The following is a 57,671-nucleotide window of genomic DNA, read 5'->3' on the forward strand; positions in this document are numbered from 1 at the left end:
CTGGCAGACAGGATGACAAGAGCTGGGTGACGGGAGACTGTCACGCCCAGATCTGTGAGAGCCGGGAGGTGAGACTCCTCCCGGCTACTCGACCTTAGCGCTGCGGCCAGCCGAGTGGGTGTGTCGTCCGGGTCGAGTCGGGTTCGGCCGGTCGGCGTGACGCTTGTCGCGCCCGCGGCGTGGGGTGTGACCCGGCCTTAGCGTTGTAAGACGCCGGCGAGTCGGGTGAGGGCGTCGAGCGGGTCGGGTTCGGCCGGGATCAGCACGACGCTCGTCGCCCCCGCCGCGTGCCGGGCCGCGATCTGCGCCCGCACCTCGTCGGGCGTCCCGGCCAGCGACAGCTCCCGCACCCACGCGTCCGGCAGCGTGGCCGCGAACTCCGGACCGTTCGCGGCCGCCGCGCGGTGCCGCGCCAGCTCGGCCGCGAAGGGCAGCGGGGCCAGGTGCGGGGCCCAGTCCGGCTCGCCGATCCAGGCCAGGCCGGGCCGCACCAGGTCGCGGGCGGCGCGCCCGTCGGGGCCGACGACCGCGGCATCGTACGTGACGACGACCGGCGACGGGGCCGCGAACCGCTCGGTCGCGTCCGCGATGTAGGGCGGGGCGGACGGTTCGGCCAGCAGCAGCCCGTCGGAGACCTCGCCGGCGATGGCGATCGACTTCGGGCCGCGCACGCCCAGCACCACCGGCGGCACCACCGACGGGGTCTCGCCGATCACCACGCCCTCGACTTGCACATAGCGCCCCGCGGCCGGGCCCGGCTCGCCGCGCAGCAGTGCCCGCACGGCCACCGTGTACTCGCGCAGCAGCGTCAGCGGGCTCGCCGGTCGCGCGCCGACCTGCCGCATCCAGTCGGGCATCCCGTGCCCGATGCCCGCGATCAGGCGGCCGGGGAACAGCTGGGCCAGGGTTGCGAGCTCCATCGCGGCGAACGCGGCGTTGCGCGCCCCGGCCGGCAGGATCCCGATGCCGACCACGATGTGCGATGTGGCCGCGAGCACCGCCGCGGCCTGGGCGACGCCGCCCCGGAATCCCAGGTCCTCCACGACCCAGAGCTCCTCGAAGCCGAGCTGCTCGGCCCGGCGGGCATAGGACAGCACACGGTCCGCGGGAAGGTCCCGCGGCAGCATCACCCCGACTCGTGTCATGCGGCAAGCCTGCCACATCCGGGGTGTCAGCCAGGTTGCAACGTGCCATCGTGGATTGATGTGGGGTGATGTTCCGGGCTGGCTGTCGGCGCTGGCGTCGGTCTTGGCGTTGTTGTTCGCCGGCGTGGCCGTGGTCGTGGCCAACCGGACCTTCCGGATCGAGTCCGAGCGGGACCGGCGGGCGGGGGAGCGGGACCGGCGGCGGCAGGCGGCGCTCGTGTCGGCCTGGTGCGACGAGCGGGGCGTCCGCGTGCGCAACGCGTCCGACGGCCCGGTGTACCAGGCCCACCTGACCGTCGTGGACCTCGAGGCGCCGGACGCCGACCCGCTGCGGCGCATCCACGCCGGCATCCTGCCGCCGTCGGACCGGGCGCACACGTGGCCGGCCGAGCTGCCGCCGGCCGCCGAAGGCCGCGTGAGCCTGACGTTCACCGACGCCGCCGGGGTGCGGTGGAGCCGGGACGCGTACGGGCGGCTGGCGGAGCTGGAGTCGCGGCTCACGATCTGGGGTGCGGAGCGGATGGAGTCGGTGCTGCGGCAGTTCGGCTCCGACCTCGCCGCCCGCTTCGGGGTGACGCTGGAGTGCCACACCCCGGACTGGCCGAGCCGGCAGCGGCGGTACCTCGAGGCGAGCCGGGACGGCACGATCGCCGACGTGCTGGACGCGCCCCACGACGCGGTGGCGGCGCTGGCCGAGCACGGGGTCATCGAGCCCGTCGCGCTGGCGGCGGAGCAGCGCGAGCAGTTCCTGCCGTGGACGCTGCGGGCGCTTACCTACCGGGGCCGGCTCTACGGCGTGCCGCTCACCGCCCAGACGCCGGTCCTGATCCGCAACCTCGACCTCGCTCCCGCCGCGCCGGCCGCGTTCGACGAGATCGAGGCCTTCGTGATCCAGCGGGAGGCGTTCCACCTGGCGGCGGTGTTCGCGGCGGCCGGCGGTGCGCTGTTCGGCGCCGGTCCCGACGGTGCCGCCGACGCGGGCCGCATCCTGGCGGCGTCCCCGGCGTCCGTGGCCGCGTTCGGCACGCTGGCGGGCCGGGCGGAGCTGCGCCGGCCGTTCGACGAGGCCGGCGCCCGGCGCGAGTTCGTCGAGGGCCGGGCCCCGATGCTCATCGGGTTGTCCGAGGACCTCGACGACGCCCGGGCGGCGGGGGTGCGCTGCGCGGCGACGCCCGTTCCGCCGTTCGCGGGCCGGTGCCCGGGGCATCCGCTGGTGTCCGTCCGCGGCTTCCTGCTGACCCGCAGCGGCGCGAACCGGCTCGTCGCGCGCGACCTGATGCCGGACTACCTGACCCGGACCGACGTCGCCCGCACCCTCACCAGCCGGCTCGCCACGCCGAGCTGCCTGCGCCGGTTCGACGCGGGCGACGGCGACCTGCGGGCGTTGCGCGGCGACCCCGGCCACGGCCTGCTGATGCCGGTGCACCCGCGGATGACGGAGGCCTGGCGGCCGATCGCCGAGACGTTCGCGCGCGTGATCGACGGCGACGACCCGGCCGCGTGCGCCCAGCGGCTGGACGAGCGGCTCCGCGAGATCCTGAACGGGTGAGGCCCGGACGCCGGACGGTCCGGAGACCGTCCAGCGTCCGCCCGCTACTTCAGGACCTTGTAGGTGATGTGCGTGACGCCTGGTGCGTCGATGACCTCGACCGTCTCCAGCTTCGTCTGCTCGCTGATGTTGTCCAGCAGGCGGACGCCGCCGCCGAGGAGGATCGGCACGATGGAGAGCTGGACCTCGTCGAGCAGCCCGGCCTCCAGGGCCTGCTGGACGGACTGGCTGCCGGTCAGCGCCACCGCCTTGCTGCCCGCGGCCTGCTTGGCCTGCTTGATGCAGCTCTCGATGCCGTCGGTGACGTAGGTGTAGGGCACCGAGCCCTTCACCGGCTCGGCCGGGGCCTTGTGGGTGAGCACGAAGACCGGCAGGCCGGGAACGGGGCCGTCGCCCTCCCACGCGTTGGCGATCTCGTAGGTCCGCCGTCCGGTGACGACCGCACCGGAGGCGTCGAGACCCGCGTCGAAGAAGTCCGCGCTCTTTTTCGACAGGCGGAACCGGTCGTAGTGACGGCTGGGTGTGTCGCCGTTGAAATACCACTCGAAGAGTGCCTCGCCCCCCTCACCCAACGGGTGCTTCTTGCCGTCGTTCGGCCCGGCGATGAAGCCGTCGACCGACACCGCCAGAGCCACCGTGACTTTACCCATGCGCTTCCCCTCCGACTGTCCGTCCGTGGTCGTTGACAGACTCCTTCATTGAGACGGCGCCGCGCACGGAAAGTCATCGGTGTCCGCAACATCGGAGTAGGCAGCGGCCGTGGCGCCCTCGGAGAATCAAGTTCTGATCCGTTGTGCGCGAACGCTGAGGAGGAAACGCCGATGTCCGCTGCCGAGGCCGATCCGGCGACGATGGAGCCGCGCGCGTTCGCGCAACTGATCAAGCGCACCCCGACCGGCGAGCTGCGCGACGTCATGGGCGGCGAGCGCCGCGGCGTCTTCCTCGACGGCATCTTCGTGCGGATGCCCGGCCTGTTCCGGGCCGACCGGGCCGGCGCGATGGAGGCGGTCATCCACTGGACGGTGGGGGACCGGCCGGACGGCGGGGCCGACACCTACGAGCTGGTCATCTCCAGCGGCACCTGCCGGCTGTCGGCCCGCCCGGCCCGCCAGCCGCGGCTGACCCTCACCGTCGGGGCCCTCGACTTCCTCAACCTCGTCACCGGCAACGCGCACCCGATGGCCATGTTCATGACGGGCAAGCTGAAGGCCGCGGGTGACATCCCCCTCGCCACCCGGATTCCGCGGCTGTTCGACATCCCGAAGGCCTGACCGATACAGCAATCACGGAGAAGACAGCGCCACCCGCGCCGGCGCATGCTCGAGCGACCGTGACGGCGACTCGAGCCGCGGTCATGCCGAGGTCGATGCAGCGTGGGGGCGGCCTGATGACCGAGTGCCAGAGAGGGCAAACCCGTGACAGAGCAGCCGAACGTGGTCTCCCACCTGATCGCCGAGGGCAACGACGTCGACCGGTTGGTGGCCGATCTCGACGAGAGCCGGTGGTCCACCCCGACCCCCGCGCCCGGATGGACCGTCGCGCACCAGATCGCCCACCTGTCGGCGGTGTTCCGGATGGCCGCGCTCGCGGCCGCCGACCCGCAGAAGTTCACCGCGTTCGCGTCGCGCCTCGGGCCCGACTTCAACGCCAACGTCGACGCGGCGCTCGCGCCGTTCCTCGCCCAGCCGCCGGGGCAGCTGCTGCAGAGCTGGCGGGCCGAGCGCGGCCGCGCCGAGGCCGCGGTGGGCGCGCTCCCGCCGGACCAGCTGGTGCCGTGGCTCGTCCGGCCGCTGCCGGCCCGGGTCCTGGCCGCGGCCGGGATGATGGAGCTGTTCGGCCACGGCCAGGACATCGCCGACGCGCTCGGCGTCCGCCGCGATTACACCGACCGGGTCCGGGTGCTCGTCGAGTTCGCGGTGCGGGTCTGGGACTTCGGATACATCGCGCGGGGGCTCACGGCCCCGGACGTCGAGTTCGGCTTCGAGCTGACCGCCCCGTCCGGCGCCGTGTGGACCTTCGGGCCGCCGGACGCCGCCCAGCGCATCACCGGGCCGGCCGCGGACTTCTGCCTGCTTGTCACCCGGCGGCGCCACCGCGGCGATCTCGCCCTGGCCGCGACCGGGGCGGACGCCGAGCAGTGGCTCGACATCGCGCAGGCCTACCGCGGGCCCGCCGGCGCGGGCCGGGCCGCCGGCCAGTTCACGGTGTCGCAGCGGTAGTGCTCGTGTTCGCCGCCCCCGACCCTCAGCTCGGCTCCGGGTCGGGGGCGCACTCGTGGCAGTGGGCCGCCACCTGGTGCTCCTGGGACATCCGGAGCATGGCGGTGAAGGCGACCTCGAGCAGTACCGTGCGCACCACCGCCTCCGCACGGCCGGAGGCGGACCCGGTGTCCAGCAGCCGGAGCTCCTGCCGGGCCAGCTCGTTGGCGGCCTCAGCGTACGGCGTGAAGAAGTCGATGTCGGTCGCGCAGCCGAGCCGCTGCAACGCCGTCACGACCAGCGCGAGCTGGATCCGGCCGCGGGAGTCGTCGGCCACCTGCCAGCCCTGAACGTCGATGAATTCGTCGATGTCGGCCTGCGCCTTCTTGGTGGCGCTCAACGCCGGCTCCTCGGAGAACAGGACCCGGTTGACCGCCTCGAAAAGGTTGGGCAGGGGCAGTTGCCGGTCTTCTATTGCATTGAGTAACTCTCGCACGGAAGACAGGTCCAGACGGCCGATACTGGTGAACGCCCGAATGAGCCACAATCGACGAAGATGCTGCTCACCGTACACGGCCTGATTGCGACTGGTGGATCTACCCGGAGGAAGGAGCCGTTCACGAAGATAAAACTTGATCGTCGCGACCGGCACGCCTGTATGTCGGCTAAGATCCGAAATGCGCACGCGACGTCCTCCCCCATGGTCGGCCGGCCTCACTGATCCAGCAGTGTAATTCCCCACATTGTCAAGGATCAATGGTCTGTCATTGATGCGCGATATGTCGGATATGGCGCCACGGGCCGGGGCGCGGCCCGCTGCCGGCGTGCGCCCGCACGCCGGGGGCGCCGGCGTGGGCGTGGGCCCGGTACGGCGTCCGAATACCCCTCACTCTATAGGGATTTGTCGAAGTTGTCGTCTTCTGGTTTGCGCCCCTGCCGGGCGGCCGCCGCGCCGGCCGCCGCCCGGTCTCACGCCGCCGTGCTGCTCGCGTGGTGCTCGTTCGCGGCCCGTGCCGCGGTGCCCACCAGTGACGGCATGGCGCTCGCGGCCCGGGCGACGGCCAGCTGCCGCACGTCGAGCAGGGCGAGCAGCACGGGCGGGTCCAGCGCCTTGAGCGGCTTGAGCGTCACGTCGGCCCGGATGGCGGAGTCCTTGCGGACCGCGATCGGGCCCTCGGTCGCCACGCAGATGGGCTGGCTGGGCGGCTGGTGCACGCTGTCGAAGGCGCCGGTGGCGCACTCCCGCGATGCGGACTGCGCCAGCAGGTGCCAGGTGCCCGGCGGCACCGAGTCGAAGCGGAAGGGCCCCGGCTCGGTCAGGATCGCGCAGCGCACCGGCGTGCCCTCGGGGATGCGCTCGGGGAAGAGTCCGATGAAGACGAGCCCGCAGGTCTGGTCGGCGGGGGCGTGCACGACCCCCTCGACGCGTGCGCTCGACTGCACCAGCACGCAGGTCGGGTCGGTCTGGATCTGCTGGGCGAACCCGGCCCGCCGGCGGTAGGTGGTGGGTGACATGCCGACGCTGCGGCTGAACCGGGAGCTGAATGTGCCGATGCTGTTGTAGCCGACCCGCAGGCTGATGTCGGCGACGTTGAGGGAAGTGGAGACCAGCAGATACTTGGCGCGTTGCAGGCGCAGGGCCGACAGGAAGCGCCCCGGTGATACTCCGGTCACCCGCTGGAAAATGCGGGTGAAGTGGAATTTGCTGAACATCGCGGCCCGGGCCATGTCATCCACCGTGAGTTGCTCACTCAAATTCGCCCGCATGGTGGTGATGGCCCGGCGCACTGCTCGCTCCGCCGATTCCTCCATATCTCCTCCGATCGACCGAGTTGGACACGGTTGTCTTTCGACACGCGGGAAGGCATGCTCCGAAACATGACGGTAATGTGAATTGCTGGACGGCCCTATTTACATAGACGGTGCCCAATGTCGAGAGGTCTGATTCGCGACGATCGAACCGGGTTCCGTCTCGTCTGGCGTTGAGGCTAGCCGAGGGATGACAGGTGAGCAACGGTGTGAAAGCGCTGAGTGCATGGACCGCAATCGTGAAGTCGGTGACCAGGGCGGGGGCTCTGAATGCCGCGTCCATTTTCTGCGTTTAGGTCGATCTGCCGGATAGTAGAACGAACCACATCCGGTTCTGCACTACTCATTTACCGCCGCGGATTTACGTGCTTCATTGACTTCGGACTCGCCCATTGTGATAATGGGCCGGGTGACGGCCAGGGCGAGCAGACTCCCGGCGAACAACACCGCGGCGACCACCCCGAGGGTCGGCCGCGCGGCCGGCAGGAATGCCTGACCGAAGGTGTCGGCCACCAGTTGCTGGAAGCGGCCGCCGAGGTCGGCCGGAAGCCCGTCCGGGGTCCGGACCCCGCCGTGCTGACCACTGCCGAGCTGCAGGCCCCGATCGGCCGCCGCGGCGAAACCGTCGACGAAGGGCCCGCGGGCCGACGGCGGCAGCTGCGCGGCCCGGTCGGTGGCCGCCTGCCGCAGCGAGGCGGCCAACCGGTCCTGCAGGACCGCGCCGACGACCGCCGCGCCGAGCGCCGCGCCCACCTGCCGCGCGGTGTTGAGCACCGCGGATGCGGCCCCGGCCCGGTGCGGCGGGGTGGCGCGCATCGCCTCGGCCGTCGTCGGCGCGATCGCGCTGCCCATGCCGATGCCGATGAGCACCAGTGGCAGCACGAACACCGCGGCGCTCGACGTGCGCGAGGGCAGGAAGGCCACCCCCAGCACGCCCAGCGCGTAGGCCGCCAGCCCGCCGCACAGCAGCAGCCGGCCGCCGATCCGATCGGCGAGCCGCCCGGCGAGCGGGGCCACGGCGCTGAGCGTCAGGGTCCAGGGCAGCGCCGCCACGCCGGAGCCGAACGGGCTCATGCCGAGCAGCGTCTGGGTCTGCAGCACGAACACGAGCAGGAACCCGTACAGCGCGAACGACGTGATCAGCGTGATCAGCGTGGCGACGGTGAAGTTCCGGCGGGCGAACAGCTCCATCGGTACCAACGGCTCGGTCTGACGCTTTTCCCACAGCACGAAGAGCACCAGCAGCGCCACCGAGGCCACCAGGATCGCCGGGATGCTCACCGGGCCCGCGACCCGCCCCCAGTGGTGGCGGCCGCCCTCGATGAGGCCGTAGACGACACCGACCAGGCCCAGGGTCGCCAGCAGCACCCCGACGAGGTCGAACCGGCTCGGCCGCGGTGTGCGCAGGTCCGGCACGAACCGGAAGGTCAGCAGGATGCCGGCCAGCCCGATCGGCACGTTGATGAAGAAGATCCACCGCCAGCCGTACTCGGTGACGAGCAGCCCGCCGACCGTCGGCCCGCTGACCGCGGCGACGCCGGCGACCGCGGTGAAGATGCCGAAGGCGGCCCCGCGCCGCTCGGGGCGGAAGAGCCCGGAGATGAGCACCAGCGCCTGCGGCAGGAGGGCCGCGGCGCCCACGCCCTGGGCGACGCGGGCCGCGATGAGCTGAGCCGGGTCGGAGGCGGCGCCGCACCACACCGACGTGGCGGTGAACAGCGCCAGCCCGCCGGCGAACACGGCCCGGGGCCCGACCCGGTCGCCGAGCCGGCCGAAGACGATGAGCAGCGCGGCCAGCGCGATGAGGTAGCCGTTGAGCACCCACAGGATCTCGTCGATGCCGACGTCGAGGGAGCGCATCATGTCGGGGGCGGCGGTGTTGACGATGCTGGTGTCGAGCAGGATCAGGAAGTTGGCCAGGCACAGCACCAGCAGCGCCGACCAGGGGCCGGACCGGGTCTTCACCGGGAGCCCTCCTTCCCCGCACCGGCGGCGGCGAGGTCGTGCCCGAGCCGCCGGGCGGTCGTCAGGCTCGCCCACGAGACGAGCTCGATCAGCGCCCGGTCGTCGTGGCCCTGGCCGCGGAAGTCCGCCACGACGGCGTCGGTGACCCGGTACGAGGCGAACGCGGCCAGCAGCGCCAGCCGCCCGGCCGGTCGCTCGGCCGCCGGCAGCGGCGCCACCGAGGCCTCCAGCCAGTCCTGCACGAACAGGCCGGGGGCCGGGCCGCCGCCGTCGGCCAGCCGTTCCAGCACGAGCTCGCGCACGCCGCCGGGCACGACGCGCCGCCCGCCGGCCTCGATCGCCGCGGCGGCCCGGGCCAGGGCCCCGGCGACGTGCGGCTGACCGGCGGCCCAGGACAGGTCGGCGGGCAGCGGCGCCTCGGGCAGCAGGGGAAGCGACGTGCCGAGCGCCGGCCGGTGCTTGGCGAGGCCGCCCATGATGCGCTGGGCGACCCGCCGCACGGCCGTGCGCGCCGGCCCGGACACCGGCGGCAGCGGCGACTCGTGCAGGAAGATGTTCACCATCCGGTTGAGGTAGTGGAACGTCACGACGGTGGCGACCAGCTCGGGCACGTGCACGGCGCGGCAGGGCTCCGGCAGCGGGCCGCCGTCGCGGGCCCAGCGGGCGAGCGCGCGCAGCCGCGGGTCGGTGACGGCCTCCGTGCGCCCCGCGACGATCGCCTCGGCGTCCGGGCCGCCGGTGAGGCCGGCGAGCGTGGCGCCGTGCACCTCGACGCAGTACGGGCAGGCGTTGGCCGCCGACACGGCCGCCGCCACCGCCTCCTTCGCCTTCCGGTCGACCGCCCCGACGCACAGCAGGGTTTCGCGCACCACCATCCAGGCGGCGGCGAGGCTCAGCGGGGCCGGGGCGTGCAGCGCCACCGGCGGGGCGAGCATGCCGAAGTCGGCCTCGACCTGGTCGTACACCTCGGACACCAGCCCGGAGGCGGCGCGCCGCGCGACCGGTCGGACGTGGCGTACGTGTGCGAGGCCGACGCGGCGCGTCGCCCGAACGAGCATCTGGCCCACGGGACTTCCTCTCTCTGCGGTGCGGCGCGGGGTCGCGCCGCCCATGGGTTCAGGGCACCGGCGGCGGTGCCGACGGCGGGGCGCGGGGTTCGCGCCGCACATGGGTCGGGGCACCGACGGCAGTGCCGCCGGTGCCCCGGATCGATCCGCTTCAGGCGGTGGGGGCGACGGCTCGCCGGCCCGCCGTTTCTCCGTTGGGTGCAGGGGCGCCGTAGGAGACGGCGACCCCGCGGGCCTGCAGTGCCGCGACGATGCCGGGCATGGCCCGCTCGGCCAGCGCGGCGATGGTCAGCGCCGGGTTGACGGTCAGCGCGCCCGGCACTGCCGAGCCGTCGGTGACGAAGATGCCCGGATGGTTGCGCAGCTCGTGCCGGTCGTCCAGCGCCGACGTGGCCGGGTCGTCACCGATCCGGCACGACGACAGCGGGTGTACCGTGTACGCCCCGACGAGATCGTTGGTCCACGGCATCACCCGCGCCAGCCCGTCCCGTTCGAGGATGTCCTTCACCGCGGCGTCGGCCAGGTTCCACCCGCGCCAGGTGTTCTCCGTCGGGTGGTACCGCAGCGGCCCGTGCCCCAGCATCTGCTGCGAGAACCGGTGCGCGTTGCCGGTCTCCGGCGGCGGCCCGAAGACGCCCTCGTTGTCGTCCTCGGACATCGTGAACACGGTCAGCCACGACTGCCAGCGCCGCAGCATCTCCTTCTTCTCCGGGCCGAACCAGGTGGGGCCGGTGGCGTCCGGCACCTGGGCGAGGATCGTGCCGAGGCCGGGCGGGAAGTACAGCTGCTCGAGGGAGAACCGCTCGAACTCCGGCAGGGAGCCGTCGAGCCGGTCCCAGCTGGCGACGGTCGGGCCGCGGCCGATCTGGTTGGCCGCGTAGGCCGGCCCGTCGCCGCGGCTGAGCCCGAGCACCTCGCGCACGCGGTCCTCGTCGAAGACGGCGGTGTTGAGCCGCTCGCCGTTGCCGGAGAAGTAGCGGCCGACCGCGTGCGGCATCGGGCCCAGGTCGGGCTCGGAGCGCTGCAGGATCACCGGGGTGGCGCCGGTACCGGCCGCCACGATCACGATCTTCGCGTCGATGGCCCCGGCGTCGTGCAGGATTCGGTAGTCCTCGCCGTCGACGATGCGGTAGTGGACCCGGTAGCCGCCGTCGTCGTTGCGGGTCAGGCGCTGCACCTCGTGCAGCGGCCGGATCTGCGCGCCGTGGGCGAGCGCCGCCGGCAGGTAGTTCAGCAGCAGCGAGCGCTTCGCGTCGAACCGGCAGCCCGCCATCATCCAGTTGCAGTTCGTGCACAGCTCGACGTCGACCGCCGACGGGGCCGGGTTGGCGGTGTGCCCGGCGTGCGCGCAGGCGGCCGCGAACAGCCCGCCCGCGTACGGCACCTTGTCCCAGGACTGCATGGTGATCGGCAGGGCCTCGGCGACGCGGTCGTACCAGGGGTCGAGCGCGGCCCGGCTGACCGCCGCCGGCCACATGCGCCGGCCGATGCTGCCCCGGCGCTCGAAGATGAACCCGGGCGCCCGGGGCATCGTGGCGAAGTAGACGACGCTGCCGCCGCCGACGCAGTTGCCGCCGAGCACGCTCATCCCGTCGCCGACGACGAAGTCGAAGATGCGGGTGTACGACGAGCCGAGCTTGAAGTCGTGGTCGAACTCCTCGCTCGTCAGCCAGGGCCCGCGCTCCAGCATCACCACGCGGGCGCCGCCGGCGGCGAGGTGGTAGCCGGCGATCGCGCCGCCGAACCCGGTGCCGATGACGAGGACGTCGGTCTCCTCGGTGGAGTTCATGCCGGGCTCCCGGTCGCCGTCGTGTCGGGGTGGAGGCTGGCCAGCGGCCGGCCGTAGGAGAACCGCGGGAAGCGGAACAGCCCGTCGGCGTCGGGACGCGCGTAGCCGATCGCGAGCAGACCCGGGTGCCCGGCGGCGAACGCGTCGTGGGTGCTCATGTGCGCGGCGCTGTCGAAGGCCATGTTGCTGAACAGCGCGAGACCGACCCACAGCTGCTTCTCCGGGTGCCCGGGCGTGGTCAGGATCTGCACGAGGGCGGCGCGGTGCTCGTACGACAGCGCCACGAACGCCGGCACGTCGTCGTCGAGGTGCAGGCCGCGCTCCTCGGCGTAGTCCTCCGCGTGGTCGTTGAGCGTGAGGGCGAGCCCCTCCAGCGCGTCCGCGATCCCACCGGCGGGCTGTTCGAGGAGCTCGATGGCGCCCGAGGCGACCGCGCCGCCGCCGCTGGCGACACCGGCGATGGCGCGGTCGTCCGGCGAGCGCCGCTCGCCGGGAACGATGGTGTCGGCGAACGCCTCGAGCGTCATCGTCCGCGTCGGATCCGTTTCTGGCACACCGGGTTGCACGGCATACCCCTCCTGTTCGTGGCTGTATCGCACGGGGGGTCGAACCGGTATTTCCACCCGGGCCGGAAATGGCGAGCGAATATGCCGGTTCTTCTGGTGCCGGACCATCGTCGCGGGAGCCCGAATCGGGGTGCATCTTCTGCGTTGCGCCTTGCGCTTTGTCACACCGTTTCGGAGATGCGCGCGGCGCGGCCGGAGAGGCGGCGGCCCAGCCGGCCGGTCGCGTGCAGCCAGGCCACCGTGTCAGCCAGCGTGACGTACAGCGGCCGGGCCCCGGTGCCCAGCAGCGCGTCGGTGGCGGCGGCATCGTACGGCCGCGCGGTGGCGCACAGGTAGACGGCGCCGTGCTCGGCCGGCAGGTGCACCGGCACCGCCCGCTGCAGCACCCCGACGAGCGCGCCGATCGGCAGCATCGCGCGGGCGGGCAGGAAGACCGTCGGTAAGGTGCGCCCGGTGACCTCGCGCAGCGTCCGCACGTAGTCCCGGGTGGACACGTACCGGCCGGGCCCGAAGTAGCGGCGCGCGCCCAGCCCCGGCCGCATCAGCCCGGCGTGCAACGCGGCGGTGTCGCGGACGTCGCCGATCGGGAAGCCGCCGGACGGCCACATCGGCATCAGGCCGCGCAGGGCGTTGCGCAGGCGGGTGACCTGGTCGCCGAGGCGGTCGTCGTACGGGCCGAGCACCGCGGGCGGGTAGGTGATGACGACGGGCGCCCCGTCGGCCTGGTGCCGGCGGGCGATCCGCTCGGCGTCGGCCTTCGTGCGCAGATAGGCGTCGCGCGCCGTGCCGATCGCGGCCGCGGTGCTCAGCGGGGCGCCCGAACCGGCGTCCGGGCCGGGCAGCAGCGCGCCGAACGTCGACACGTGCACGATCGGGTCGAGCCCCGCGGCCCGGGCGGTGCCGAGGACCACCTCGGTGCCGGGCGCGTTGACGCGGCGCATCGCGGCCACGTCGCGGCTGTCGAAGCTGTACACGCCCGCGGCGTGCAGCACCGAGTCGCAGCCGGCGACCGCCCGCCGCACGGCGTCGCGGTCGGTGACGTCCCCGGCGGACGTGCCGACCTCGGTCGCGTCCACGCCCAGCGGCCGCAGCGCCGGGGCGACCGCCACCGGGTTGCGTACCAGCATCCGCACCTCGTGACCGGCCCGCAGGAGCGCGGCGACCGAGTGCGCCCCGATGAACCCGGTTCCGCCGGTGACCAGGATCCGCATCGCCGCCTCCTCTACGTGCGCCAATCATCGCCAGCCCGGCCGCCGGGTGGTTCTCGCATCGTGCGGTGTCGCGCCCGCAGGCATTGCCCGGGCTCCCGGACGGCAAATACTGGCTGCAGCCGAAGGAGGCAGCGATGATCGTCGGTCGAGTGGCGTCGTCAGTCGTCCAGCGTCAGGTCAAATATGTCGTGCCGGTGCCGGTGGAGTCCGCGGCCGGCCTCGTGTCCCGGGTGTACGAACAGGTCGCCGACGAGATGCGCATCGTCGTGCCGCCGGCCCTGCTGCACTCGCCCTCGCCCGACGTGCTCGCCGCGTACTGGATGCTCATGCGGGAGCCGCTGATGCCGGCCCGGCACGTCGACCGGTCGACCAAGGAGGCGGTCGCCGCGGCGGTCTCGGTGGCCAACATCTGCCCGTACTGCGTCGACATGCACAGCGTCTCGCTGTACGACCTGTCCAGCGAGCAGGACGCGGAGGCCCTGGCCGCGGATCGCGTCGAGGACCTCGCCGACCCGCACCAGCGCGCCGTCGCCGCCTGGGCCCGCACCGCGCACCAGCTCGACGACCCGGCCCCGGCGGCGCTGACGCCGGCCGCCCGCGCCGAGCTGACCGGGGTGGTGGTCAGCTTCCACTACCTGACCCGGATGGTGAACGTGTTCCTGTCCAGCTTCCTGCTCCCGCCCGGGCTGGGCCGGCGCTCCCGGCGGCGGGCGAAGCAGGGGATCAGCCGGATCCTGCGGGCCACGCTGCGCGCACCCCGCGAGTCCGGCCGGTCGCTGGCGCTGCTGCCCGACGCCGCCCTGCCGGCGAACGCGGGGTGGGCCGCGCCGCACCCGGAGGTGGCCGCGGCGGCGGCACGGTCCTACGCGGCGTTCGAGGCCGCCGGCGAGCGCTCGCTGCCGCCCGCGGTCCGCGCGATCGTCCTGGACCGGCTGGACCGGTGGCGGGGCGAGGAGACCGGGATCAGTACCGCGTGGTGCGAGGAGCTCATCGCCGGGCTGCCGCCGGCGGAGCGGGCCGCGGGGCGGCTCGCGCTGCTGACCGCCCTCGCGTCGTACCAGGTCGACGACGACGTGGTGGAGGAGTTCCGGCGGTACCACCCGCACGACGCGACGCTCGTCGACGCCGCCGCGTGGGCCGGCTACGCGGCCGCCGCACTGGTGGGCGAGCGCCAGCAGGCCGCGTTCCTCCGGTAGAGCACTTTCGAAGAAGTTTTCCGCCCGCCCCGACCGGCAGGGTGGACGGCAAACCGTGCGAGGAGGCCAGATGGTCAGCAGGGCAGAGGCGCAGCCGTACCGGGGCGGGCTGTCGCAGTGGTTGAGCGGGCGCGGCCATCGGCTCGCGCTCAACGGCTTCATGGTGATCGTGCTGGCGCACTGGGCCGAGCACCTCACCCAGGCGTACCAGATCTGGGTCCTGGGCTGGCCGGTGCCGAAGTCCAAGGGCGCGCTCGGGCTGGCCTACCCGTGGCTGGTCACGTCCGAGTGGCTGCACTACGGCTACGCGCTGGTGATGCTGGTCGGGCTGTGGCTGCTGCGCGGCGGGTTCGTCGGCCGGGCCCGAATCTGGTGGACGGTGGCGCTCGCCATCCAGTTCTGGCACCACATCGAGCACCTGCTGCTGTTCATCCAGGCCCAGACCGGCACGTTCTTCTTCGGCAAGGCCGTGCCCACGAGCGTGCTGCAGCTGGTGTTCCCGCGCGTCGAGCTGCACCTGTTCTACAACACCATCGTCTTCCTGCCGATGGTGGTCGCGGTCTGGCTGCACATGCGCCCCAACCGGGCCGAGGCCCAGCTGGCGACGTGCGCCTGCGCCGGCACCAGGGCACCGGCCTTGTCGGTCGCGTGATGGCGCGGCCCTCGGGGGCCGGGGCCAGGCCCGCACCGGCCCGGCCCGGGCCGGTGCGGCGCATGCTGGGCGGGTTCGTGGTGGCGGCGGTGGCGATCACCGTCGCCACCCTTGCGTTGCTCGACCCCCCGGCCCGGTTCACCGGCACCGACCCGGCCGACGGCGCGGTGCTCGGCGCGCCGCCGTCGCGGGTCGCCGCCGTGTTCACAGGCGGCTTCGAGCCGCGGGAGATGCACCTGACCGTCGCCCCGGCCGGCGGCGGCCTGTCCGTCACGACCGGCCCCGTGCGCCGCGACGGCTCGGCGATCACCGTCGCGGTGTCCATCACGACGGCGGGGCAGTACCTCGTCGGGTACCACGTGCTGCTCGCCGACGGCCGGGAGCTGTCCGGCATCACCCGCTTCACCGTGTCCGGCACCGGGCCCGCGCCCGCCGCCGAGGCCCCGCCCGCCACGGCGGAGGGCGACGGCGGGCACGTACACGGCGGCGACGACCCGCTCAGCCTCGGCCTGCTCGCCCTCGACCTGGTCCTGCTGGTCGTCGTCGCGATCGTGCTGCTGCGCCGGCCGCGGCGCCGAGACCGCACGGCAGGAGGCGGCACCGGGCCCATCGGCGCGTGACGATGGGTCGGGTGCCGCCGGCCAGCGGCGGCCCGACCGCGGGAGGACCACCATGCCCACCATGCTCGGCTCGCTGCGCAGGCTGGCGCTTGCCCCGTCGCTGCTCGAGGTGACCTTCGCCGAACGGGGCTTCCCGGCCCCGGCGACCGATGCGACCCGCCGGCTCGAGGCGATCCCGCAGGCCGTCGTCTGCGGCTTCGAATGGGGCATCGACATGCGCTCCCAGTGGGAGCTGGAGCGCCGCCTGGAGCTGGTGGAGCCCGAGATGCGCGGCTTCGCCTACGAGGGCGCGGCGATGGCCTGCACGGTGCTCGACGCCATGGCCGGCGGCCGCGGCCGGCGCGCCCGGGACCTGCTCAGCGGGCCGGGCGTGCCGCACACGTTCCTCACCTACATCGGCATCGGCTTCGCCATGGCACGGCTGCCGCGGGTGCTGTGGAAGAAGGTCCTGCCGGACCTCACCGGCACCCCGTACTACCCGACGATGAGCTGGCTGGCCGTCGACGGGTACGGCTTCGACCGCGCCTACTTCCAGACGCGGCGCTGGGTCGAGCGGCAGGAGCGGTTCGCGCCGTATCCGTGGCAGGGGCACTCCGGGTACTTCAACCGCGCCTGCGACCAGGGCGTCGGCCGGGCGCTGTGGTTCATCCACGGCGGCCAGGCGGCCGACGTGGTGAGCGCGGTCGAGCGCTTCGCGACCGAGCGCCGGGCCGACCTGTGGAGCGGCGTGGGCCTGGCGGCGACGTTCGCCGGCGGCTGCGACGCCGAGGGGCTCCGGCTGATGCGCCGCGCCGCCGGCGCCGACGGCGCGCACCTGGCCCAGGGCTCCGTGTTCGCGGCCAAGGCCCGGGTCTTCTCCGGGTTCGTGCCGCCGCACACCGAGGTGGCCACGGGCGCGTTCTGCGACATGTCCACGGCCTGGGCGGCCGAGCTCGCCGACGACGTCGCCACCGACGGGCCGCCCGCCGGCACCGCCGAGCCGGACTACGAGGTGTGGCGCAGCCGCGTCCGTGACCATTTCCTGGTCACCACCACGCCCTCGAAGTAGTAACAAGCGTTATCCACTTTCCATTGTTCGTCGTTTCCCGCAAGGGCGAAGAAGACGATTCCATCGATGCCAATGATGATGGTTATGACTTCCTCGACCAGGGGGCGTAATGAGCTATTGGCGATCGCTGAGGCGTCGTGTTCTGACACCCAACGTGTCGGAGACCAAACTCGAGGTCCGGGGCTTTCACGTGAAGAGCCCGGAAGCGCGGCACCGGCTGGAAACGGTCGGTGAGTCATTTCTGCGCGGTTATGCGCTGGCGGCGGAGGCCGGGCGGCCGCTCGACGCCGAGACCGGGCTGGAGCGGGTGGACGCCGAGTTCCGCGGCTTCGCCTACGAGGGCGCGGCGATGGGCTACGCGGTCCGCGACGGGCTGCCACTGGGCCGCCGCGACCACGTCGAGCAGTTCCTGCGGGGCCGCGCCGACCGGCACGTCTACATGGCCTACGTCGGGGTCGGCTGGGCGATGGCCCGGGTGCCGAAACTGCGGTGGTCGACGCTGCACATGCCCGACCCGCTGCTGCGCTGGCTGGTGCTGGACGGCTACGGGTTCCATCAGGCCTACTTCCGGACCCGCCGCTACGTGTACGAGCAGTACCGCGACGACCGCTTCACCTGGCCCGGCGGCGGACCCGGCGACTACGCCAACCGCGTCGTCGACCAGGGCGTCGGCCGGGCGACGTGGTTCGTGGCCGGCACCGAGCCGCGGCGCGTGGTGGAGCTGTTCGCGAAGTTCGCGCCGCACCGGCGGGCCGACCTGTACTCCGGCGCCGGCCTCGCGGCCACCTACGCCGGCGGCGCCGACGCCGCGGAGCTGGAGTGGTTCCGCGATGCGGCCGGGGCGCACGCGGCCGACATCGCGCAGGGGTCGGCCTTCGCGGCCGCCGCCCGGCTGCGGGCCGATCTGCTGGTGCCGCACAACGAAGTCGCGACCAAGGTGTTCTGCGGCATGTCGCCCGCGGAGGCCGCGAGGGTGACCGACGAGACGCGGGTCCAGCTGCCCGGGCGCGCCGACATCGCCGACTACGAGGTCTGGCGGCAGCGAATCAGGGACGCGTTCGTACCCGTCGGCCGCTGACGCGAGCCACGTACTGCGCGGTGTGGTGGCCGCGGGAGGAGAGGGTGTTTCAGCATGACGAAAATCGCTGTGGTGGGCATGGCATGCCGGTATCCGGACGCCACGTCGCCGCGGGAGCTGTGGGAGAACGCGGTGGCCGGGCGGCGCGCGTTCCGCCGCCTGCCGGACGTGCGCATGCGGCTGGACGACTACTGGGCGGCGGACCCGAAGACCCCGGACCGCTTCTACGCCCGCAACGCCGCCGTCATCGAGGGGTACGAGTTCGACCGGATCGCCTACAAGATCGCCGGGAGCACGTTCCGCTCCACCGACATGACGCACTGGCTGGCGCTGGACGTGGCTGCGATGGCCCTCGCCGACGCCGGGTTCCCGATGGGTGAGGGGCTGCCCCGCGAGCGTACCGGCGTCGTCGTCGGCAACACCCTCACCGGCGAGTTCTCCCGCGCCAACCAGCTGCGGCTGCGCTGGCCGTTCGTGCGGCGCATGGTGGCCGCCGCGCTCAAGGAGCAGGACTGGGACGACGACCAGCTCGGCACGTTCCTCGACGACTTCGAGGCGACGTTCAAGAGCCCGTTCCCGGAGATCGACGAGGACACGCTCGCGGGGGCGCTGTCCAACACCATCGCCGGGCGGATCTGCAACCACTTCGACCTCAAGGGCGGCGGCTACACCGTCGACGGCGCGTGCTCCTCGTCGCTGCTGTCGGTGGCCACGGCGTGCAAGGCGCTGCTCGACGGCGACGTCGACGTCGCGGTCGCCGGCGGCGTCGACCTGTCCATCGACCCGTTCGAGATCATCGGCTTCGCCAAGACCGGCGCGCTCGCCACCGGCGAGATGCGGGTCTACGACCGCGCCTCCAACGGCTTCTGGCCCGGCGAGGGCTGCGGCATGGTGGTGCTGATGCGCGAGCCGGAGGCGGCCAAGGCCGGGCACCGCATCTACGCGTCCGTGGCCGGGTGGGGCATCTCCTCGGACGGCAAGGGCGGGATGACGCGCCCGGAGATCCGGGGATACCAGCTCGCGCTGCGCCGTGCGTACGAGCGCTCCGGCTACGGCATCGACACCGTGGGGCTCTTCGAGGGCCACGGCACCGGTACCAAGGTCGGCGACGCCACCGAGCTCACCGCGCTCTCCGAGGCGCTCAACGCGGCCGGCGGCGACCGCCCGGTGCCGATCGGATCCATCAAGGGCATGATCGGGCACACCAAGGCGGCCGCCGGCGTGGCCGGCCTCATCAAGGCCGCGATGGCCGTGCACCACGAGGTGCTGCCGCCGAGCGTCGGCAGCGTCGACCCGCACGAGGTACTCACCCGGGACGCGCCGAACCTGCGCACCCTGCGCAAGGCCGAGCCCTGGCCGGCCGACGTGCCGGTGCGGGCGGGCGTCACCGCGATGGGCTTCGGCGGCATCAACACGCACGTCGCGCTGGCCAGCGCCCGGCCCCGCCGGCGTACCACCTTCGACACCCGCACGCGCGCGCTCGCCGCGTCGGTGCAGGACGCGGAGCTGCTGCTCGTCGACGCCGCGTCGCCGGGCGAGCTGGTCGAGCGGCTCGACCGGCTGATCGGGTTCGTGGCCGGGCTCGCCTACGCCCAGCTCGCCGACCTGGCCGCGACGCTGCACCGCGAGCTGCGCGACCTGCCGTTCCGGGCCGCGGCCGTGGTCTCCTCGCCGGAGGACGCGGTGGCGCGCCTGACGCGCATCCGCGACGCCGCCGGGTCCGGCGAGACGACGATGCTCTCGGCCGACGGCCGGTGCCTGCTCGGCCACGCCGGCGGGCCGCGCCGGATCGGCTTCCTCTTCCCCGGGCAGGGTTCCGGGCGGGGCGTGAGCGGGGGCGCGCTGCGCCGCCGGTTCGCCGAGGCCGAGGAGGCGTACGTGGGCGCCGCGCTGCCGACCGGCGCCGACGTGGTGGCGACCGAGGTGGCCCAGCCGCGCATCGTGACCGGCTCGATCGCCGGGCTGCGGGTGCTCGGCACTCTCGGCATCGAGGCGTCCGTCGCGGTCGGGCACAGCCTCGGCGAGATCTCGGCCCTGCAGTGGGCCGGCGCGCTCGACGAGGAGACCCTGCTGCGCGTCGCCGGCGTCCGGGGCCGCACGATGGCCGCGCACAGCGCGTCCGGCACCATGGCCGGCGTCAGCGCCGGCCCCGACATCGTGGCGACGCTGTTCAAGGACCTGCCGGTCGTGATCGCCGGCTACAACGGGCCCAGCCAGACGGTCATCGCCGGCACGGTCGACGCGGTGCTGGCCGCCTGCGAGTCGGCCCGTGTGGCCGGGCTGCAGGCCACCCGGCTGCCGGTGTCGCACGCGTTCCACTCCCCGCTGGTCGCCCCGGCCGCGGCGGCGTTCGCGGAGGCGCTCGCCGGTGAGGCGTTCGGGCCGGTGTCCCGCCGGGTCGTCTCCACCGTCACCGGCGACGTGCTGGCCCCCGACACCGACATCGTCGCCCTGCTGCACCGCCAGATCACCGACCCGGTGCTGTTCAGCCAGGCCGTCGCGCTGGCCGCGAAGAACGTCGACCTGTTCATCGAGGTCGGCCCGGGCCGGGTGCTCGGCTCGCTCGCCGGCGCGTCGACGGAGGTGCCCACCGTCTCCCTGGAGACCGACGACGAGTCGATCGAGAGCCTGCTGCGGGTCGTCGGCGCCGCCTACACCATGGGCGGGGCACGCGTCGACGTGGCGCTGTTCCACGGCCGGCTCGTCCGGCCGCTGCAGGTCGGCGCGGAGATGAAGTTCTTCGCCAGCCCCTGCGAGGCCGCGCCGGTCTCGACCCTGCCGTCCAGTCGCCGCAGCACGGCGCCGGCGCAACCGGCCCCGAGCCCGTCCTCGGCCACAATGACCAGTCCGGACACCCCGGCAGGCCAGGTGGCCGAGGACGCACCCCGGGAGTCCGCCGAAGACCTGCTGCGCCGGCTCGCGGCCGAGCGGGCGGAACTGCCGCTCGAGCTGGTGAGCAGCGACAGCCGGCTCCTCGACGACCTGCACCTGAGCTCGATCACCGTCGGGCAGGTCGTCAACCAGGCTGCGCAGCAGCTGCAGGCGCCCGCGGCCCACCTGCCCACCAACTTCGCCACCGCGACCGTCCGGGAGCTGGCCGAGGCGCTGGAGTCGGTGGCCCGCACGGCCGCCGACGCGACGGCCGGGGCCGGGACGCCCGTCGTCGCCGGCGCCGCCGCCTGGGCCCGGCCCTGGCGGCTGGACCTCGACGAGGAGCCGGTGCCGGCGCGGGTCGCGCCGGAGGCCGTCGGCCGCTGGCAGGTGTACGCCCCGAGCGAGCACCCGCTCGCCGAGGAGCTGCGCCAGGCGCTGACCAACGCCCGGCTCGGCAACGGCGTCCTGGTCTGCCTGCCGCCGGACTGCGCCGAGGAGGACCTGCGCTACGCCTTGCACGGCGCGAAGTCGGTGCTGGGCGCGCCCGACGGGACCCGCTTCGTGCTCGTCCAGCACGGGCGCGGCGCGGCCGGGCTGGGCAAGACGCTGCGCCTCGAGGCGCCGCAGCTGCGCACGACGATCGTGCACCTGCCGGTCGGGCCGGGCGCGATCGACAAGGTCGTCGCCGAGGTCGGCGCGACCGCGACCTACGCCGAGGTCCACTACGACGGCGACCGCCGCCTGGTGCCGACGCTGCGCGCGATGCCGGTCCGGCCCAGCCACAGCCAGGCGGCGCTCGGCGCCGGCGACGTGCTGCTGGTGACCGGGGGCGGCAAGGGCATCACCGCCGAGTGCGCCCTGGCGATGGCGACCGACAGCGGGGCCCGCCTGGCGCTGCTGGGCCGCTCGGACCCGGCCGCGGACGCGGAGCTCTCGGCCAACCTCGCCCGCATCGCCGCGGCCGGGGTGACGGTGCGCTACGCCCGGGCCGACGTCACGGACGCCGCCGCGGTACGGCGGGCGGTCGACGAGCTGACCGGTGAGCTCGGGCCGGTCACGGCCGTGCTGCACGGCGCCGGCCGCAACGAGCCCGCCGGCCTGGCGAGCCTGGACATGGCGGCGGTGCGCAGCACGTTCGCGCCGAAGATCGACGGCCTGCGCGCCGTCCTCGACGCCGTCGAACCCGAGCGGCTGCGGCTGCTGGTCACCCTCGGCAGCATCATCGGCCGGGCCGGCCTGCGGGGCGAGGCGCACTACGCCACCGCCAACGAGTGGCTCGCCGATCTCACCGTCGAGTTCGGCCGGCAGTACCCGAACTGCCGCAGCCTGTGCCTGGAGTGGTCGGTGTGGTCGGGCGTCGGCATGGGGGAGCGGCTCTCGGTCGTGGAGTCCCTGAGCCGCGACGGCGTCACGCCGGTCACCCCCGACCAAGGCGTGGCGATCCTGCGCCGGCTCCTCGCCGACCCGCAGACCCCGCCGGTGACGGTCATCAGCGGGCGCACCGAGGGCATCGACACGGTCCGGTACCACCTGCCGAAGCTGCCGCTGCTGCGCTTCGTGGAGCGGCCGCTGATCCGCTACCACGGCGTCGAGGTGGTCACCGAGGCCGAGCTCAGCGTCGGCGTCGACGGGTACCTCGCCGACCACCACCTCGACGGCAACCTGCTGTTCCCCGCGGTCTTCGGGATGGAGGCGATGGCGCAGGTGGCCGCCGCCGTCACCGGGGTCGCCACGGTGCCGGTGATCGAGCAGGCCGAGTTCCTGCGCCCGATCGTGGTGCCGCCGTACGGCCGGACCACGATCCGCATCGCGGCCGTGGTGACCGACGACGACACCATCGAGGCGGCCATCCGCAGCGAGGAGACGGCGTTCGCCGCCGATCACTTCACCGCCCGGCTGCGCCTCGGCGCCGTCGCGGTGCCGGACGGCCCGCCGGACCAGGTCGCCGACGGCCTGACCCCGGTGCCCCTCACGCCCGGCGACCTCTACGGCGGCACCCTGTTCCAGGGCGGCCGGTTCCAGCGGCTGCGCCGGTACCACCGCGCCGCCGCCCGCCACGTCGACGTCGACGTCGAGTCGGTCGGGGCGGTGGACTGGTTCGCCCCGTTCGTGCCGCACGAGCTGCTGCTGGGCGACCCCGGGGTGCGCGACGCGCTCATGCACGGCAACCAGGTCTGCGTCCCCGACGCCACCCTGCTGCCGGCCGGCGTCGAGCGGATCCATCCCGGCGGGGAGAAGCTCTCCGCGGCCCGGGAGCTGCGCTACTGCGCCACCGAGCGCAGCCGCGACGGCGACACCTACGTGTACGACATCGCGCTGCGCAACGAGACCGGCGCGGTGGTCGAGCGCTGGGAGGGCCTGCGCCTGCGGGCCGTGCGCAAGCAGGACGGCCGCGGACCGTGGGTCGCCCCGCTGCTCGGCCCCTACCTGGAGCGCACCCTCGGGGACCTCACCGGCGCCCGCGTGGCCGTGGTGGTCGAGCCGGACGGCCCGGCCGACAAGCGGGCCGACCACGTCGCGCAGCGGCGGGCCCGGACGCTGGTGGCCGCCGGGCGGGCGTTCGGCCGCCCGGTCGAGCTGACCTACCGGCCCGACGGCCGGCCCGAGGTGGCCGGGGACCGCACGGTCTCGGCCGCGCACGGCGCCGGGGTCACGCTGTTCGTCGCCGCGCCGGGGCTGCTCGGCTGCGACGTCGAGCAGGTCGAGGAGCGCACCGAACAGACCTGGGAGGGCCTGCTCGGCACGCACGCCGAACTGGCCCGGCTCATCTGCGCGACGACCGGCGACAGCCTCGACACCGCCGGCACGCGGGTCTGGTCGGCGATCGAGTGCCTGCAGAAGGCCGGGCTGCCGCCGCGGGGCCCGCTCACCCTGCAGCCCGCGGCCCGCGACGGGTGGGTCGTGCTCAAGGCCGGCGAGGCCTGCGTCGCGACGTTCGTGACGAGCCTGCGCGACGTGGCCCGCCCGGCCGTGTTCGCCGTGCTGAGCGCGGTGCCGGCCGAAGGGGAGCGGTGAGCGTGGACAAGTACTTCGAGATCCTGCACACCGTCGGCTTCGAAGAGACGAACATCGTCGGCAACGTGTACTACGTCAACTACCTGCGCTGGCAGGGCCGCTGCCGGGAGATGTTCCTCAAGCGGCACGCCCCGGACGTGCTCGCGGACCTGCAGGCCGACCTCAAGCTCTTCACGCTGCGGGTCGACTGCGAGTTCTTCGCCGAGATCACGGCCTTCGACGACCTCTCCATCCGGATGCGGCTGGTGGAGCTGGCCCAGACGCAGCTGGAGTTCGGGTTCGACTACGTGCGGCTCAACCCGGGCGGCGGCGAGACGCTCGTCGCCCGGGGGTCCCAACGAGTGGCGTGCATGCGGGGGCCCAACACCCGCACGGTGCCGGCCCGGGTGCCCGACGCGCTGCAGCGCGCGCTCGAGCCCTACGCCGTCGACGCGCGCGCCGGGTACCGGCCCTAGCGATGCACAGGAGGTCAGCATGAACGTCCAGCCCCAGCCGAACGGCACGGTCTTCGACCCGGCCGCGCTGCGGCGGGCCTTCGCGGCGTTCGCGACCGGGGTCACGGTCGTCACCGTCGGTGGGGTCACCCCGCACGGGATGACCGCGAACTCGTTCACGACGGTCTCGCTCGACCCGCCCCTGGTGCTGATCTGCGTCAAACGCGACGCGATCATGCACGACGCCCTCGCCGCCGCCGGCGCGTTCGCGGTGTCGGTGCTGGCCTCCGACCAGGAGCCGGTGGCGCGGTACTTCGCCGACCGCCGCCGGCCCCTGGGCCGCCAGCAGTTCGACATCGTGGACTGGCGGCCGGGCGAGTGCACCGGCGCGCCGCTCATCGGCGGCGCGCTCGCGCACTTCGAATGCGAGATGTGGCGGGCCTACGACGGCGGCGACCACACCATCTTCCTGGGCCGGCCGGTGCGGTTGTACCGGCAGGCCGGCGACGATGCCCTGGTCTTCGTCGGCGGCGAGTTCCGCAACGTGACCGGGGCCCGGACCGAGGTGACGACATGACAATGGTGAAAGCGCCCGGCCGCACACCGCCGGGGCCCTCGAAGGCCTCCTCCATCCGCATGCTCATGGTGATGGGCCGGGACCGGCTCGGCATGATGACCGACGCCGCCGCGCGCTACGGCGACGCGTCCCGGCTGCCGGTGGGCCCCAAGAGTCTGTACTTCTTCAACCACCCCGACCACGCCAAGCACGTGCTGGCCGACAACGCCGTCAACTACCACAAGGGCATCGGCCTGGTGCACGCCCGCCGCGCCCTCGGCGACGGGCTGCTCACCAGCGAGGGCGAGCTGTGGCGCAAGCAGCGCAAGGTGATCCAGCCGGCGTTCCAGAGCCGGCGGATCGCGGCCCAGGCCTCGGTGATCGCGGAGGAGGGCGCCGCGCTGGTCGCCCGCCTCCGCGCCCACGGCGACGCCCCGGTCGACGTCCTGCAGGAGATGACCGGGCTCACCCTCGGGGTGCTCGGCCGGACCTTGCTCGACGTCGACCTGGGCGCGTACGACTCCATCGGCGGCGACTTCGCGGCCGTGCAGGACCAGGCGATGTTCGAGCTCGCGTCGCTGAGCGCGGTGCCCACCTGGATCCCGCTGCCCCGGCAGCTGCGGTTCCGCCGGGCCCGCCGCGACCTGCAGGGCATCGTCGACGACCTGGTCGCGCAGCGGACCGCCCGCTCGGTCGAGCGCGACGACGTGCTGTCGCGGCTCATCGTGTCCGCCGGCCAGGAGGAGGACCCGGGCATCGGCCGGCAGCGGCTGCGCGACGAGCTGGTGACGCTGCTGCTGGCCGGGCACGAGACCACGGCGAGCACGCTGAGCTGGACGCTGTACCTCATCGACCGGCACCCGGAGGTGCGCGAGCGGCTGCGCGAGGAGGCGCTGTCGGTGCTCGGCGACCGGCTGCCCACCTACGACGACCTGACCCGGCTGCGGTACACCGCGATGGTGATCGAGGAGGTCATGCGGCTGTTCCCGCCGGTGTGGATCCTGCCCCGCAAGTCCCTCGCCGAGGACGAGGTCGGCGGCTACCGGGTGCCGGCCGGCGCGGACCTGCTCATCTGCCCGTTCACACTGCACCGCCACCCCGCGTTCTGGACCGACCCGGAGCGCTTCGACCCCGAGCGGTTCGACCCGGACAAGGTCCACGACCGGCCGCGGTACGCCTACATCCCGTTCGGCGCCGGGCCCCGCTTCTGCGTCGGCAACCACCTCGGCATGATGGAGGCCGCCTTCGTGACCGCGCTGCTCGTGCGCGAGCTGACGCTGACGAAGGAGCCCGGCTACGAGGTCCGGCCGGAGCCGATGCTGTCGCTGCGGGTCCGTGGCGGCCTGCCGATGCGGGTCCGCCCGGCCCGCTGAGCCACCCGCACACGGCAATGCCCCCGGGAGTTGTACCTCCCGGGGGCATTTGCCTGCGCGGGTCAGCCGCGGCGGTTGCCGACGAGCGCCACGAGGGTACCGACGACCTCGGCCGGGGACGGCGTCGCCAGCCACGACTCGTGGATCGCGGCGGCGCCGGTGCGGAACCGCGGAAGCTCGACGACCTGCAGGATGAGCTTGCCGATCTCCTCGACGCTCAGCGCCCGGTGGTTGAGCGCGACGCCGGCGCCGGTGCGGGACAGGTAGTTGGCGACCGGGGTCGCCTCGGTGCTCTTCGCCGGCATGATCCAGCGCGGCGCCGTCGCCTCGACCGCCTCGGCCACCCCGAACTCCCGGCCGACCTGGTAGGTGCCGGTGTCGACGGCGTCCGGCGCGGCCGTCTCCTGCCGCAGCAGGAGCGACTCGCCGGTGTCGCACGAGATCTGCGGTACCCGCAACGCCCGCGCCGCCGCCATCGTGCCGACCCCGCCGTGGTGGATGATCGCCGAGCAGGTCGGCAGCAGCTGGGTCAGCGGCACCCACTCGATCGCGCACACGTTGTCGGGGAGCTTCTCGATGCCCTGCAGCTGCAGCGCGTTGAGGGTCGCCACGACCTCCACGCCGAGGCCGTCGACGGCCTCGATGAGCTTCGGCAGCCGGTCCCAGTCGCCGGGGATGAACCGCCGGTTCGACTCGCCCAGCGACAGCGCGACCCGGGGCACCTGCGGCTCGTGCAGCAGCCACGGCTGGGCCGGCTCGGCCCCGCTGTACGGGACGTGGCGCACGTGGATCGTGGTGACGGTGGTCGGCGGGCCGTACCCGGGCGGGGTCGGGTCGACGGTCCACTGCCCCAGCAGCAGCTCGTCGTCGATCTCGACGCCGTGGCGCTCGGCGAGCGGGCGCAGCAGGTCGGCGAGCGGGTTCTCCGGCAGGCCGGCCGCGCGCACCTGCTCGCGCCGGGCGGCGAGGCGCTGCAGGCTCCACGCGAAGCAGTCGGTGCCGAACAGCAGCCGGCCGTGCGCGGCGCCGGACAGCCGGGCCGCGAACGGGGCCGAGGAGAACGTCGGGTCCCACAGCACCAGGTCGGGCTTCCAGGCCTGGGCGAAGGCGATCAGGTCGCCGGCCTCGGGCAGGTCGGGGCGCACGTAGTCGGCCGCGGGGATGAGCATGTACTGGAAGAAGGTGATCCAGTGCTCGAGCTCCTCCTCGTTCAGGCCGAGCGCCTCGGCGTAGGCGAGGACCAGCTCGGGATCGCGCGGCGTGGGCGCGTCCTCGCGGTTGCGGGCCTCGGTGGACTGCGGTTCGCCGAGCGCCACCGCGGTCAGCCCGGCCGCGGTGATGTTGTCGGTGATCGAGTAGTGCGAGGCGATCCGCACCTCGTGGCCCGCGCTCTGGAACGCCCACGCCAGGGGGACGATCGGCAGGAGGTGCGCGACCGAAGGGTACGTGGTGAACAGGACTCGCATCGGCGTCTCCGTCGGTTGGTCGGGGTGGCGTTGGTCGGGGTGGCTAGTGTTTGCGGGCGATCGTGAGGCCGTCGGCGATCGGCAGCATCACCGTCTCCAGCCGCTCGTCGGCCGCGAGCGTCGCGTTGAACGTGCGCAACGCCTGGGCGCTGCGCCGGGCCAGGCCGGCGTCGGCCAGCTCCGGGTCGAGGACGTAGCCGTCGAGCAGGACGTTGTCGGCCAGCAGCAGGCCGCCGGGGCGCAGCACCGGCACGGCGAGCTCGAGGTAGGTCGGGTAGTTCATCTTGTCGGCGTCGACGAAGACGATGTCGGCCGATGCCGCCTCCAGGGTGCGCAGCGTGCGGCCCGCGGGCCCGAGGCGGAAGTCGATCCGGTCGTCGACCCCGGCGTGGCGCCAGTGCTCCCGGGCCAGGCCGATCCAGCCGTCGGTCACGTCGCAGCTGATCACCCGGCCGCCGGGGACCAGCCCGCGGGCCATGGCGAGGGCGGAGAGGCCGGTGAAGGTACCGACGTCCACCGCACAGCGGGCGGACACCAGCTTCGTCAGCACGGTCAGCAGCGCCACCTGCTCCAGCGGCACGGCCATGCCGGCCGCGTCGCCCACGTTTGCGGTGCTCTCGGCCAGGCCGCGCACCGCCGGGTCGGGCGGGGAGCACGACCTGACCAGATAGTCCCGCATCGCCTGGTTGACCGGCACATGCTTGACCTCGGCGAATCCCGGGGTTCCCATCAAGCCCTCCCTGGCCTCGACGAACTCACCACGGCACGGCACGCGCGCCGGCGCTGCCATCGTCGCGGGGGATCGACCGGCGTCGCATCCTCTGAAGTGCGGCGTCGCCCCCGCTGACGTGCGCACGAGGCGGATTGCGTATATGCGCTGACTGCGCAACACCAGAGATGCGCGGGATCGGTGCGACCGGAGATCGTCGCCAGGAGAGCAATCCGACCTCCGTGCTACGAATTGGGGAAGCCATGCGCCGGTTCCGCATCGATGTGCCGCAGACCCAGCTGGACGACCTGCACCGCCGGCTCGCCGACACCCGATGGCCGGCCCAGCCGGACACCGGCTGGGAGCGCGGGGTGCCGCTGACCTACCTCCGCGAGCTGGCCGAGTACTGGCGCACCGGTTTCGACTGGCGCGCGGCCGAGGCCCGGCTCAACTCCTACGAGCAGTACGTCACCGAGATCGACGGCGCCGACGTGCACTTCCTGCACGTCCGCTCGCCCCACGCGGGAGCCCGGCCGCTGCTGCTGACCCACGGCTGGCCCGGCTCGGTCGCGGAGTTCCTCGACGTGATCGGGCCGCTGACCGACCCGGGCACCTACGGCGGCGACCCGGCCGACGCGTTCCACCTCGTCATACCGTCGATCCCCGGGTTCGGCTTCTCCACCCCGACCGGCGGCACCGGCTGGGGCACGGCCCGGGTGGCGGCCGCGTGGGCCGAGCTGATGCGCCGGCTCGGCTACGACCGGTACATCGCCCAGGGCGGCGACGCGGGCTCGGTCATCTCGCTGGGCATCGGGCGCGCCGACGCCGAGCACGTGGCCGGCGTCCACGTCAACATGCTGATGACGTTCCCGTCCGGCGATCCGGCCGAGCTCGCCGGGCTCGGCGAGGCCGACCTGGCCCGGCTGGGGCAGCTGTCCCGGTTCGACACGGAGCTGTCCGCGTACATGAAGCTGCAGTCGACGCGGCCGCTGACCCTGTCGTACGCGCTCACCGACTCGCCCGTCGGCCAGCTGGCCTGGATCGTGGAGAAGTTCCGTGAGTGGACCGACTCCGAGAAGGTCCCCGAGGACGCCGTCGACCGTGACCGGATGCTCGCCATCGTCTCGACCTACTGGTTCACCGCGACGGCCGGCTCGTCGGCGATGCTCTACTTCGAGGACGCCGAGGGCCTGCGCCGCATCGGTGCGGCCGGCGGCGCGCTGCCCCCGCCGGTGACGGTGCCCGTCGGCGTGGCCGTGTTCCCGCACGACATCCTGCTGCCGGTTCGCCGGCTGGCCGACCGCGACCTGCCCAACATCGTGCAGTGGAGCGAGTTCGACAAGGGCGGCCACTTCGCCGCCCTGGAGCAGCCCGAGCTGTTCGTGGCCGACATCCGCGAGTTCGCCCGCCGGGTGCACTGAGCCCCGCTTCCGAGGGAGTCAGCGATGAGTACCGACCACGAAGCGTCGACCCCGGCCCGACTCACCTACTCGGCGCTGTCGGACCGGCACGCCTTCGACGACGTCGAGACCTTCCTGCGGCGCATGGCGCAGGCGCGCGAGCACACGTACACCAACACCGCCCACGTGCCGCTGGGCGACCTCGCGCTGTGGCACACCGACGCCGAGGCCGGGGTCATCCGGCACGCCAGCGGCAAGTTCTTCACCGTGCAGGGTCTCGACGTGCACATCCCGACCGGCGCGGTACCGCACTGGGACCAGCCGATCATCAACCAGCCCGAGATCGGCATCCTCGGCATCCTCATGAAGGAGTTCGACGGGGTCCTGCACTGCCTCATGCAGCTGAAGTCGGAGCCGGGCAACTGCAACGGCATCCAGGTGTCCCCGACGGTCCAGGCGACCCGCAGCAACTACACGCGGGTGCACGGCGGCAACCCCACCCCGTACCTGGACTACTTCCGCGACCGGTCGCAGCACCGCGTCATCCTCGACGCGCGCCAGTCGGAGCAGGGCGCCTGGTTCCTGCGCAAGCTGAACCGCAACATGATCATCGAGGTGACCGGGCCGGTGGAGGCCCGCGAGGGCTTCCACTGGCTCACCATCGCGCAGCTGCACGAGCTGCTCGCCCTCGACGACGTGGTGAACATGGACGCCCGCTCGGTGCTGTCCTGCATGCCGTTCGAGGAGTGGGCGGACCGCTCCGGCGACGCGCAGGACAGCCGGCATTCCACCGCCGAGCTGCTGAGCTGGATCACTGAGCGGCGCAGCCTGACCAGTGTGGACCTGCGCCAGGTACGACTCGGGGACCTGGGGGAGTGGCGCTGCGACGACGCCCGGATCTCCCACGTCCCGGAGCGCTTTTTCGACGTCATCGGGGTGCGGGTGGAGGCGTGCGGCCGCGAGGTCGGGCGCTGGGACCAGCCCATGTTCGCCGCCCGCGGCGAGGGGGTCGTGGCCTTCCTCATGACGCGCTTCGACGGTGTACCGCACGTGCTGGCCAACGCGCGCGTGGAGGCCGGCTACGCCGACCGGGTGGAGCTCGCGCCGACGGTGCAGTGCATCCCGGACAGCTACCGCGACCTGCCGCGCTCGAAGTGGCCGCCGTTCCTCGACGACGTGCTGCGGGCCGACCCCGCGGCGATCCGCTACGACGTGCTGCAGTCCGAGGAGGGCGGCCGCTTCTACCACACCCGCAGCCGCCACCTCGTCATCGAGACCGGCGACGAGCTGGTGCACCCGGAGTTCCGGTGGATGACCCCGAGGCAGCTGGCCGGGCTGCTGTGGCACAGCAACTACGTCAACGTCCAGGCCCGCAGCCTCCTGGCGTGCCTGCGCGCGGTCGAGCGGCTGGCCCCGGCGGAGCGTGCCCGGTGACCACCGTGACCGTACTGGGCGGCTCCGGCTTCCTCGGCAGCGCGTTCACCGCCGCCGTCAGCGCCCGGCCGGTGCGGCTGCGCGTGCTGTCCCGCCGCCCCGCTCCCGTGCCCGCGGACGCCCGGGCCGACGTCGAGGTCCGCCGGGCCGACGTCGCCGACCCGGGCGTGGTGGCCGCGGCGGTGGCCGGCGCCGACGTCGTGGTGAACCTGCTCAAGCACGACGGCGACTGGCGCCGGGCCGGCACCGACCCGCGCAGCGAGCTGGTCAACACCGGCACGACCGCGGCCATCGTGGCGGCTCTGCGCGGCCGCCGGTCCTCGGGCCGCCACTCGCCGGCGGTGTGCGTGTTCGCCGGCACGGTGTCGCAGGTCGGGGTCCCCCCGGAGCGGCCCCTGGACGGCTCCGAGCCCGACCGGCCGCAGACGCCGTACGACGCGCAGAAGCTCGAGGCCGAGCGGCTGCTGCTGGCCGCGACCGCCGCCGGCGTGCTGCGCGGGGTCAGCCTGCGCCTGCCGACCATCTACGGGCAGGGCCCGGCCGCCGCCGCGCCGGACGTCGGCGTCATTGCCGCGATGATCCGCCGCGCCCTCGACGGCGCGCCGCTGACCATGTGGGGCGACGGCCGCGTCATGCGCGAGTTCGTCCACGTCGAGGACACCGTGCGGGCGTTCCTGGCCGCGATCGACGGGGCCGACCGGCTCAGCGGCCGCCACTGGCTGCTCGGCACCGGCGCGCCGAGCTCCCTGCGCGACGCGCTGCACCTGGTGTCCGGCGCGGTCGCCGCCGTCAGCGGGGCCGCGCCCGTCCCGGTGGTCGCCGTCCCGCCACCCGCCCACGCCACCGCCACCGACCTGCGCAGCGTGCGCGTCGACCCCGTCCCGTTCAGCGCGGCCGCCGGCTGGTTTCCGCGCGTGACGCTGGCCGAGGGCATCAGCCGCACCGCCGCCGCGCTCTTCGCCGACCGTGACCGTGCTGCCCGAAACGGAGTGCTTGCGTGACCATCCGCGTCTGGAACTACACCGCCGAATACGAGGCCGAAAGGGCCGACGTCCTCGATGCCGTCGACAGCGTGTTCCGCTCCGGCCAGCTCGTGCTCGGCCCGAGCGTACAGAGCTTCGAGGAGGAGTTCGCCGCCTACCACGGCCTGCCGCACTGCGTCGGCGTCGACAACGGCACCAACGCCATCAAGCTCGGACTGCAGGCGCTCGGCATCGGCCCGGGCGACGAGGTCATCACCGTGTCCAACACCGCGGCGCCGACCGTCGTCGCCATCGACGCGCTGGGCGCCACGCCGGTCTTCGTCGACGTCCGCGAGGAGGACTACCTCATCGACGTCGGCCAGGTCGAGGCGGCCGTCACCGGGCGCACCAAGTGCCTCCTGCCGGTGCACCTGTACGGCCAGTGCGCCGACATGGCCCCGCTGCGGGAGATCGCCGACCGGCGCGGCCTGGCCCTGTTCGAGGACTGCGCGCAGGCGCACGGGGCCCGCCACCACGGCCGGCTCGCCGGCAGCATGGGCGACGCCGCCGCGTTCTCGTTCTACCCGACCAAGGTGCTCGGCGCCTACGGCGACGGCGGCGCCGTCGTCACCTCCAGCGCGCAGACCGACCAGCGCCTGCGCCGGCTGCGCTTCTACGGCATGGCGGAGCGCTACTACGTCGTGGAGACGCCGGGGCACAACAGCCGCCTCGACGAGGTCCAGGCCGAGATCCTGCGCCGCAAGCTCGGCCGCCTCGACGGGTACGTCGCCGCCCGGCGGGCCGTCGCCGCGCGCTACGCCGAGGGCCTGGGCGACACCGAGCTCGTGCTGCCGCGGGTGAACCCCGGCAACGAGCACGCCCACTACGTCTACGTCGTGCGCCACCCGCGCCGCGACGAGATCATCGAGCGGCTCAAGGCCTACGGCATCGAGCTCAACATCAGCTACCCGTGGCCGGTGCACACGATGACCGGGTTCGCGCGCCTCGGCCACGGCCAGGGCGACCTGCCCGTCACCGAGCGGCTGGCCGGGCAGATCTTCTCGCTGCCCATGTACCCCTCGCTCTCCCTCGACCTGCAGGACAAGGTCATCGACTCGCTCCGCCGGGTGCTCGAAACCGTCTGAGAAAGCCGGAGGTCCACGTGAAGGTTCGCAAGCTGGCCGTAGAAGGGGCACTGGAGCTCACCCCGCGGGTGTTCGAGGACGCCCGCGGCCTGTTCGTCTCGCCCTTCCAGGAGGAGGCGTTCGCAGCGGCCACCGGGCGGCGGCTGTTCCCGGTCGCCCAGACCAACCACAGCCGCTCGTCCCGGGGCGTGGTGCGCGGCGTGCACTACACGACCACCCCGCCCGGCACCGCCAAGTACGTCTACTGCGCCCGCGGCGCCGCGCTGGACATCGTGGTGGACATCCGGGTGGGCTCGCCCACCTACGGCGCGGTGGACGCCGTGCTGCTGGACCAGGCCGACTTCCGCTGCATGTACTTCCCCGTCGGCGTCGGCCACGCGTTCGTCGCCCTCGCCGACGACACGGTGATGTCCTACATGCTCTCGGGCTCCTACGTGGCCGAGCAGGAGCTGGCCCTGCGGGCCCTGGACCCCGCGCTGGCGCTGCCGATCCCCGACGACGTCGAGCCGCTGCTGTCCGACCGCGACCGGGTCGCCATCACCCTGGCCGAGGCGCGCGCGCAGGGCCTGCTGCCGCGCTACGAGGAGTGCCGGCGGATCGAGGCGGCCCTGATGCCCCCGCTCGACGTCGCGGTGCCCGCGTAGCGCCGATGAGTTTTCCGGCGAACGGCCGTCTCAAGACATGCAGCCGGAACGTGGTACGAAAACGAGGAGAGGGTCATGGAAACTGAAGCTGTCGAGCCGGGCGTGCGGGCGGGCCGGCGCGAATGGCTGGGGCTGGCGGTGCTGATCGTGCCGTCGATGCTGGCGATGATCGACCTGACCGTGCTGTTCCTGGCCCTGCCCAAGATCACGGTTGATCTCGGTGCCAACGCCACCCAGCAGCTGTGGATCAGCGACGTCTACGGCTTCCTCATCGCGGGCTTCCTGGTCACGATGGGCACGCTCGGCGACCGCGTCGGCCGGCGCCTGGTGCTGCTCGTCGGCGCCTCCGCGTTCGCCGTGCTGTCGGTCGTCGCGGCCTACGCCAACAGCGCCGAGATGCTGATCGTGGTCCGGGCGCTGATGGGCATCGCCGGCGCGACGATCTTCCCGAGCACGCTCGCGATGATCAACGGCATGTTCAAGAACCCGAAGCAGCTCGGCGTCGCCGTCGCCGCCTGGGCGACCGCACTGACCGGCGGCGCGGCCATCGGGCCGGTCGTCGGCGGCGTGCTGCTGCACTGGTTCTGGTGGGGCTCGGTCTTCCTCATCGCGGTGCCCGTCATGGCGCTGCTGCTGATCGCGGGCCCGGCGCTGCTGCCCAACCTGAAGGCCCCCGACACCGGCCGCATCGACCCGCTCAGCGTGCTGCTGTCGCTCGCGGCGATCCTGCCGTTCATCTACGGGCTCAAGGAGGTCGCCCGCACCGGCTGGCACCTCACGCCGGTGCTCGTCTCGGTCGCCGGCATCGTGTTCGGCCTGCTGTTCGCGATGCGCCAGCGCAGCCTCGCCAGCCCGCTGCTGGACCTGCGCCTGTTCGCGATCCGCGCGGTCAGCGGGGCGCTGGCGCTGGGCCTGCTCTCCGCGATCATCCAGGGCGGCGCGAGCTTCTTCATTACCCAGCACCTGCAGCTGGTACGCGGGCTGACCCCGCTCAGCGCGGGCCTGTGGCTGCTCGTGCCGACGCTCGCGCTGGTGCTCGGCATCTTCATCAGCATGGGCCTGGCCCAGGAGGTGGTGAAGCCGGCCTACATCCTCAGCGTCGGCGCGGTCATCGCCGCCATCGGGATGGTGGTGCTGACCCAGATCGGGCCCGCCTCGGGCCTGTCGACGCTCATCATCGGCGCCGTCATCGTCTACGTCGGCGGGGCCCCGGTGGGCCCGATGGTCAGCCAGATCGTCGTGCCGTCCTCGCCGCCGGAGAAGGCCGGCTCGGCCTCCGCGCTGCAGTCGACCGCGGGCGAGCTCGGCCTGTCGCTGGGCATCGCGCTGCTGGGCAGCATCGGTGCCGCCGTCTACCGGGGCGAGATCAGCGTGCCGGCGCCGCTCGCCGGGACCCCGGAGGGCGAGGTCGCGTCGGAGACCGTCGCCGGTGCCCTGACGGTGGCCCAGAACCAGCCGGCCGACGTGGCCGGGGCCCTCGTGCAGTCGGCCCGCTCCGCCTTCGACAACGGCATGAACGCCGCCGCCGTGGTGGGCGCGATCGCCTTCCTGGCATTGGCGCTGCTGCCGCTGGTGACCCTGCGGCACATCAGGCCGTTCGGGGCGCAGGAGAAGGAGGCGAAGGCCGCCGCCGAGGCCAAGGCGAACATCGGCAAGCAGCCTTCCGGGCACGACTCCCCGGCCTCGGCCGCCATCGACTGAACTCTCACCGCAACGCAGACCTGGCCGCTCCACCCCCGGGGGCGGCCAGATCTGTGTCGTACCACCATCACCGAAAGAGAACGGAGCACATCAATGGCCACAGTAGTAGCCGACATGTCGATGTCCCTGGACGGCTTCATCGCCGATCCGGACGACTCGGTGGGATCGCTGTTCGACTGGTACTTCAACGGCGACGTCGCGGTGCCGTCGCGGTTTCCGCAGCGATGGACCTTCCACACGTCGAAGGCCAGCGCCGAGTGGCTGCGCGAGTCGATGGACAACGCGGGCGCCATCGTCACCGGCCGGCGGCTGTTCGACTACACCGACGGCTGGGGCGGCACCCACCCCTGGGACGTGCCGGTGTTCGTGGTGACGCACGAGGCACCGACGGACTGGCGGCGGGACGGCTTCACCTTCGTCACCGACGGCATCGCCGCCGCCGTGGCCCAGGCCTCCGCGGTCGCCGGCGACCGCTGGGTCGGCGTCGCCGGGCCCAACGTGGCCCAGCAGTGCCTCGACGAGGGCCTGCTGGACCTGCTGCGGATCAACCTGGTGCCGGTGCTGTTCGGGGAGGGCATCCGCTTCTTCGACGACCTGGCGGGCGCGCCGTACCGGCTGGAGGACCCCGTCGTGATCGAGGGGCAGTCGGTGACGCACATGCAGTACCGCGTGAAACGCTGAACCCACGCAGACCGGTGCCCCCGGAGACCTCTCCGGGGGCACCGTCGTGGGCGGGCGTCAGCGGCGTGACGGGTCGAGCTCGCCGGCCGGAGCCGGGCTCACCGGCGCGTCCTGCTCGGCCGGGGACACCGCGGCCGCGCCGGCCGGGGCCGGGGACACCGGGGCCTCCGCCGGGACCAGGGTGCGCCGCGGGGTCTTGATGAAGCGCCGCAGGCCGCGGGTGGCCGGCAGCTCGACGGTGCGGTAGAGCACCCAGGCCGCGAACATCGCCACGGTCAGGTACAGCAGGAACATCAGCAGGTTGCCCCACACCGGCAGCGGCGTGCGCGAGTTGTCGATGAGGCCGATCGCGGCCATCCACTGCCGCGGGAAGTCGCGGTTCACCCCGCCCGACATGATCGACTTCGCATCGATGGTGAACAGGACGAAGAGCACGTGCACGGCGTAGAAGCAGAACGTCAGGTTGCCCAGCCACACCATCGGCCGGGACCGGGTCGGGCTCCACCGGCCGGTCAGGTCGGCGCTGGCCAGGGCCGCGATGAGGATCGCGAACGGCACCATCACGACCGCGGCGATGCGCCAGTACGCCGGCACGAACATGTTGACGGCGAACGCGAGCACGCACAGCACGAGTGCGGTCGGCACGTTGATCCGGCTGCGGACGCCCCGCAGCATCAGCATCGCGACGGCGGCGCCCAGCACGAACTCGGCGAAGCGCGTCACCGGGAACGTCATCGTGACCCAGTAGCTGAACTGGGTGTGGAAGTTCTCCACCGGCGCCAGCATCGGCGGGGCCGGCTGGTGCAGGTCGAAGGTGCCGCCGATCAGCCGGGGCACGATCGCGGTGAACGCGACGGCGCCGATCGCGGTCATCCACAGGGCCCGCTTGCTCGCCTGGGCGAACAGGATCAGCATCGGCGGCAGGAACAGGTAGAAGAACATCTCACAGCTCAGCGACCACAGCACCGGGTTGAGGCCGAGGGAGTGCGCCTGGTCCGGGCTCCACGACTGCACCAGCAGCAGGTTGGTGACGACGACCTTCCAGTCGGTCCACTTGCCGTGCACCAGGCCGAAGAGGAAGAACGCGATCACCGCGGTGACCACCGTGATCGGGTAGATCTTGGCCATCCGCCGCTGCCAGAACTCCGTCGCCCGCATGTCCAGCGGCGTCGACCAGGTCAGCACGAAACCGCTGAGCACGAAGAAGAAGCTCAGCACCGCCTGGCCGCTGTCGCCGAACAGAATCGCGAACACCAGGTCGGAGCCCTGCGGCATCTCCGACCCGATCGGGGTGGCGAACTGCATGAACAGGAAATGGTTTCCGAAGACCAGGAACGCGGCTACCCATCGCATTCCGGTCAATGAGGGGAGCAGGTCTACGTTGGGGCGCATACGCGCCGGTCGACCACGCATCGTTCACCAATCTTTCCCAGCGGCTGCGAATTCATGTCGTTGACCCGGTGCGACGCCGTCATCAGGCATCTTCACACCGGCCAATTGATGTGACATCTCTTGACGTGCGCAGCCGCGCGGCCGGCCACCCGCCGGGTGACGCCGCGTGTGACGCCAACGCGCTGCGTACACGCGTGGTAGCGTCGAGCCGATCGTCCAGGACCGGTGCAGCGAGTGACGGAGACCGATCAATGAGCCTCGAGGTCGAGACGGTGCGGACCCTCGACGAGGCGAGCTTCGCCGAACTGGTCGGACGCCACCGCGGCGAGCTGCAGGTGCACTGCTACCGGATGGTCGGCTCGTTCGAAGACGCCGAGGACCTGGTCCAGGAGACGTTCCTGCGCGCCTGGCGCGGCCGGGAGACGTTCCAGGGCCGCTCGTCGCTGCGCGCCTGGCTCTACCGCATCGCGACAAACGCCGGTCTCGACTTCCTCGAGCGGCACCCGCGCCAGCCGCGGCCGCGCGCGCCGCAGGCCGACGGCGCGGGCGGGTCGCCGGACGACCTGCCCTGGCTGCAGCCCTACCCCGACCGGCTGCTCGACCTGGCCGCGCCGGCCGAGGCCGAGCCCGACGCCGCGGTCGTGGCGAAGGAGACGATCGAGCTCGCGTTCATGGTCGCGATCCAGCACCTGCCGCCCCGGCAGCGGGCCGTGGTCATCCTCCGCGACGTGCTGGGCTGGCCCGCCGCCGACACCGCGGGCCTGCTCGAGCTGAGCGTGGCCGCGGCCAACAGCGCGCTCCAGCGCGGCCGGGCGACCCTCAAGGAGCACCTGCCGCCGCGCCGCCTGGAGTGGGGGGCGGCCGACGACCCGACCCGGGCCGAGCGGGCGCTGCTGCAGCGGTACATGGCGGTGCTCGACCACGCCGACATCGGCCCGGCGATGGCCGAGCTGCTGCACGAGGACGTGCGGGTCACCATGCCCCCGCACCCGTACTACTACGTCGGCCGGGAGCCGTACATCGCCAGCCTGCTGCCGTTGCTGGACCCGGCCTCGCCGGAGTACTTCGGGCAGTGGCGCAGCGTGGCGACCCGGGCCAACCGCCAGCCGGCGATCGCGCACTACGTGCGGCGGCCAGGCGACACCGAGTTCCGCCCGCAGGTGCTCGACGTGCTGCGCGTCGTCGACGGCCGGATCGCCGAGATCACCTCGTTCGTGCCGGCCCTGTTCGCGGCGTTCGGCCTGCCCGCGACGGTCTGACCGGACGGTGCGCATGGGCCGGCCCCGCCACCCGGACGGGCGGCGGGGCACGGTGTGCGGTTTCAGCCCCAGACCTTCTGCGCGGTCTGCACGACCAGCTCCAGCTTGCGCCGCTGCTCGTCGACCGTGAGCAGGTTGCCGCTCGCGGTCGAGGCGAAGCCGCACTGGGTGGTGATGCCCAGGTTCTCCAGCGGCACGTGCTCGGCCGCCGCGTCGATGCGCCGGCGCAGGTCGTCGGGCGACTCCAGCTGCGGCGTCTTGGTGGAGACCAGGCCCAGCATGACGGTCCGGCCGGCGGGCATGTGGCGCAGCGGCTCGAAGCCGCCGGCGCGCTCCGAGTCGTACTCCAGCAGGAACCGGTCCACGCCGACCTCGCCGAACAGCCGCTCGGCGACCGGCTCGTAGCTGCCCTCGCCCATCCAGGCGCTGCGGTTGTTGCCGCGGCAGAAATGCATCGCGATCGTCGCGTCCGGGTTCTTGGCCTTCGCGGCCTCGACCACCGCCCGGTCCATCGAGACGGTCATGTCCAGCATCTGCTCGGCGGTCAGGCCGGTCATCGCGGTGAACTTGTCCCGCAGTTCCGTGTCGATGATCCACATGTAGCTGAGCGAGTCGAGCTGGATCCAGGACACGCCCTGGTCGAACAGGGTATGGATCTCCTCGATCTGCAGGCGGACCACGTCCTCGAGCAGCTGCTCCGGCGACGGGTAGACGCCGTCGGAGATGCCGGGCTGCCACAGCGAGGTGCCCATCGAGGCGGCCATCATGGTGATCTTGTACTGGCCCGGCGCGTGCTTGGCCAGGAATGCGGCCTCGGTGCTGGTCATCGCCTTCTTCTGGTACAGCTTGCCGCCCGCGGCCGCGCCCTCGAAGGCCAGCTCCTCGGGGGTCGGGTCGGCCATGCCGGCCCGGTGCCACGAGACCAGGCCGCCGGTCTCCTCGACCGGCACCAGGCCGCCGAGGGACTCCATCAGCCCGGCCATGAAGGTGCCGCGGCGCACCTCGCCCTCGGTGAACACCTCGACGCCGGCGTCGCGCTGCAGGGCGATCGCGGCCAGCGCGGCCTCGTCCTCCAGCTCGCGCAGGCGCTCGTCGCTCACGTCGCCCTTGGCGTGCGCGGCCCGGGCGTCGAGCAACGCCTGCGGGCGGAGCAGGCTGCCGACGTGCTCGGCTCGGAATTGCGTCGTCATGTCGTAGTCCTTTCGCTTACCACGTCACGGGGAACGACTGCAGGCGGGAGACGATGAAGTCGTACTTCCACGGGATCTCGGCCACCGGGACGGCCGGGCGCAGGTTCGGCAGGCGCCGCACGAGGGTCCGGAACACGATGTCGAGCTCGAGCCGGGCCAGGTTGTGGCCCAGGCAGTGGTGCAGGCCGTAGCTGAAGGCGAGCGGGTTCGTCGGCGGCCGCGTGATGTCGAACTCGTCCGGGTGCGTGGTGACCGTCGGGTCGAGGTTGGCCGCGGCCATGCTCAGCAGGATGCCGTCGCCGGCCTTGATGGTGTGCCCGGCGATCTCGACGTCCTCGATCGCCACCCGGGCCAGCTGCTCGACGAGGTTGATGTAGCGCAGGATCTCCTCGATCGCGCCGGGCGCCAGGTCCGGGTTCGCCCGCAGCGCCTCGTACTGGTCCGGGGGGTCCAGCATCGCGAGGGTGCCCAGGGCGATCGCGCTGATCGTGGTCATGCTGCCGGCCATGAGGATGGCGAGGGCGAACGCGGCCAGCTCGTCGCGGTTGAGCTCGCCGGTGCGCACGAACTTGACGATCAGGTCGTCGAGCAGGCCGACGCCGGGCTCGACCTCCTTGGCCCGGATCAGCTGGTCGAGGTACGCGGTGAACTCCTCCAGCGCCTCGTCGGCCTTCTCCGGGTCGAGGATGTCGCGCATCGGGCCCTGGAAGTAGTCGCGCTCCTCGTACGGCACGCCGAGGAACATGCAGACCACCATCATCGGCACCGGCACGGCGAAGTGCGCCATGAAGTCCGCGCCCGGCCCCGCCGCCATGAGCGCGTCGAGGCGCTGGTCCACGATGCGCTGGATCGTCGGGCGGAACTTGGCGATCTGGCGGTTGGTGAAGCTCGGCAGCAGCATCTTGCGCTGCCGGGTGTGGCCCGGCGGGTCGACGCCGAACAGCACCTCGGGGAAGCCGCCCTCGACCTCGCGCGCCATCTCCCGGGTGGCCCGCATGTGCAGCAGCGACTCGTCGATCACCGGGTAGTCCTCGAACGTCGACAGGCTCGACATCCGCGGGTCGGCGAGCAGTGCCCGGACCTCCGCGGGGCCGGTCACGAACCACGTGACCTTGCCGTCGTACAGCCGCACCTTCGTGATCGGGCCGGGGGCACGGAACTTCGCCGTGCCCGCGCCGGGCTTGTACGGGCATTCCCGCTGCAGCGGGTAGTCCAGCACCTCGTGCTGCTGCGTTTCCACCGAATCGTTCAGCGCGGTCATGGCCATCCTCTGAATGCGGAAAAAGGCGGCGGCTCGTCTTCGTCAATGGTGGTCGGCGCCTATTGGGCGGGCATCTCCGAGAATGCCGTCCGGCCGCCCTGACCGGGCATTTCCCCGGGCGCGCCGCAGCGCACCGCGAATCGTCTCCGCGGTGCGCTGCGGCATTTCGGCGGTCAGGCGGGAACGGCGGCCCGGTCGCGGACCCGCGCGTAGTACGCGGCGACGGCGTGGAACGACTTCTTGGGCGTGCGCTTGTATTGCGAGTTCGGGTCGGCGAAGTCCGTGCGGACCGACCGGACGATGCACATGCTGGCCATGTCGAGGTCGTGCCGCACGTCGGCCTCGTGGTGCGGGTGGGTCGGGTGGACCAGATCGGCGGGCGCGACGCCGTAGACGCCGGCCCGGTCGAAGATCTCGAGCATCTTGCCGTAGTACTCCGCCTGGGCGCCCTCGTCGCGCTCGTGCCCGTCGAGGATGGTCAGGTTCGGCGTGCTGCGGTCGACGATGTCCCAGTTGAAGAAGCCCTTCTCCTCGGCACCCTGGTAGCTGGCGGTGCCGAAGCCGGAGACGAACACCGGCTTGCCGTGCCGGGTGTACCGGCCCAGCTCGCTGAGGTGCTGCTCGACCGTCATGTGCGCCGGGAACAGGTAGTGCACCACGCTCACCGCGTCGAACGGGGTCCAGTCGACCTGCTCCCAGGGCGCGGCGGTGTAGCTGAGCCGGCCGTGGTAGATGCCCCGCGTGACCCGGACGAGCCGGTCCAGGTAGGCGTTGAGCTTCGGCGCCGACTCGGTGAGCATCCCCGTGACGTTCTCGGTGAGCCACTGGTCGGCCGTCTTGGGCTCCCGCACGCCGAAGCGCTGGTCGCCGTCGAAGTAGATGTTCGCGAGCCGCTCCAGGTAGGGCTCGCCGGGGAAGATGCCGGGGGTGAAGATCGTGTGCGTGGCCCCGACCGTGAAGTCGATCGGGGCGCCCTGCTTGCGCAGCGACTCCGCGAGGCCGGCCAGCTCGGCGACGAAGTCGACGACCTGCTCCTGGGAGCGGTCCGGCAGCCGCGGGTCGAGCCGCACGTGCAGCCCGCGCTCGACGGCGGACTCGGCGGCGGCCGACAGCCGGCCCAGGTCGCTGCCGTACAGGTTGACCGAGTTGGCGTTGAGCTCGACCACCAGGTCCAGCTCCGCGTTCATCAGGTCGGTGTCCCACACGTTGCGGGAGGTCTCGCCCTGCCCGGTCGCGAACGTCGAGCCGGTGTCGAACTGGACGCTGCGCAGGACGATGCCGCGGGTGCCGTCCGGGCGGGTCTGATCCGCGGGTGGATGTGCCATGGTGGTTCCCTTCTGCACGACGGGTTGGGCTGTAGGGCGCGCTGAACCGCCCCTAGATCTCCGCGCGGCCGCAGTACCAGGGCTGCCGGTCCGTGGCGGTCGCGCCGGCGGCGAAGTAGGCCCCGACCACGGGCGCGGCCACCGGTTCCTCGCCCTCGCCGTGCCAGGCGACGCCGTCGGCCTCGGCGGCCGTGGCCATGCTGGCGAAGAACACCTGGGGGGCCAGCGAGTGCCGCGGGATGTCGGTGTTGCGGGCGATGACGTCGCCGAGGGTGGTGCGGTAGTCGATGCCGAACGCGTTGCGGACGAACCGCAGCAGCGGGTTGATCTCGTAGAAGAACCGGTCGCCGTCGCGCAGCGCGGTGAACTGCAGGCGCCAGATCGTCCACTGCAGCTCGCCGAACTCCGAGTCGGGCCGGTGGCGCTCGCAGACCATGCCGGCGAACGCGTCGACCGCGTCGACGGTGCCGTAGACCGCCTTCAGCCGGGCCGCGAGGGTCGTGCGGCGCTTGCCACGCACGGCGTTGTTCGCCTCGGCGGTGGTCCTGCGGCCGTGCCGGTCGTACAGCGCGACGAAGTCCAGGCAGTGCGGGCTGTCGATCTCGTGCCCCGGGGGCAGCAGCGGGTCGGCCGGGAACTCCTCGGTGTCCTCGCCGGTGATGTCCTTGAACGACGTCTTCGGGGCCAGCCCGAAGGCGCGGCGGATGTCGTTGTACTTCGGGAACCCGTGGTCGCGGCCGCGCTCGATGTCGACCGCGGCGAGGTCGTTGACGGCCTGCAGGGTGTCGGTGACGGGGGCGACCAGGCTGCGGATCCGGTTGGTGATGAGCTCGTCGTTGTTGCTCATCGGGGTCAGCCCGATGCCCTGCAGGGCCGGGCCGAGCTCCAGCCGCTCGATCAGGGTGGGCTGGAAGAACGTCAGGTAGCCGTGCGGGATGACGAGGTCGACCCGGTCGCCGCGGTACTTGACCTGGATGCCCAGCGAGCGCAGCCACTGCACCGTCCCGGCGTCGTAGCGGCGGGCCTCGGTGCGCACCTCCAGGGCCGGGTTGATCATCGAGTGGGCCCGGTAGCCGATTGTCGCGAACTCGTTGGTGACCGACGTGTTCACCCCGGGCCGGTAGCCGGTGTAGCGGGGCAGCTGCACGCCGAGCGCCGGCAGCCACTCGTTGTAGGTGATGTACTGCGTCTCGGCGATGACCACGGCCCGCGCGATCTGGAACTTGTCCTCCTCGGCCATCCCGCGCGGCAGCTGGTTCACGATCCGGTTGTGCTCGCGGGCGAAGAGGGTCTGGGCCGACAGCAGCATCGGGTTCTCGTTGGCCCGCTGGTCGCCGGCCGCGACCGCCTCGCCCGGGTCGGGCATCGCGCCGATCACCATGTTGGGCGCGCTCGCGGCGTCGCCGCGAGCGTTGCGGCGGGGCAGGTAGCCGTCCTTCATGAGCAGCCGGCCGCCGGAGTGGGCGGAGTTGCCGTCGGCCGGGCCCTCCCGCAGCCAGTTCAGGCGGGCCTCGTCGGAGCCGTACAGCGGCACGGCGTCGAGGTAGGAGCTGGCCATGTTGATCTGCTCGCGCGGGCCCGTCGTGCCGGTGCCCGGGGCCGGGATCGACCGGTTCATGAACACGAAGTCGAGGTCGTTGCGGTACCGCTCGAGCGGGTCCGGGTCGGTGGTCGGGATGTTGGCGACGTCGCCGTCCTCACCCGTCTGCCGCCGGCCGCGGCGCAGCGCGATCGTGTGGTCCACGAACTGGCCCCAGACGAAGCCCCAGGCGCTGACGTTGCGCGCCGAGTACAGGGTGACGTCGACGTCGTCGAAGAGGCGGTTGCTGATCCACCGGGTGTTCTTGCCGGGCGGCATCTGGGCGATGCCGTCGACGTACGCGGCCGGGGCCACCCTTGGGTAGATGCTCTCCGCGACGCCCCACTCCGGGTGCGCGAGGTTGTTGCCGCTGCCGTCGAGGCTGCGGACCTCCCAGACGTTGAGGACGCGGCGCCGCCCGGCGGCCGCCGCGGCGGGGGCGGCGGCCGCGGGCTCGGCGGCGACGGCGTCGGCCGCCGCGCCGGTGCCGAGGCCGCCGACCACGGCGGCGACCCCGAGGGCGCCCTTGCCGAAGTCGCGGCGGGTGACCGTGTGCGCGGGTACCGCGCCGCCGAGGGGTACGTCGTCGTCGTGCATATCGGGCATCGCTGGCTCGCTTTCCTTCGGGCACGAAGCGTTTCCCCGTGGATTGGCCCCAGTCTCACGGCCGTGATCGGGCGTGTCGTCTCGCAGCGTGCGCTGTTGACGGCGGCCCGTGGCCCGGGCCGGGCGGACGGGGCCGAGCCGGCCCGGACGGGGCCGGGCCGGCTCGGGGACGGTCGCGCCCGCGCCCTCAGGCGGCGACGGACCGCCCGACGACGGTCTCCAGCAGCGTGCGGCGCAGGTCGGCCACCATGCCGGTCACCGTCTCCTCGTCGTACATGTGCCGCGTGTACGCCACCTTGCCGAACATCCCGCCGTCGGGGTGCAGGTCCAGCTCGGCCAGGATGCCGTCGGGGATCTGCGAGCCGACCGGCGTCGACACCACCCGCCGGCGGATCGCGTCGAACCGCAGGCCGTCGACGGTCTGCCCGTCCAGGGCCACGCCGTGCTGGATGACCTGGAACGCGACCGCGGCCGCGCCGGGGTCCATCACCGCCGACATCAGCTCCGGCGCCTCCGTCACGACCTGCAGGAACGGCAGCTCGTTGGGGTACGTGGCCAGGCACGACGCGCGCACCGTGGCCACCACGTCGGCGAAGTCCCGGCAGCCGGACAGGTCGGCGCGCAGCGGCATGAAGTTGTAGAACGTGCCGATGACGTCGAGGGTCCAGGACGGGTCGCGGCCGGTGGTGAGCGTCGGTACCACGAGGTCCGTCACGCCGGTGCGGTCGCGCAGCATGACCATGAACGCCGCCATCAGCACCATGAACGGCGAGCTGCGGTACTGACGGGCCGCCGCCAGGGTGGCCGTGCGGAACCCGTCCTCCAGCATGAAGCGGTGCCAGCCGGTGGTGTACGGGTCCGGCGTGCGCGGCCGGTCGTTCGGGACCGGCAGCACGCGGGCGCCGTCGAGGTGCCGGCGCCAGAACTCCTGGGCCTTGCGCACCGCCGCGCTGTCGGCCCGCTCCTGCTGCCAGGCCACGTAGTCGCGGTACTGCCGCACCGGGGGCAGCTGCGGCGACCCGCCGGCCCGGCGGGCCGCGTAGCAGGCGGTGAGGTCGCGCATCAGCACCTGCATCGACCAGCCGTCGACGAGGCTGTGGTGCGCGACGATCGCGAGGACCCCGTCGTGGTCGTCGAAGCGGCCCAGGACGGCCCGCATCCGCGGCGTCTCGGTGGTGATCGAGACCTCGGCCTCCACCTCGTTGAGGAACTCCTCGACCACCCGCTCCCGGTGCTCCGGCGCGGTCTCGGGGAGCTTCCGCGTCGTCAGCCGGGCCGCGTCCGGCGGGACGATGCGCTGGTACGCCTCGCCGTCGGCGAACACGACCTGCGTGCGAAGGGCCTCGTGCCGGGCGACCACGTAGTCCAGCGACTCCTTCAGCACCGCCGAGTTGAGCCCGCCGATGACCCGCCAGCCGGCCACGATGGTGTAGCGCGGGCCGAACGGACCGGCCGCGCCGCCGCCGTCCATCATCCGCAGGAACTCCAGCTGCAGTGACAGGGGCGCGCGTTCGCTCGTCGTCATCGCCGCCTCCTCAGGCGTCCGGTTGGAGGGCCGGCACGGACCAGTGCAGGCCGTCGGTCGACGGCACGAGGCCGCCCGGGCGGATCGGTACCTGCTCGTCGAGGTTGCTGCCGGTCACGGCCTGCGCCTGGATGCGGTGCCCCTCCTTGGCCACCGAACGGATCAGCGCCGACTTCAGCAGCTCGTGGTTCTCCGCCTCGCCGCGGGCCCGCCGGTCGACGATCTCGGAGAGCTCCTCGAAGGCCGCGGACCGCGCGCTGACGTAGGAGTCGGCGTCGACGAGGGCGAGCTCGTGCGAGGCGCCGCCGCCGACCAGCTCCACGAACGACTCGACGTGCGAGGCGGCGTTGCGGGTGACCTTCTTGGCCTTCCAGAAGTACGAGTCCTCGTCCTGGTGCATGTCGTAGAACGCGACGAGGAAGTCGTGGAAGCGCGCGTACTCCATCCGGTAGCGCGTCTCGAACTCCTCGAACGCGGCCTGCTCCGGCACGTCGCCGGCCAGGGCGGTGTTGAGCGAGCGGGCCGCCAGCAGGCCGCCGTAGGTCGCCAGGTGCACGCCCTGGGAGAACACCGGGTCGATGAAGCACGCCGCGTCGCCGGACAGGACCATGCCCGGCCGCCAGAACTTCTCCTGCACGTAGGAGTAGTCCTTGCGGACCCGGACCTCGCCGTAGGTGCCCTCGGTGACACGCGTGGCGCCGGCGAGGTACTCCGCGATCAGCGGGCACTCGTCGATGAGCGCCAGCAGCGCCTTCTCCTGGTCACCCTGGACCCGCTCGAGCTCCTCGGGCAGCAGGACCACGCCGACGCTGGTGAGGGTCGGGGACAGCGGGATGTACCAGAACCAGCCGGCCTCGAACGCGACCGCGAGGATGTTGCCCTCGTTGGGCGCCGGCATCCGCTTGCCGCCCTCGAAGTAGCCGAACAGCGCCAGGTTCCGGAAGAACTCCGAGTAGACCCGGCGGCCGCCGATCCGCCCGTGGATGCGGCTCTTGTTGCCCGACGCGTCGACGAGGTAGCGGCTGCGCACCTCGTGCTCGCGGCCGTCGGCGTCGGTGTAGCGCACGCCGACGACCCGGCCGTCCTCCTCGATGACGTCGGCGACCGACGCCTCCTCGCGCACCTCGACGCCCTTGCGCCGGGCGTTGTCCAGCAGGATCTGGTCGAACTTCATCCGCTCGACCTGGTAGGCGGTGGAGGCGCCGTCGACGAACTTCGAGGACAGGGAGAAGGAGAACTCCCACGGCTCGGGGTTCTTGCCCCACCGGAAGCTGCCGCCCCGCTTGATCGGGAAGCCGGCGTTCTTCAGCTCCTCCGACACGCCGAGGATCTTGCAGATGCCGTGGATGGTCGCCGGCAGCAGCGATTCGCCGATCTGGTACCGCGGGAACTTCTCCTTCTCCAGCAGCAGGACCCGGTGGCCCTGCATCGCCACGAGCGTCGACACGGTCGAACCACTCGGTCCGCCGCCGACGACCACGACGTCGAACTCGGCGTTGATGGGGTTGCTCACGTTGCGTCCTCCTCCTTGCGTGTGGCTGGTGCCGGTCAGCGCATCTCGACGTCGGTCCGGGCGATCGCGGCGGCGAAGACGCCCCGCGACAGTGCGTCGGCCACGGCCTCGAGGTCGTCGGCCATGTAGCGGTCGTGGTCGAGCGTCGGTACCAGTGCGCGGATCGCGTCGTAGGTGGCCTTGCCCGCCACGCTGAGCCCGTCGTAGCGACCCGACAGATCCACCGCCTGGGCGGCGGCGAGGTACTCCAGGGCCAGGATCGTGTTGTTGTTCTGCAGCACCCGCCGGGCGTTGCGGGCCGAGATGAGCCCCATGCTGACCACGTCCTGGTTGTCCCCGTTGGACGGAACGCTCTGCGTGCTGGCGGGGCCGATGGTCCGGTTCTCCGCGATCAGCGCCGTCGCCGGGTACTGCGCGCCGGCGAACCCGCTGTTGAGCCCCGGGTCGCCGGCGACCAGGAACTCCGGCAGGCCGTAGGAGAGGTGCCGGTTGAGCAGCCGGTTGCTCTGCCGCTCCGAGAGCACCCCGAGCTGGGTCAGCGCGATGGTGACGAAGTCCATGGCGAACGCGATCGGCTGGCCGTGGAAGTTCGCGCCGTGGAAGACCTCCTGGCCCACGAAGAACAACGGGTTGTCGTTGGCCGAGTTCAGCTCGATGTCGAGCTTGTTCGTCGCGTGGTAGAGCGTGTCGCGCACCGAGCCGAGGATCTGCGGGATGGCCCGCAGCGAGTACGCCTTCTGCAGGTAGACCTTGGTCCGCTGGACCGCCCCGGTCTCCAGGGTGCCGTCGCCCTTGCCCTGGTCGCCGCTGTCGGCGACCTGGCGGCGCAGGTCGGCGTGCTCGACGGTGAGCCGGCTGCCGGCCATCAGGCCGCGCATGTTGGCCGCGGTGTCGATCTGCCCCTGGTGCGGGCGGGCCACGTCGTGCCCCTCCGGCAGGAACGGGCTGCGCGAGCCCTGCAGCGTCTCGATGACCAGCGCGGTGACGATCTCGTGCTGGCGGACCTGGGTCAGCGCCCGGTCGACGACCAACGCGCCGAGCCCGGTCATCGCCGAGGTGCCGTTGATCAGCGCCAGGCCCTCCTTGAACCGCAGTTCGAGGGGCTCGATGCCCAGCTCGCGCAGCACCGGGCCGGTCGGCACCCGCTTGCCGTCGCGCAGCAGGTAGCCCTCGCCGATGACGGTGGAGGCGATGTGCGACAGCGGGGCCAGGTCGCCGCTGGCGCCCAGCGAGCCGATCTCCGGGATCGCGGGGGTGATGCCGAGGTTGAGGTACAGCGCCAGGCGCTCCAGCACCTCGGGACGGACCGCGGAGTAGCCCTTCGCGAGCGCGTTGAGCCGGGCGATGACGATCGCCCGGGCCTCGTGCTCGGCGAACAGCGGACCCACCCCGGCGCTGTGGCTGCGCACGAGGTTGGTCTGCAGCTCCACCTCCTTGGAGGTGCCGACGAGCATGTAGATCATCTCGCCGTAGCCGGTGGTGACCCCGTAGATCGGGATGTCCAGGGCGACGATGTCCTCGAACATGGCGCGGCTCTTCGTCGCCTTCGCCAGCGCGGACGGCGAGACCTCGCACGGAGCGCGGTCCTCGGCGATCCGGCGCACGTCGGGGATGGTCAGGTCGTTGCCGTTGAGCACTACCTGCTCGGTGTCGGCTCGCGTCATCTCAGTTCCTCCACTGGCTGTTCGGCGCCCGGTGGGCGGCCGGAGGGGGCTGGCTGTTCGGCGCCCGCTGGGCGGCCGGAGGGGGTTGGCGGCGTGCCCGCGGCCGGCGGGCGGCCGGAGGGGGCCGGCTGTTCGGCGCCCGCTGGGCGGCCGGACGGGGTTCGGGGCGTGCCCGCGGCCGCGATACGGGCGGACAGGGCGGCGACCGTGGGACCCGCGAGGCAGTCGGCGAGCGAGAGCGCCACCCCGAACCTCTCGCGTACGCGGTGCACCAGCTGCATCAGCTGCAGCGAGTGCCCGCCGACCGCGAAGAACGTCTCGTGCGCGCCGACGCGGGGCACCCCGAGCAGCTGCGCGAACAGCTCGGCGACGTCCTGCTCCAGCGCCGTCTGCGGCGGCCGGGCCGCCTCGGCGGCGAGCGCGCGCGGCGCCGGCAGCCGGCGGCGGTCCACCTTGCCCGCGATGTTGCGGGGCAGGCGGCCCGGGAACGGCTCGAACAGGATCGGCAGCTGCCGGCCGAACCGGGTCCGCAGCGTTGCGCGCCACCGGGGCGGCCCGGCCGCGGCGTCGTCGCCGGGCCGGGCCACGACGTAGGCGACCAGCTGCACGACGAGGCCGTCGCGGTCCTTGCGCGGCACCACCACGCACTCCGCGACGGAGTCGTCGGCGGCCAGCGCGGCCTCGATCTCGGCCAGCTCCAGGCGGTTGCCCTGCAGCTTGACCTGCTGGTCGCGGCGGCCGCGGAACTCCAGCAGGCCGTCCGGGCGGCGCCGGGCGAGGTCGCCGGTCCGGTAGCAGCGGCCGCCCTGCTCGGCGAGCGGGCGGAACGATCCGCTCGCCGGGTCGCCGACGTAGCCGTCCGCCACGTGCGGGCCGCAGATGACGATCTCGCCGGTCACGCCGGTCGGGCACGGCCGGTCGTCCTCGTCGACGACCAGGACCCGCCGTCCCGGGATGGCGGCGCCGATCGGCACCACCGCGGTGCCCTCGTCGACCAGGCCCGGGCCCAGCTCGCACCAGGTCGCCGCGATGGTCTCGGTCGGGCCGTAGATGTTTACCACGCGGGTGCCCGGCAGGGTCGCGCGCAGGGCCAGGACCAGCTCGCCGGGGACCGCCTCGCCCATCAGCACGAGGTGGTCGAGGGCGAGCCGGCCGGCGGCGCCGGTGGCGCGGATCGCGGCGAGGACCTCGCGGGCGAAGCTCGGCACGGTCTGCAGGAACGTCACCCGCTCCTCGGCCAGCCAGGCCACGAACCGCTCGGGGTGCACCCGCGCGCGCTCCGGCACCGGGCACAGCGTCCCGCCGGCCACGAGCGTCGCGAACACCTCGCAGAGGCTCGGGTCGTGGTCGGCGGCGACCCACTGCGCCACCCGGGCGCCGGGGCCCAGCCCGAACGCGTCGCCCATCCAGGAGACGAACTGGGAGAGCGCGCCGTGGGTCTGGGCGATGCCCTTCGGCCGGCCGGTGGAGCCCGAGGTGTGCGCCACGTAGGCGGGCCGGTCCGCGGCCACGGCCGCCCCGCCGCCGTCGCCGGCCGCGTCCTCGTCCCAGAACGTCAGAACGTCGAGGACGCGGCCGCCGAGCTCCCCGCGGAACCAGGTGGCGAGCTCGTCGGCGGCGGGGTCGCCGGCGACGAGCAGGGCGGCCGGGCGCTGCTCGGTGAGCACGGCCCGGGCCCGCTCGCCGGCCTCGCCGGTCCCGAGCCAGATCAGGTGGCCGCCGCCGTGCAGCACGCCGAGGGAGGCGGCCAGGTGCGGGGCGCCGTGCGGCATCCGGATCGCGACCGGGGCGCCCGGCGCGTCCAGGCGGGCCGCGATGGCCGCGGCCCGGCGCAGCAGCTCCCGGTAGGTGGTGGTGCCGACCGCGATGGCGCCGGAGTCCTCGCCGTGGCGCCGGACCAGCTCGTGCACCGGCACGCCCGGCGGCCCGTCGGCGATGCGGTCGGACGTGGCCGCGATCCGGCGGGTCCGCAGCATGTCGTCCATGGGCAGGTCCGGCACCGGGCGGTCGGGCGCGGCGAGCGCGGCGTCGAGCAGGGTGCGCACGTGCGCGAGCACGAGTGCGGCCACGGCCCGTCCGGCCGCGCCGCCCCGGTAGCCGACCGTCCCGGTCACGGACGGGTGGACCTGCCGCACGGTCACGGTGAGCTCGGAGCGGGCCGGGGCGGCGTCGATGCGCCGGCCCATCACGTCGGCGCCGGCCAGCCGCAGCGACGGCATGGGGTCGGTGCGGTACTCGAACCGCACGTCGCTCAGCGGCGCCCGGCCCGGCTCGCGGTCGACGTCGAGCCCGGCCAGGAGGCGGCCGAACGGCATCTCCCGGTGCTCCAGGGCCGCCTCGGCGGTGGCCGCGACCCGGCGCACGAACTGGCGGAACGACGGCGCGCCGGTCAGGTCCGCGCCGACGACCAGCAGGTTGTCGAAGGGCCCGACGACGCCGGCGAACTCGGGCGGGCGCACGGTGGTGGTCACGCCGACCGCCACCGGCTCGCCGGCCGCGTACCGGCCCAGCACCGCCAGCCAGGCCGCCAGCAGGACGGTGGACTGGCCCTCCTTCCCGGCCTGGCACCACGCGGTCAGGCGGCGGCCGAACCCGGTGCCCCAATCGAACGGCAGCACGCCGCCGGGGGACCGCTCGTCCGGCGTGTGGCGGTCGCCGGGGAGAGCCACGGGGGCCGGCAGCGGGGTCAGCTCGGCCGCCCACCAGCGCAGCAGGTCGGCCTCGGACCGCTCGCGCTCGCGGCGGGCGAAGTCGGCGTAGCGCAGCGCCGGCGGGCGCGGCGGCGCCTCGGCGTACTCGCTGGAGACCTCGTCCACGAGCAGCGCGACCGAGCGCTCGTCGGCCACCGCCCGGTGCACGACCAGCACCGCGTGGTGGGCGTCGGCGGCGACCCGGACCACGGTCAGCTGGATCATCGGGCCCGCGGTGACGCTGAGCCGCCCGGCGGCCAGGGCGGCGCTGAGCTCCTCGGCGCGCCGCTGCCGCCCGGGCCAGTCCAGCAGCGTCAGGTCGACCACCGAGAACGTGTCCGCGGCCGGCACGGTCGCGCGCTGGTGCGGGCGGCCGCCGGCGTCGGCGATCGACGAGCGCAGGATCTCGTGCCGGTGCAGCACCGCGAGCCACGCGCTGCGCAGCCGGTCGACGCGCAGCCGGCCCGAGATCCGGTACTGCCACGCCACCCGGTGCTCCGCCGAGTCCGGCACCAGGTGCTCCAGCAGCCACCACGCGTCCTGCGCGTGCGAGGTCGGCACGACATCGGTCGGGGAATGCGAGGTATTGATCGCGGTCGTCGGATCAGCCACGAAGGCATCGTTGCACGCCGGCGGGGCCGGAACTTCTTGTGTTTTGCGCTTACTCGCCGACCGTGCCGGAAACGCCCGCGTCCGAGCGCAATCTGAAGGATGACCGCGCCCGCGAGGGCCGCCGACAATTGGTCGCGGTTGTATTCGCGAAAGGAGCATGGCCGATGGTGGAGCAAGCGGGCGACCTCGATCCGGACGTGATCGCCAAGCGTGTCGAGGAGATCTGGAAGGACGTGCTGGACATGCCCGAAGGGCGGCGTGACCTCACGTTCTTCGACCTGCAGGGGCAGTCCATCTCCGCGGTGCGCATCACCGCCCGGGTCGAGGACGAGCTCGGTGTGCCGGTCGACGTCGGCATTCTGTTCGAGGATCCCGACCTGGACCGGTTCACGAGTGCGGTGCTGGCCGCCGCGACGACGCCGGTGGCCTGAAAGTTCATAGCAACGTCGTTTTCACCAAAGCCTCAGGAACACCCGCCGGGCAATTCCCGGCGGGTGTTCCTGAGGCTATGTTTCGTATTTCCCCGGGCTCACGTCAGGGCGTGCTCGGGGGCCGGCGCGGGGCCCGTCGCCCGGCCGCCGCGCAGGACGCGCAGCATCGTGCCCGGGCTCATCAGCGCCGCCGGCGGGTCGACCAGCCCGGCGACCCGGAAGAAGGTCCGGGTGACGGCGCCGTCGTGGACCGCCGCCGCGTGCAGCCGCGACATGTAGGCGTTGGCGAGGCGCACCTTGAGGGTGCGGGGGCCTTCGACGCCCGGGAAGCCCAGGTCGCCGCCGGTCGAGATCTCCCACGGCACGCCGATCAGCGGCTTGATCTCGCGGAAGAACCGCAGCGCCTGCGGGTCGCCGAAGCGCTGGAGGTGTTCGCGCAGCGCGACCGCCTCCAGCGCGGCGGCGGTCATGCCCTGGCCGTAGACCGGGTTGAACGCGCACACCGCGTCGCCGAACACCAGCAGCCCGGCCGGGAACTCGCGCAGCCGGTCGAAGCGGCGCCACACGCTCGCCGCCACGCGGAAGCTGACCGCCTCGTCGACCGGCTCCGCGGTGCGGATGGTCTCGTAGATCTCCGGGGCCGGCAGCGAGCGGGCGAAGGCGAGGAACCCCTCGTGGTCGGTGGGCGGGTAGTCGCCGAGGATGCCGGTCAGCGACAGCATGGAGACGCCGTCGCCCAGCTTGGGGAAGAACGCGCCGCGCGGGAAGGCGGGGGAGGCGACCGGGTTGATGCTCAGGTCGGTGCCGTACGGGTCCTCGCGCAGCCGGAAGTGCCGCGTGGTGTACGCCATGTCGATCTTCACCCGGTCCTCGGCCGGGCGGGCGTAGCCGAACTCCTCGAGCCACGCCGGCATCCGGGAGCCGCGGCCGGTCGCGTCGACCACGAGGTCGGCCCGCAGCACCTGGGTGGCGGCCGCGGCGCCGTCGTCGAGCACCTCGACGCCGATGACCCGCTTGCGGTCGGGGGTGGTGACCAGGCCGCGGATCGTGCAGCCCTCCAGGAACTCCACATTGGACAGCTCGGCCACCCGCGCGCGCACGTGGGCCTCCAGCACCGGCCTGGTCGCCGACACGCTGGAGAGCCCGGTGCGGGCCTGGCTGAGGCGCTTGCCGTTGAAGTACCAGCGCAGGTTCCCGGAAAGGTCGCCGGCGAGCACGCCCTCGGCCGCCATCGCCTTGTCGAGGCCCGGGAACAGCTCCTCGAGGATGTGCTGGCCCTTGGCGAGCAGCGCGTGCGCGTGCCGGCCGTGCGGCACCCCGCGGCGCGGGTCCCGCACCCCGAGCAGCCGGTCGCGGTCCACCAGCGACACGTGCCGGTACGAGTCGGCGAGTATCCGGGCGGCGAGCAGGCCCCCGATGCCACCGCCGAGCACCACGGCTCGGTCTGCGACGTAGTCAACCATCCTGGCCGTCCTCCAGTCGTGAGTCTGATCGGGTCGGGGGGCCCGCGGCGTCGGGCCGGCCGTTCATCAGGTCGGTGCGCAGCCGGCGCAGGTCCTTGAACGAGTCGAGGTCCGGCACCGTCCAGCCGTCCAGGTCGTACTCGGACAGGCACGCGTCGGCGAACGCCTCGTAGCCGTCGGTGAGGCCGCCGGCCATCTGCGCGGAGAGCAGCGCGACGCGGGTGTCCTCGTGGCTGCCGGCGTAGTTGCGCTCGTACAGCTCGTGCCGCCCGCCGAACTCGGTGCCGACGGCGTCCCACAGCAGCTTCATGACCTTGACCCGCTGTACCGCGTCGACGCCGTTGGAGCCGCGGACGTAGGTGTCGAGGTACCGCCGCAGGTCGGGGTTCTGGAAGTCCTCGGCGCTGGAGTTGACGTAGATCAGTCCGCTGGCGACGTCCTGCTGGACGATCTCCTTGATCCGCGGGTAGCCGATCTGCATGAACCACCGGTAGGCCAGGCCGTACTGGGGGTTGGGCAGCACCGCGCCGCCGGTCCACGGCACCGGGTTGCGCGCCGCGGCGTCGGACAGCGCCCAGAACAGGTTGCGCCACGCCAGGACCTCGCCGAGGCGGCTCTGCACGCCGCGGAAGTCGCGGGTGCCGGTGATGTCCAGCGCCTTGAGCAGCAGGCCGGCGATGAACTCCAGCTTCACCGCCAGCCGGGTGCAGCCGTGGAAGGTGAACCGCTCGGGAAACCCGGAGCGCCCGGTGAACAGCTGCACCTTGGCCAGGTCGCCGTAGATGAAGACGTTCTCCCAGGGGATGAGCACCTTGTCCAGCACCAGGATCGAGTCGTTCTCGTCGAGGCGGGAGGAGAGCGGGTAGTCGAACGGGCTGCCGGTCATCGCCGCGGCGGCGCCGTAGGACGGCCGGCAGATCAGCTTCATGCCGGGCGCGTCCATCGGGATGGTCGCCACGACGGCGAACTTGCGGTCCTTGATGGGCAGCCCGTAGTGCGCGATGAAGTTGTAGTGGGTGAGCGCCGAGCCGGTGGCGACCACCTTGGCCCCGCTGACCACGAGCCCCGCGTCGGTCTCCCGCTCCACGTGCACGAAGACGTCCCCGACCTTGTCGGCGGGTAGCTTGCGGTCCACCGGCGGGTGCACGATCGCGTGGTTCCAGTACAGGACCTTCTCCTGCGACTCGCGGTACCAGCGCTGGGCGTTGGCGGAGTACGGCGCGTAGTACTCGGCGTTGGCCCCGAGCGTGCCGAGGAACGACGCCTTGTAGTCGGGGCTGCGGCCCATCCAGCCGTAGGTGAGCCGGGCCCAGGCCGCGATCGCGCCCTGGTGGGCGACCAGGTCCTCGGCGCTGCGCGGGGTGGTGAAGAACCGGTGCGTCCAGCCGTCGCTGCCGGGCGCGTCGGTCGGCGCGGTCAGCACGTCGCGGTGCTCCGGGTCGTGCAGCGCGTCGTAGAGCCGGGCGACCATCCGGACGGGGTTGCGGAACGCGAGGTGCGTCGTCACGTCCCGGACGCGCTCGCCGTAGATGTAGACCTCGCGGTCGTCGCGGAGGCTCTCGACGTACTCGTCGCCGGTCAGCGGGCGGGTGGTCATGAGCACCGATGGTGGCAGCCGCCGGCGCCGCGGCCCTCTCCCATCGTGCGCAGCTGCCGGCGCCGCGCGCGTGCGCCGGGCAAGGACCGCACGGCCGGAGATGCCGGGCGGCCCGCCGGTCGGCACGGTGTCTGGTGGACGGTTCGGCGTGGACTCGAGAGGAGTCAGATGGCTATGACGACGACGGATGCTCCAACCCGCGAGGATCTCGTCGGGCGCGCGGCGGAGCTGGTGCCCCTGCTGCGCAGGCACGCGCCGTGGGCGGAGGAGCACCGGCGCCTGCACGAGGAGGTGGTCGAGGCGCTCACCGCCGCCGACATGTTCAAGCTGCGCCGGCCGCGGCAGTACGGCGGGCTCGAGGTCGACACCCGCACGCTCGTCGACGTGGCCACCGAGCTCGGCCGGGGCGACGGCTCCGCGGCGTGGGTCACCTCGGTGACGTGGATCCCCGGCTGGATGGCCTGCATGTTCCCCGACCACGTGCAGGACGAGGTGTTCGCCGGGCCGGACACCCGCGTGTGCGGCACATTGAGCCCGTCGGCGATGGCGTTCCCGGCCGAGGGCGGCGTCGTGGTCAACGGCAAGTGGCAGTTCATCAGCGGCGCCCACCACGCCGACTGGCAGGTCGTCATCGCCATCTACGTGCCGGCCGAGGGCGAGCCCTATCCGGTCATCGGTCTCGTGCCGATGTCCGACCTGCTCATCGTCGACGACTGGAACACCTTCGGGCTCAAGGGCACGGGCAGCGTCAGTACCGTGGCCAAGGATCTCTTCGTCCCGCAGGACCGGATTCTGCCGCTGCCGGTGGTCCTGGCGGGCCAGTCGACCTCGAAGGTCAACGCGGAGTCGCCGATCTACCGCAGCCCGCTGCTGCCGGTGGCGTCGGCGTCGTCGGTCGGCGCGATCGTCGGGCTGGGGCGCGCGGCCCAGGACGCGTTCCTGCACCGGCTCCCGGGCCGGAAGATCAGCTACACCGGCTACGACAGCCAGCGCGAGGCGCCGGTGACACACCTGCAGGTCGCCGACGCGGTGCTGCGCCTGGACGAGGCGGAGTTCCACGCCCACCGGCTGACCGCGCTGGTCGACGGCAAGGGCGCCGGCGGCGGCGAGTGGACGCTTACCGAGCGGGTGCAGGCCCGGGCCGACATGGGCGCCGTCGTGCAGCGCGCCAAGGAGGCCGTGGACATCTTCGCCGGGGCCAGCGGCGGCTCGTCGATCTACACCGACCTGCCGATCCAGCGGGTCATGCGCGACATCCACGCGGTACACCTGCACGC

The 57,671-nt window shown here is 72.9% G+C and carries 44 protein-coding genes (1 of these 44 running past the window's edge); 22 read left to right on the forward strand and 22 right to left on the reverse strand.

The features are described 5' to 3' along the window. Window positions 1-197 precede the first annotated feature (197 nt). On the reverse strand, window positions 198-1,145 hold the full coding sequence (locus AB0B76_RS50500; RefSeq protein WP_360390783.1) for an LLM class flavin-dependent oxidoreductase: 948 nt from the start codon (window positions 1,143-1,145) through the stop codon (window positions 198-200). Window positions 1,146-1,203: 58 nt separating this feature from the next. On the opposite strand from AB0B76_RS50500, the gene AB0B76_RS50505 reads away from it, so the two are divergent. Then, on the forward strand, window positions 1,204-2,694 hold the full coding sequence (locus AB0B76_RS50505) for an extracellular solute-binding protein (RefSeq protein ID WP_360390786.1): 1,491 nt from the start codon (window positions 1,204-1,206) through the stop codon (window positions 2,692-2,694). Between the two features lie 44 nt (window positions 2,695-2,738). Here the strand turns inward: AB0B76_RS50505 and AB0B76_RS50510 are convergent, their stop codons facing one another. Continuing rightward, window positions 2,739-3,344 carry a dihydrofolate reductase family protein gene (locus AB0B76_RS50510; protein WP_360390789.1) on the reverse strand — a complete coding sequence of 202 codons (606 nt, stop codon included), beginning with the start codon at window positions 3,342-3,344 and terminating at the stop codon, window positions 2,739-2,741. Window positions 3,345-3,515: 171 nt separating this feature from the next. Between AB0B76_RS50510 and AB0B76_RS50515 the strand changes: the two genes are divergently transcribed. Both AB0B76_RS50515 and AB0B76_RS50520 read left to right on the forward strand, forming a co-directional pair. Continuing rightward, window positions 3,516-3,965 (forward strand): SCP2 sterol-binding domain-containing protein, encoded by a 450-nt coding sequence (locus AB0B76_RS50515; RefSeq protein WP_360390791.1) that lies wholly within the window; start codon window positions 3,516-3,518, stop codon window positions 3,963-3,965. 144 nt (window positions 3,966-4,109) lie between these two features. Next, the gene (locus AB0B76_RS50520; protein ID WP_360390794.1) at window positions 4,110-4,913 is read left to right on the forward strand and encodes a TIGR03084 family metal-binding protein; all 804 of its coding nucleotides are present in this window, start codon (window positions 4,110-4,112) and stop codon (window positions 4,911-4,913) included. Window positions 4,914-4,938: 25 nt separating this feature from the next. Here the strand turns inward: AB0B76_RS50520 and AB0B76_RS50525 are convergent, their stop codons facing one another. The 7 genes from AB0B76_RS50525 to AB0B76_RS50555 form a co-directional block, all read right to left on the reverse strand. Beyond that, complete coding sequence (locus AB0B76_RS50525; RefSeq protein ID WP_360390922.1) at window positions 4,939-5,634, reverse strand: MerR family transcriptional regulator; 696 nt, start codon at window positions 5,632-5,634, stop codon at window positions 4,939-4,941. A gap of 227 nt (window positions 5,635-5,861) precedes the next feature. Next, window positions 5,862-6,704, reverse strand: a complete 843-nt coding sequence (locus AB0B76_RS50530; protein ID WP_360390796.1) for an AraC family transcriptional regulator — start codon at window positions 6,702-6,704, stop codon at window positions 5,862-5,864. 336 nt (window positions 6,705-7,040) lie between these two features. After that, window positions 7,041-8,666 (reverse strand): DHA2 family efflux MFS transporter permease subunit, encoded by a 1,626-nt coding sequence (locus tag AB0B76_RS50535; RefSeq protein ID WP_360390799.1) that lies wholly within the window; start codon window positions 8,664-8,666, stop codon window positions 7,041-7,043. Then, entirely contained in the window at window positions 8,663-9,724 is a 1,062-nt protein-coding gene (locus AB0B76_RS50540) for a carboxymuconolactone decarboxylase family protein (protein WP_360390802.1), read from the reverse strand. Before AB0B76_RS50540 ends, AB0B76_RS50535 begins: the two co-directional genes overlap by 4 nt. Before the next feature lie 160 nt (window positions 9,725-9,884). Beyond that, a complete protein-coding gene (locus tag AB0B76_RS50545; protein ID WP_360390805.1) occupies window positions 9,885-11,522 on the reverse strand; it encodes a GMC family oxidoreductase in 1,638 nt (545 codons plus the stop codon). Beyond that, window positions 11,519-12,049, reverse strand: coding sequence for a DUF5987 family protein (locus AB0B76_RS50550; protein WP_360390808.1), 531 nt, complete (start codon window positions 12,047-12,049; stop codon window positions 11,519-11,521). Before AB0B76_RS50550 ends, AB0B76_RS50545 begins: the two co-directional genes overlap by 4 nt. Window positions 12,050-12,249: 200 nt before the next feature. Further along, window positions 12,250-13,299, reverse strand: coding sequence for an NAD-dependent epimerase/dehydratase family protein (locus AB0B76_RS50555; RefSeq protein ID WP_360390811.1), 1,050 nt, complete (start codon window positions 13,297-13,299; stop codon window positions 12,250-12,252). A gap of 134 nt (window positions 13,300-13,433) precedes the next feature. On the opposite strand from AB0B76_RS50555, the gene AB0B76_RS50560 reads away from it, so the two are divergent. The 9 genes from AB0B76_RS50560 (at window position 13,434) to AB0B76_RS50600 (ending at window position 26,145) form a co-directional block, all read left to right on the forward strand. After that, window positions 13,434-14,495: a carboxymuconolactone decarboxylase family protein gene (locus AB0B76_RS50560; RefSeq protein ID WP_360390814.1), complete on the forward strand. Its 1,062-nt coding sequence runs from the start codon at window positions 13,434-13,436 to the stop codon at window positions 14,493-14,495. Window positions 14,496-14,565: 70 nt separating this feature from the next. Next, the gene (locus tag AB0B76_RS50565) at window positions 14,566-15,147 is read left to right on the forward strand and encodes a hypothetical protein (protein WP_360390817.1); all 582 of its coding nucleotides are present in this window, start codon (window positions 14,566-14,568) and stop codon (window positions 15,145-15,147) included. Further along, window positions 15,147-15,767 (forward strand): copper resistance CopC family protein, encoded by a 621-nt coding sequence (locus tag AB0B76_RS50570; RefSeq protein ID WP_360390819.1) that lies wholly within the window; start codon window positions 15,147-15,149, stop codon window positions 15,765-15,767. The genes AB0B76_RS50565 and AB0B76_RS50570 overlap by 1 nt, the downstream gene beginning before the upstream one ends. A gap of 52 nt (window positions 15,768-15,819) precedes the next feature. Further along, complete coding sequence (locus AB0B76_RS50575; RefSeq protein WP_360390822.1) at window positions 15,820-16,815, forward strand: DUF1702 family protein; 996 nt, start codon at window positions 15,820-15,822, stop codon at window positions 16,813-16,815. Window positions 16,816-16,924: 109 nt separating this feature from the next. Next, the gene (locus AB0B76_RS50580) at window positions 16,925-17,893 is read left to right on the forward strand and encodes a DUF1702 family protein (RefSeq protein ID WP_360390825.1); all 969 of its coding nucleotides are present in this window, start codon (window positions 16,925-16,927) and stop codon (window positions 17,891-17,893) included. Window positions 17,894-17,947: 54 nt separating this feature from the next. Next, window positions 17,948-23,782, forward strand: coding sequence for a type I polyketide synthase (locus AB0B76_RS50585; protein ID WP_360390828.1), 5,835 nt, complete (start codon window positions 17,948-17,950; stop codon window positions 23,780-23,782). Between the two features lie 2 nt (window positions 23,783-23,784). Beyond that, entirely contained in the window at window positions 23,785-24,237 is a 453-nt protein-coding gene (locus AB0B76_RS50590) for an acyl-CoA thioesterase (protein WP_360390831.1), read from the forward strand. 19 nt (window positions 24,238-24,256) lie between these two features. Next, on the forward strand, window positions 24,257-24,793 hold the full coding sequence (locus tag AB0B76_RS50595) for a flavin reductase family protein (protein WP_360390834.1): 537 nt from the start codon (window positions 24,257-24,259) through the stop codon (window positions 24,791-24,793). Beyond that, window positions 24,790-26,145 carry a cytochrome P450 gene (locus tag AB0B76_RS50600; RefSeq protein ID WP_360390837.1) on the forward strand — a complete coding sequence of 452 codons (1,356 nt, stop codon included), beginning with the start codon at window positions 24,790-24,792 and terminating at the stop codon, window positions 26,143-26,145. The genes AB0B76_RS50595 and AB0B76_RS50600 overlap by 4 nt, the downstream gene beginning before the upstream one ends. A gap of 62 nt (window positions 26,146-26,207) precedes the next feature. Here AB0B76_RS50600 and AB0B76_RS50605 read toward each other — a convergent pair whose 3' ends face one another. Together AB0B76_RS50605 and AB0B76_RS50610 are read right to left on the reverse strand one after the other, a co-directional pair. Further along, window positions 26,208-27,611 (reverse strand): nucleotide disphospho-sugar-binding domain-containing protein, encoded by a 1,404-nt coding sequence (locus AB0B76_RS50605; protein WP_360390840.1) that lies wholly within the window; start codon window positions 27,609-27,611, stop codon window positions 26,208-26,210. Between the two features lie 43 nt (window positions 27,612-27,654). Further along, window positions 27,655-28,341, reverse strand: coding sequence for an O-methyltransferase (locus AB0B76_RS50610; protein ID WP_360390843.1), 687 nt, complete (start codon window positions 28,339-28,341; stop codon window positions 27,655-27,657). A gap of 242 nt (window positions 28,342-28,583) precedes the next feature. On the opposite strand from AB0B76_RS50610, the gene AB0B76_RS50615 reads away from it, so the two are divergent. The 7 genes from AB0B76_RS50615 (at window position 28,584) to AB0B76_RS50645 (ending at window position 36,287) form a co-directional block, all read left to right on the forward strand. Then, window positions 28,584-29,741 carry an epoxide hydrolase family protein gene (locus AB0B76_RS50615; protein WP_360390846.1) on the forward strand — a complete coding sequence of 386 codons (1,158 nt, stop codon included), beginning with the start codon at window positions 28,584-28,586 and terminating at the stop codon, window positions 29,739-29,741. Window positions 29,742-29,765: 24 nt separating this feature from the next. Continuing rightward, window positions 29,766-31,154: an NDP-hexose 2,3-dehydratase family protein gene (locus AB0B76_RS50620; protein ID WP_360390849.1), complete on the forward strand. Its 1,389-nt coding sequence runs from the start codon at window positions 29,766-29,768 to the stop codon at window positions 31,152-31,154. Then, the gene (locus tag AB0B76_RS50625) at window positions 31,151-32,155 is read left to right on the forward strand and encodes an NAD-dependent epimerase/dehydratase family protein (protein WP_360390852.1); all 1,005 of its coding nucleotides are present in this window, start codon (window positions 31,151-31,153) and stop codon (window positions 32,153-32,155) included. The genes AB0B76_RS50620 and AB0B76_RS50625 overlap by 4 nt, the downstream gene beginning before the upstream one ends. Next, on the forward strand, window positions 32,152-33,261 hold the full coding sequence (locus AB0B76_RS50630; RefSeq protein ID WP_360390855.1) for a DegT/DnrJ/EryC1/StrS family aminotransferase: 1,110 nt from the start codon (window positions 32,152-32,154) through the stop codon (window positions 33,259-33,261). Before AB0B76_RS50625 ends, AB0B76_RS50630 begins: the two co-directional genes overlap by 4 nt. Before the next feature lie 17 nt (window positions 33,262-33,278). Next, window positions 33,279-33,905, forward strand: coding sequence for a dTDP-4-dehydrorhamnose 3,5-epimerase (gene rfbC / locus AB0B76_RS50635; RefSeq protein WP_360390858.1), 627 nt, complete (start codon window positions 33,279-33,281; stop codon window positions 33,903-33,905). Between the two features lie 75 nt (window positions 33,906-33,980). Further along, window positions 33,981-35,606 carry an MFS transporter gene (locus AB0B76_RS50640; RefSeq protein WP_360390861.1) on the forward strand — a complete coding sequence of 542 codons (1,626 nt, stop codon included), beginning with the start codon at window positions 33,981-33,983 and terminating at the stop codon, window positions 35,604-35,606. A gap of 93 nt (window positions 35,607-35,699) precedes the next feature. Continuing rightward, window positions 35,700-36,287 carry a dihydrofolate reductase family protein gene (locus tag AB0B76_RS50645; RefSeq protein ID WP_360390864.1) on the forward strand — a complete coding sequence of 196 codons (588 nt, stop codon included), beginning with the start codon at window positions 35,700-35,702 and terminating at the stop codon, window positions 36,285-36,287. A gap of 57 nt (window positions 36,288-36,344) precedes the next feature. Here the strand turns inward: AB0B76_RS50645 and AB0B76_RS50650 are convergent, their stop codons facing one another. Then, complete coding sequence (locus tag AB0B76_RS50650) at window positions 36,345-37,640, reverse strand: acyltransferase (RefSeq protein ID WP_360390866.1); 1,296 nt, start codon at window positions 37,638-37,640, stop codon at window positions 36,345-36,347. A 290-nt stretch (window positions 37,641-37,930) separates the two neighbouring features. Between AB0B76_RS50650 and AB0B76_RS50655 the strand changes: the two genes are divergently transcribed. Further along, entirely contained in the window at window positions 37,931-38,938 is a 1,008-nt protein-coding gene (locus AB0B76_RS50655) for an RNA polymerase subunit sigma-70 (RefSeq protein WP_360390869.1), read from the forward strand. 62 nt (window positions 38,939-39,000) lie between these two features. Here AB0B76_RS50655 and AB0B76_RS50660 read toward each other — a convergent pair whose 3' ends face one another. From AB0B76_RS50660 to AB0B76_RS50695, 8 genes are all read right to left on the reverse strand, one after another. After that, entirely contained in the window at window positions 39,001-40,128 is a 1,128-nt protein-coding gene (locus tag AB0B76_RS50660) for a cobalamin-independent methionine synthase II family protein (protein ID WP_360390872.1), read from the reverse strand. Between the two features lie 16 nt (window positions 40,129-40,144). Then, entirely contained in the window at window positions 40,145-41,389 is a 1,245-nt protein-coding gene (locus AB0B76_RS50665; RefSeq protein WP_360390875.1) for a cytochrome P450, read from the reverse strand. Window positions 41,390-41,562: 173 nt separating this feature from the next. Beyond that, a complete protein-coding gene (locus AB0B76_RS50670; RefSeq protein ID WP_360390877.1) occupies window positions 41,563-42,714 on the reverse strand; it encodes an abortive infection protein in 1,152 nt (383 codons plus the stop codon). Window positions 42,715-42,766: 52 nt separating this feature from the next. Continuing rightward, complete coding sequence (locus tag AB0B76_RS50675) at window positions 42,767-44,899, reverse strand: peroxidase family protein (protein ID WP_360390879.1); 2,133 nt, start codon at window positions 44,897-44,899, stop codon at window positions 42,767-42,769. 187 nt (window positions 44,900-45,086) lie between these two features. Next, the gene (locus AB0B76_RS50680; RefSeq protein WP_360390881.1) at window positions 45,087-46,424 is read right to left on the reverse strand and encodes a condensation domain-containing protein; all 1,338 of its coding nucleotides are present in this window, start codon (window positions 46,422-46,424) and stop codon (window positions 45,087-45,089) included. A gap of 10 nt (window positions 46,425-46,434) precedes the next feature. After that, window positions 46,435-47,937, reverse strand: a complete 1,503-nt coding sequence (locus tag AB0B76_RS50685) for a tryptophan 7-halogenase (protein WP_360390884.1) — start codon at window positions 47,935-47,937, stop codon at window positions 46,435-46,437. 35 nt (window positions 47,938-47,972) lie between these two features. Beyond that, window positions 47,973-49,601: a tyrosine 2,3-aminomutase gene (cmdF, locus tag AB0B76_RS50690; RefSeq protein ID WP_360390887.1), complete on the reverse strand. Its 1,629-nt coding sequence runs from the start codon at window positions 49,599-49,601 to the stop codon at window positions 47,973-47,975. After that, window positions 49,598-52,903, reverse strand: a complete 3,306-nt coding sequence (locus AB0B76_RS50695) for an AMP-binding protein (RefSeq protein WP_360390889.1) — start codon at window positions 52,901-52,903, stop codon at window positions 49,598-49,600. The genes cmdF and AB0B76_RS50695 overlap by 4 nt, the downstream gene beginning before the upstream one ends. A gap of 62 nt (window positions 52,904-52,965) precedes the next feature. Between AB0B76_RS50695 and AB0B76_RS50700 the strand changes: the two genes are divergently transcribed. After that, a complete protein-coding gene (locus tag AB0B76_RS50700) occupies window positions 52,966-53,334 on the forward strand; it encodes a phosphopantetheine-binding protein (protein ID WP_360390892.1) in 369 nt (122 codons plus the stop codon). Between the two features lie 98 nt (window positions 53,335-53,432). Here AB0B76_RS50700 and AB0B76_RS50705 read toward each other — a convergent pair whose 3' ends face one another. Together AB0B76_RS50705 and AB0B76_RS50710 are read right to left on the reverse strand one after the other, a co-directional pair. After that, complete coding sequence (locus AB0B76_RS50705) at window positions 53,433-54,797, reverse strand: FAD-dependent oxidoreductase (RefSeq protein WP_360390894.1); 1,365 nt, start codon at window positions 54,795-54,797, stop codon at window positions 53,433-53,435. Continuing rightward, window positions 54,790-56,394: a 4-hydroxyphenylacetate 3-hydroxylase N-terminal domain-containing protein gene (locus AB0B76_RS50710; protein ID WP_360390896.1), complete on the reverse strand. Its 1,605-nt coding sequence runs from the start codon at window positions 56,392-56,394 to the stop codon at window positions 54,790-54,792. The genes AB0B76_RS50705 and AB0B76_RS50710 overlap by 8 nt, the downstream gene beginning before the upstream one ends. Before the next feature lie 174 nt (window positions 56,395-56,568). Here AB0B76_RS50710 and AB0B76_RS50715 point away from each other — a divergent pair, with 174 nt between their 5' ends. Next, window positions 56,569-57,671, forward strand: the 5' portion of a protein-coding gene (locus AB0B76_RS50715; RefSeq protein ID WP_360390899.1) for an acyl-CoA dehydrogenase family protein. It continues 79 nt past the right edge of the window; 1,103 of the gene's 1,182 nt are visible here — the first part of the coding sequence; its start codon is at window positions 56,569-56,571; its stop codon lies beyond the right edge, outside the window.

The organism is Dactylosporangium sp. NPDC049140, assembly GCF_040648435.1.

Excerpts from the sequence above, each read along its gene's own strand:
- AB0B76_RS50500 (WP_360390783.1), bottom strand. The coding sequence starts at position 1,145 with ATGACACGAGTCGGGGTGATGCTGCCGCGGGACCTTCCCGCGGACCGT.
- AB0B76_RS50505 (WP_360390786.1), top strand. The coding sequence starts at position 1,204 with ATGTGGGGTGATGTTCCGGGCTGGCTGTCGGCGCTGGCGTCGGTCTTG.
- AB0B76_RS50510 (WP_360390789.1), bottom strand. The coding sequence starts at position 3,344 with ATGGGTAAAGTCACGGTGGCTCTGGCGGTGTCGGTCGACGGCTTCATC.
- AB0B76_RS50515 (WP_360390791.1), top strand. The coding sequence starts at position 3,516 with ATGTCCGCTGCCGAGGCCGATCCGGCGACGATGGAGCCGCGCGCGTTC.
- AB0B76_RS50530 (WP_360390796.1), bottom strand. The coding sequence starts at position 6,704 with ATGGAGGAATCGGCGGAGCGAGCAGTGCGCCGGGCCATCACCACCATG.
- AB0B76_RS50540 (WP_360390802.1), bottom strand. The coding sequence starts at position 9,724 with ATGCTCGTTCGGGCGACGCGCCGCGTCGGCCTCGCACACGTACGCCAC.
- AB0B76_RS50545 (WP_360390805.1), bottom strand. The coding sequence starts at position 11,522 with ATGAACTCCACCGAGGAGACCGACGTCCTCGTCATCGGCACCGGGTTC.
- AB0B76_RS50550 (WP_360390808.1), bottom strand. The coding sequence starts at position 12,049 with ATGACGCTCGAGGCGTTCGCCGACACCATCGTTCCCGGCGAGCGGCGC.
- AB0B76_RS50555 (WP_360390811.1), bottom strand. The coding sequence starts at position 13,299 with ATGCGGATCCTGGTCACCGGCGGAACCGGGTTCATCGGGGCGCACTCG.
- AB0B76_RS50560 (WP_360390814.1), top strand. The coding sequence starts at position 13,434 with ATGATCGTCGGTCGAGTGGCGTCGTCAGTCGTCCAGCGTCAGGTCAAA.
- AB0B76_RS50565 (WP_360390817.1), top strand. The coding sequence starts at position 14,566 with ATGGTCAGCAGGGCAGAGGCGCAGCCGTACCGGGGCGGGCTGTCGCAG.
- AB0B76_RS50570 (WP_360390819.1), top strand. The coding sequence starts at position 15,147 with ATGGCGCGGCCCTCGGGGGCCGGGGCCAGGCCCGCACCGGCCCGGCCC.
- AB0B76_RS50575 (WP_360390822.1), top strand. The coding sequence starts at position 15,820 with ATGCCCACCATGCTCGGCTCGCTGCGCAGGCTGGCGCTTGCCCCGTCG.
- AB0B76_RS50580 (WP_360390825.1), top strand. The coding sequence starts at position 16,925 with ATGAGCTATTGGCGATCGCTGAGGCGTCGTGTTCTGACACCCAACGTG.
- AB0B76_RS50585 (WP_360390828.1), top strand. The coding sequence starts at position 17,948 with ATGACGAAAATCGCTGTGGTGGGCATGGCATGCCGGTATCCGGACGCC.
- AB0B76_RS50595 (WP_360390834.1), top strand. The coding sequence starts at position 24,257 with ATGAACGTCCAGCCCCAGCCGAACGGCACGGTCTTCGACCCGGCCGCG.
- AB0B76_RS50600 (WP_360390837.1), top strand. The coding sequence starts at position 24,790 with ATGACAATGGTGAAAGCGCCCGGCCGCACACCGCCGGGGCCCTCGAAG.
- AB0B76_RS50605 (WP_360390840.1), bottom strand. The coding sequence starts at position 27,611 with ATGCGAGTCCTGTTCACCACGTACCCTTCGGTCGCGCACCTCCTGCCG.
- AB0B76_RS50610 (WP_360390843.1), bottom strand. The coding sequence starts at position 28,341 with ATGGGAACCCCGGGATTCGCCGAGGTCAAGCATGTGCCGGTCAACCAG.
- AB0B76_RS50615 (WP_360390846.1), top strand. The coding sequence starts at position 28,584 with ATGCGCCGGTTCCGCATCGATGTGCCGCAGACCCAGCTGGACGACCTG.
- AB0B76_RS50620 (WP_360390849.1), top strand. The coding sequence starts at position 29,766 with ATGAGTACCGACCACGAAGCGTCGACCCCGGCCCGACTCACCTACTCG.
- AB0B76_RS50640 (WP_360390861.1), top strand. The coding sequence starts at position 33,981 with ATGGAAACTGAAGCTGTCGAGCCGGGCGTGCGGGCGGGCCGGCGCGAA.
- AB0B76_RS50645 (WP_360390864.1), top strand. The coding sequence starts at position 35,700 with ATGGCCACAGTAGTAGCCGACATGTCGATGTCCCTGGACGGCTTCATC.
- AB0B76_RS50650 (WP_360390866.1), bottom strand. The coding sequence starts at position 37,640 with ATGCGATGGGTAGCCGCGTTCCTGGTCTTCGGAAACCATTTCCTGTTC.
- AB0B76_RS50655 (WP_360390869.1), top strand. The coding sequence starts at position 37,931 with ATGAGCCTCGAGGTCGAGACGGTGCGGACCCTCGACGAGGCGAGCTTC.
- AB0B76_RS50660 (WP_360390872.1), bottom strand. The coding sequence starts at position 40,128 with ATGACGACGCAATTCCGAGCCGAGCACGTCGGCAGCCTGCTCCGCCCG.
- AB0B76_RS50665 (WP_360390875.1), bottom strand. The coding sequence starts at position 41,389 with ATGACCGCGCTGAACGATTCGGTGGAAACGCAGCAGCACGAGGTGCTG.
- AB0B76_RS50670 (WP_360390877.1), bottom strand. The coding sequence starts at position 42,714 with ATGGCACATCCACCCGCGGATCAGACCCGCCCGGACGGCACCCGCGGC.
- AB0B76_RS50675 (WP_360390879.1), bottom strand. The coding sequence starts at position 44,899 with ATGCCCGATATGCACGACGACGACGTACCCCTCGGCGGCGCGGTACCC.
- AB0B76_RS50680 (WP_360390881.1), bottom strand. The coding sequence starts at position 46,424 with ATGACGACGAGCGAACGCGCGCCCCTGTCACTGCAGCTGGAGTTCCTG.
- cmdF (WP_360390887.1), bottom strand. The coding sequence starts at position 49,601 with ATGACGCGAGCCGACACCGAGCAGGTAGTGCTCAACGGCAACGACCTG.
- AB0B76_RS50705 (WP_360390894.1), bottom strand. The coding sequence starts at position 54,797 with ATGGTTGACTACGTCGCAGACCGAGCCGTGGTGCTCGGCGGTGGCATC.
- AB0B76_RS50710 (WP_360390896.1), bottom strand. The coding sequence starts at position 56,394 with ATGACCACCCGCCCGCTGACCGGCGACGAGTACGTCGAGAGCCTCCGC.